The sequence below is a fragment of the Sphingopyxis sp. L1A2A genome (genome assembly GCF_005502465.1).
In the GTDB taxonomy this organism is placed as follows: Bacteria; Pseudomonadota; Alphaproteobacteria; order Sphingomonadales; family Sphingomonadaceae; genus Sphingopyxis.
This window is the reverse complement of sequence record NZ_SCOT01000023.1, coordinates 1-43,414: the sequence shown is the minus strand read 5'-3', so window position 1 is coordinate 43,414 and position 43,414 is coordinate 1. Positions and strand designations below refer to the sequence as shown.

39 protein-coding genes are annotated in these 43,414 nt (G+C 64.4%); 25 read left to right on the top strand and 14 right to left on the bottom strand.

The annotated features are described in order from the left end of the window. The first annotated feature begins 52 nt into the window (after positions 1-52). Positions 53-1,876, top strand: a complete 1,824-nt coding sequence (gene cobT, locus FFS68_RS12875; protein WP_137753609.1) for a cobaltochelatase subunit CobT — start codon at positions 53-55, stop codon at positions 1,874-1,876. A gap of 7 nt (positions 1,877-1,883) precedes the next feature. On the opposite strand, the gene FFS68_RS12870 is transcribed toward cobT, so the two are convergent. Genes FFS68_RS12870 through FFS68_RS12860 form a run of 3 tightly spaced genes read right to left on the bottom strand, consistent with a single transcriptional unit; the run spans position 1,884 to position 4,446 of the window. Next, positions 1,884-2,486 (bottom strand): hypothetical protein, encoded by a 603-nt coding sequence (locus FFS68_RS12870; RefSeq protein WP_137753608.1) that lies wholly within the window; start codon positions 2,484-2,486, stop codon positions 1,884-1,886. Between the two features lie 11 nt (positions 2,487-2,497). Further along, a complete protein-coding gene (locus FFS68_RS12865; protein ID WP_249340148.1) occupies positions 2,498-3,685 on the bottom strand; it encodes a tetratricopeptide repeat protein in 1,188 nt (395 codons plus the stop codon). Between the two features lie 8 nt (positions 3,686-3,693). Further along, positions 3,694-4,446, bottom strand: coding sequence for a hypothetical protein (locus tag FFS68_RS12860; RefSeq protein ID WP_137753607.1), 753 nt, complete (start codon positions 4,444-4,446; stop codon positions 3,694-3,696). Positions 4,447-4,774: 328 nt separating this feature from the next. Here FFS68_RS12860 and FFS68_RS12855 point away from each other — a divergent pair, with 328 nt between their 5' ends. The 4 genes from FFS68_RS12855 to FFS68_RS12840 all read left to right on the top strand — a co-directional run bounded on the left by FFS68_RS12855 (position 4,775) and on the right by FFS68_RS12840 (position 10,152). Further along, positions 4,775-6,421, top strand: coding sequence for an acetolactate synthase large subunit (locus FFS68_RS12855; RefSeq protein ID WP_137753606.1), 1,647 nt, complete (start codon positions 4,775-4,777; stop codon positions 6,419-6,421). Positions 6,422-6,532: 111 nt separating this feature from the next. After that, positions 6,533-7,966, top strand: a complete 1,434-nt coding sequence (locus FFS68_RS12850) for an aldehyde dehydrogenase family protein (RefSeq protein WP_137753605.1) — start codon at positions 6,533-6,535, stop codon at positions 7,964-7,966. 241 nt (positions 7,967-8,207) lie between these two features. Continuing rightward, positions 8,208-9,089 carry a UDP-2,3-diacylglucosamine diphosphatase gene (locus tag FFS68_RS12845; protein WP_137753604.1) on the top strand — a complete coding sequence of 294 codons (882 nt, stop codon included), beginning with the start codon at positions 8,208-8,210 and terminating at the stop codon, positions 9,087-9,089. 10 nt (positions 9,090-9,099) lie between these two features. Then, positions 9,100-10,152: a glycosyltransferase family 1 protein gene (locus FFS68_RS12840; protein WP_137753603.1), complete on the top strand. Its 1,053-nt coding sequence runs from the start codon at positions 9,100-9,102 to the stop codon at positions 10,150-10,152. Here FFS68_RS12840 and FFS68_RS12835 read toward each other — a convergent pair. Then, positions 10,149-12,575 carry an ABC transporter ATP-binding protein gene (locus tag FFS68_RS12835; RefSeq protein WP_137753602.1) on the bottom strand — a complete coding sequence of 809 codons (2,427 nt, stop codon included), beginning with the start codon at positions 12,573-12,575 and terminating at the stop codon, positions 10,149-10,151. The genes FFS68_RS12840 and FFS68_RS12835 overlap by 4 nt on opposite strands. Positions 12,576-12,768: 193 nt before the next feature. On the opposite strand from FFS68_RS12835, the gene guaA reads away from it, so the two are divergent. The 3 genes from guaA to FFS68_RS12820 are packed head-to-tail and all read left to right on the top strand — an operon-like array spanning position 12,769 to position 15,507. Beyond that, positions 12,769-14,355: a glutamine-hydrolyzing GMP synthase gene (gene guaA, locus FFS68_RS12830; protein WP_137753601.1), complete on the top strand. Its 1,587-nt coding sequence runs from the start codon at positions 12,769-12,771 to the stop codon at positions 14,353-14,355. 38 nt (positions 14,356-14,393) lie between these two features. After that, positions 14,394-14,990, top strand: coding sequence for a hypothetical protein (locus tag FFS68_RS12825; protein ID WP_137753600.1), 597 nt, complete (start codon positions 14,394-14,396; stop codon positions 14,988-14,990). Between the two features lie 34 nt (positions 14,991-15,024). Then, complete coding sequence (locus FFS68_RS12820) at positions 15,025-15,507, top strand: GFA family protein (protein ID WP_137753599.1); 483 nt, start codon at positions 15,025-15,027, stop codon at positions 15,505-15,507. A gap of 42 nt (positions 15,508-15,549) precedes the next feature. Here FFS68_RS12820 and FFS68_RS12815 read toward each other — a convergent pair whose 3' ends face one another. Beyond that, a complete protein-coding gene (locus FFS68_RS12815; RefSeq protein ID WP_137753598.1) occupies positions 15,550-16,026 on the bottom strand; it encodes a methylated-DNA--[protein]-cysteine S-methyltransferase in 477 nt (158 codons plus the stop codon). Between the two features lie 116 nt (positions 16,027-16,142). Here FFS68_RS12815 and purT point away from each other — a divergent pair, with 116 nt between their 5' ends. The 5 genes from purT (at position 16,143) to FFS68_RS12790 (ending at position 21,926) form a co-directional block, all read left to right on the top strand. After that, the gene (gene purT, locus FFS68_RS12810; protein WP_137753597.1) at positions 16,143-17,318 is read left to right on the top strand and encodes a formate-dependent phosphoribosylglycinamide formyltransferase; all 1,176 of its coding nucleotides are present in this window, start codon (positions 16,143-16,145) and stop codon (positions 17,316-17,318) included. Then, complete coding sequence (locus FFS68_RS12805) at positions 17,318-17,776, top strand: AAC(3)-I family aminoglycoside N-acetyltransferase (RefSeq protein ID WP_137753596.1); 459 nt, start codon at positions 17,318-17,320, stop codon at positions 17,774-17,776. The genes purT and FFS68_RS12805 overlap by 1 nt, the downstream gene beginning before the upstream one ends. 32 nt (positions 17,777-17,808) lie before the next feature. After that, positions 17,809-20,622, top strand: coding sequence for a DNA polymerase I (polA, locus tag FFS68_RS12800; RefSeq protein WP_137753595.1), 2,814 nt, complete (start codon positions 17,809-17,811; stop codon positions 20,620-20,622). Next, a complete protein-coding gene (locus FFS68_RS12795; protein ID WP_137753594.1) occupies positions 20,619-21,110 on the top strand; it encodes a hypothetical protein in 492 nt (163 codons plus the stop codon). The genes polA and FFS68_RS12795 overlap by 4 nt, the downstream gene beginning before the upstream one ends. A 141-nt stretch (positions 21,111-21,251) precedes the next feature. Continuing rightward, positions 21,252-21,926: a CDP-alcohol phosphatidyltransferase family protein gene (locus tag FFS68_RS12790; protein ID WP_137753593.1), complete on the top strand. Its 675-nt coding sequence runs from the start codon at positions 21,252-21,254 to the stop codon at positions 21,924-21,926. A gap of 7 nt (positions 21,927-21,933) precedes the next feature. Here FFS68_RS12790 and FFS68_RS12785 read toward each other — a convergent pair whose 3' ends face one another. Next, positions 21,934-22,827, bottom strand: a complete 894-nt coding sequence (locus FFS68_RS12785) for a prephenate dehydratase (protein WP_137753592.1) — start codon at positions 22,825-22,827, stop codon at positions 21,934-21,936. 179 nt (positions 22,828-23,006) lie between these two features. Between FFS68_RS12785 and FFS68_RS12780 the strand changes: the two genes are divergently transcribed. Both FFS68_RS12780 and FFS68_RS12775 read left to right on the top strand, forming a co-directional pair. Further along, positions 23,007-23,654: a cytochrome c family protein gene (locus FFS68_RS12780; protein WP_137753591.1), complete on the top strand. Its 648-nt coding sequence runs from the start codon at positions 23,007-23,009 to the stop codon at positions 23,652-23,654. After that, the gene (locus tag FFS68_RS12775) at positions 23,654-24,079 is read left to right on the top strand and encodes a cytochrome c family protein (protein WP_137753590.1); all 426 of its coding nucleotides are present in this window, start codon (positions 23,654-23,656) and stop codon (positions 24,077-24,079) included. The genes FFS68_RS12780 and FFS68_RS12775 overlap by 1 nt, the downstream gene beginning before the upstream one ends. A 184-nt stretch (positions 24,080-24,263) precedes the next feature. Here FFS68_RS12775 and FFS68_RS12770 read toward each other — a convergent pair whose 3' ends face one another. Both FFS68_RS12770 and FFS68_RS12765 read right to left on the bottom strand, forming a co-directional pair. Then, a complete protein-coding gene (locus tag FFS68_RS12770; protein ID WP_137753589.1) occupies positions 24,264-25,139 on the bottom strand; it encodes an LOG family protein in 876 nt (291 codons plus the stop codon). 48 nt (positions 25,140-25,187) lie between these two features. After that, positions 25,188-25,889: an extensin family protein gene (locus tag FFS68_RS12765; protein ID WP_137753588.1), complete on the bottom strand. Its 702-nt coding sequence runs from the start codon at positions 25,887-25,889 to the stop codon at positions 25,188-25,190. 170 nt (positions 25,890-26,059) lie between these two features. Between FFS68_RS12765 and FFS68_RS12760 the strand changes: the two genes are divergently transcribed. The 3 genes from FFS68_RS12760 to FFS68_RS12750 all read left to right on the top strand — a co-directional run bounded on the left by FFS68_RS12760 (position 26,060) and on the right by FFS68_RS12750 (position 30,202). Beyond that, positions 26,060-27,187, top strand: a complete 1,128-nt coding sequence (locus FFS68_RS12760; RefSeq protein ID WP_137753587.1) for a phosphoserine transaminase — start codon at positions 26,060-26,062, stop codon at positions 27,185-27,187. Between the two features lie 106 nt (positions 27,188-27,293). Then, positions 27,294-28,880 carry a phosphoglycerate dehydrogenase gene (gene serA / locus FFS68_RS12755; protein WP_137753586.1) on the top strand — a complete coding sequence of 529 codons (1,587 nt, stop codon included), beginning with the start codon at positions 27,294-27,296 and terminating at the stop codon, positions 28,878-28,880. 209 nt (positions 28,881-29,089) lie between these two features. Continuing rightward, positions 29,090-30,202 carry an ATP phosphoribosyltransferase regulatory subunit gene (locus FFS68_RS12750; RefSeq protein WP_137753585.1) on the top strand — a complete coding sequence of 371 codons (1,113 nt, stop codon included), beginning with the start codon at positions 29,090-29,092 and terminating at the stop codon, positions 30,200-30,202. Positions 30,203-30,325: 123 nt separating this feature from the next. Here FFS68_RS12750 and FFS68_RS12745 read toward each other — a convergent pair whose 3' ends face one another. Beyond that, positions 30,326-30,703, bottom strand: a complete 378-nt coding sequence (locus tag FFS68_RS12745; protein WP_137753584.1) for a DOPA 4,5-dioxygenase family protein — start codon at positions 30,701-30,703, stop codon at positions 30,326-30,328. Positions 30,704-30,816: 113 nt separating this feature from the next. After that, the gene (locus tag FFS68_RS12740) at positions 30,817-31,749 is read right to left on the bottom strand and encodes an alpha/beta hydrolase (protein WP_137753583.1); all 933 of its coding nucleotides are present in this window, start codon (positions 31,747-31,749) and stop codon (positions 30,817-30,819) included. A gap of 138 nt (positions 31,750-31,887) precedes the next feature. Here FFS68_RS12740 and FFS68_RS12735 point away from each other — a divergent pair, with 138 nt between their 5' ends. The 3 genes from FFS68_RS12735 (at position 31,888) to FFS68_RS12725 (ending at position 34,648) form a co-directional block, all read left to right on the top strand. After that, positions 31,888-33,177 (top strand): adenylosuccinate synthase, encoded by a 1,290-nt coding sequence (locus FFS68_RS12735; RefSeq protein WP_137753582.1) that lies wholly within the window; start codon positions 31,888-31,890, stop codon positions 33,175-33,177. Positions 33,178-33,268: 91 nt separating this feature from the next. Further along, positions 33,269-34,006: a class I SAM-dependent methyltransferase gene (locus FFS68_RS12730; RefSeq protein WP_137753581.1), complete on the top strand. Its 738-nt coding sequence runs from the start codon at positions 33,269-33,271 to the stop codon at positions 34,004-34,006. Positions 34,007-34,057: 51 nt separating this feature from the next. After that, positions 34,058-34,648 (top strand): NADPH-dependent FMN reductase, encoded by a 591-nt coding sequence (locus FFS68_RS12725; protein ID WP_137753580.1) that lies wholly within the window; start codon positions 34,058-34,060, stop codon positions 34,646-34,648. 95 nt (positions 34,649-34,743) lie between these two features. On the opposite strand, the gene FFS68_RS12720 is transcribed toward FFS68_RS12725, so the two are convergent. Then, complete coding sequence (locus tag FFS68_RS12720; protein ID WP_137753579.1) at positions 34,744-36,057, bottom strand: MFS transporter; 1,314 nt, start codon at positions 36,055-36,057, stop codon at positions 34,744-34,746. 111 nt (positions 36,058-36,168) lie between these two features. On the opposite strand from FFS68_RS12720, the gene FFS68_RS12715 reads away from it, so the two are divergent. Further along, positions 36,169-37,743, top strand: coding sequence for an amidase (locus FFS68_RS12715; protein ID WP_137753578.1), 1,575 nt, complete (start codon positions 36,169-36,171; stop codon positions 37,741-37,743). Between the two features lie 117 nt (positions 37,744-37,860). On the opposite strand, the gene FFS68_RS12710 is transcribed toward FFS68_RS12715, so the two are convergent. From FFS68_RS12710 to FFS68_RS12700, 3 genes are read right to left on the bottom strand one after another with little or no spacing between them, the layout of a single operon-like run. Next, a complete protein-coding gene (locus tag FFS68_RS12710; RefSeq protein ID WP_137753577.1) occupies positions 37,861-38,346 on the bottom strand; it encodes a DUF2721 domain-containing protein in 486 nt (161 codons plus the stop codon). Beyond that, positions 38,343-38,756 carry a DUF4345 family protein gene (locus tag FFS68_RS12705; protein ID WP_137753576.1) on the bottom strand — a complete coding sequence of 138 codons (414 nt, stop codon included), beginning with the start codon at positions 38,754-38,756 and terminating at the stop codon, positions 38,343-38,345. The genes FFS68_RS12710 and FFS68_RS12705 overlap by 4 nt, the downstream gene beginning before the upstream one ends. After that, complete coding sequence (locus tag FFS68_RS12700; protein WP_137753575.1) at positions 38,756-39,964, bottom strand: LL-diaminopimelate aminotransferase; 1,209 nt, start codon at positions 39,962-39,964, stop codon at positions 38,756-38,758. The genes FFS68_RS12705 and FFS68_RS12700 overlap by 1 nt, the downstream gene beginning before the upstream one ends. Positions 39,965-40,068: 104 nt before the next feature. Here FFS68_RS12700 and phaC point away from each other — a divergent pair, with 104 nt between their 5' ends. The 3 genes from phaC (at position 40,069) to clpS (ending at position 43,290) form a co-directional block, all read left to right on the top strand. Continuing rightward, entirely contained in the window at positions 40,069-41,847 is a 1,779-nt protein-coding gene (gene phaC, locus FFS68_RS12695; protein ID WP_137753574.1) for a class I poly(R)-hydroxyalkanoic acid synthase, read from the top strand. 66 nt (positions 41,848-41,913) lie between these two features. After that, positions 41,914-42,735: a phasin family protein gene (locus FFS68_RS12690; protein ID WP_249340147.1), complete on the top strand. Its 822-nt coding sequence runs from the start codon at positions 41,914-41,916 to the stop codon at positions 42,733-42,735. 189 nt (positions 42,736-42,924) lie between these two features. Beyond that, positions 42,925-43,290 carry an ATP-dependent Clp protease adapter ClpS gene (clpS, locus tag FFS68_RS12685; RefSeq protein ID WP_171003866.1) on the top strand — a complete coding sequence of 122 codons (366 nt, stop codon included), beginning with the start codon at positions 42,925-42,927 and terminating at the stop codon, positions 43,288-43,290. The last annotated feature ends 124 nt before the right edge of the window (positions 43,291-43,414 follow it).

Here is a 43,414-nt window from a genome sequence, read left to right as displayed (position 1 = left end):
CACCCAACCCTCCCCCATCAAGGGGGAGGGCTTTAGAAGACCGCCTCCTGCCATGACCACCTCTTCGCCCCTCGACGATTTCAAGGCTGCGCTATCGAGCGTCGCGCGTGCGGTGACCCGCGACGCCGAGGTCGAGGTCGGCTTTACCGCCGACGCGCCCGCGCAGATCGGCAAGGCGATCAAGGTGCCGACGCCGTCGCGCACGCTTCCGGCGGATCAGGTCGCCGAAGCGCGCGGCTTTGCCGATTCCTATGCTCTGCGGATGAAGCACCACAGCGAGAAATTGCACGCCGCGGCGCGCCCCGCCGAACCGCTCGCCGCCGCCGCGTTCGATGCGATGGAGCGGGCGCGGATCGAGGCGTTGGGCGCGCGCCACATGGACGGCATGCGCGCGAACCTGTCGGCCAGTCTGGCGATGCGGATGCGGAGCGACCCGATCAGCCGCGCGCAGGGCCGCGACGATGTGCCGATCTCGAGCGCGCTCGAACTGATGCTGCGCGAGGCGCTGACCGGCGATCAGGCACCCCAAGGGACCGAAACCGGCCTGTCGCTCGTCCGCGAATGGATCGCCAAGGAGGCTGGCGGCGACCTGACCGCGCTGTCGATGCTGCTCGACAATCAGGCCGCCTTCGCCGAAACTGCCAAGCTGGCACTCCGCCACCTCGACCTGATCCAGAGCGACGAGCCGGTGAACGAGGGCGCCGAGGACGGCGGCGAGGAGGATGAGAGCGAGGCCGAGGAAAACCAGGACGAACAGGACAGCGAGGACGGCGGCAGCGGTGAGAGCCAGGTCGATGCGCGCGCCGAAATGGCGGGCGATCAGGCCGACGATGGCGACAGCGACCCCGACGCGCAGGAAATGGAAGCCGACGGCGAGCCCGAAATGGGCGGCGAAGGCGATGAGGGTATGTTGCCCGTGCGCCCCAATCGCCTGCCGAGCGACATCCCCGATTTCAACTATCTGCGCTTCACCGAAAAGCATGACGAGATCATCCTCGCGACCGAGCTGTGCGATGCCGACGAACTGACGCGGCTGCGCGCCTATCTCGACCAGCAGATGCAGCATCTGCAGGGCGCGGTGACCAAGCTCGCCAACCGGCTGCAACGCCGGCTGATGGCGCAGCAGAACCGCGCGTGGGATTTCGATCAAGAGGAGGGCCAGCTCGACGCGGCGCGGCTAGCCCGCGTCATCGTGTCGCCCGGCCAGTCGCTGTCGTACAAGATCGAGCGCGATACCGATTTTCGCGACACCGTCGTCACCCTGCTGATCGACAATTCGGGGTCTATGCGCGGGCGGCCGATCAGCATCGCCGCGATCAGCGCCGACATCCTCGCGCGCACCCTCGAACGCTGCGGCGTGAAGACCGAAATCCTTGGCTTCACCACGCGCACCTGGAAGGGGGGCCAGAGCCGCGAGGATTGGCTCGCCGCGGGGCGCCCCGCGCACCCCGGTCGGCTCAATGACCTCCGCCACATCATCTACAAGCCCGCCGACGAGCCCTATCGCCGCGCGCGCAAATCGCTCGGGCTGATGATGCGCGAAGGGCTGCTCAAGGAAAATATCGACGGCGAGGCGCTGACCTGGGCGCACAGCCGCATCATCGGCCGCCCCGAAGAACGCAAGATCTTGATGGTGATCAGCGACGGCGCGCCGGTTGACGACAGCACCCTGTCGGTCAACCACGGCGCCTATCTCGACCAGCATCTGCGCCAGGTGATCGAATGGATCGAGAACCGTTCGCCGGTCGAGCTGTGCGCGATCGGCATCGGCCACGACGTGACGCGATACTATAGCCGCGCGGTGACGATCATGGACGCCGAGCAATTGGGCGGGACGATGGTCGAACAGCTGGCGGGGTTGTTCGACGTGGATTGAACGATTGTCAGGCTATCTTGGCGCTTGCGACCACCGCGCGATAATCTTCGATATTTCTCTCGAAGAAGTGAAGCTTGGGCGCGTCGTAAGTGATCATAAACAGTTTGCCACTCCGAAGCACTGCGATGGCTTCGCCCCGTCGCGTCAATTCGTCAGGCGTTACATATTCATATGTAAACTGGATCGCCGGCTCATTCAGGAATTTGGTGGGCTTCGAAGCCCCAAGAGAAAAAACCGCGATGCCAAAATGAGCGCGATATGTCCCTTCAAGGAATTCAGGGACGTCCGTCAGCAGGCTGTTCGACCGCAACTTGGGCAGCGGGTCACGCTTTTTGCTGCGTTCACGTAACAACGGCTCGCCGGGGGCAATATCGGAATAAAAAGATATATCGTTGAGCTGTTCGCCATCCAGCGTCCACGTCTCGGCTTTTTTTCCCGGCCTTGCCGAAAGCTTGTTCCAGTCGCGGGGCGGTGTAATCGACAGCGTCGACTTCGCAACGGCCACGGTTTCGCCGCTCTTTATCAGGTCATTTGCCGACAGTGCGGCTGGAGCAGTTAGTGCCGCAGCTGCCGAAATAAGCAGCACCGGTTTCAACAATGATTTTAGCATTTTAAAGGCCTTCATTGGGGCGCAACGAGCGAGCGGATCATATCCGCGTCGAGTGCGTCGGGCTTGAGTTCCAGATAGCGGGAGAGCGAAGGGGTTGCTTCTGATTTGCGATCCATGCGCATCAGCGACAGTCCCATCCCGCGATATGCGGTTGGCAAGTCAGGGTTGAGGGTTAGTGCTTGGCGATAGAATTCTACTGCATTCGGAAGATCGCGCGGATTAGCCCGCAGCCTATATAGCTCGGCGCGCGCGAGCAGGAGCGGAGCCGTCCATTCTTCCGCACCAAGGCGGGTTATCAGATATTCCGTCCCGGCGAAGTCGTTCAGCTTGATCTGATCTTCGAGAAATTGATCCAGCCACGGCGCCAAGGCGGCCTGATAGGCATTCCGCCCCTCATACTCGCCGCCCGGAACACGATTGGCCAGCGCTGACAGATAGTCCGCTCGTTCAAGATTAGTAGGGTGCGTCGCGAAGAAGGCAGTCTTGTCGTAACGCTGGCCGCGCAACGCGCGACCGGTGGATGTCGCATCGGCTTCATTCATCGCAGAACGCCAAACCTCCGACGCGGCCGACGGCCGATATTTCGCTTCCGCCATATAGCTAAAGCCTAGAATATCGGCTTCCCGCTCCTGATCGCGACTGAAGCGGAAAAGGGCGCCATATACCGAGATACGAAAATCGCCGTATGACTGGGTGCTACCGCCGCCATAGGTTGCCGCGAGCGTTCCGAGCACTGCAGTCCAGGCAAGCAGATCACTGGTCGATCTTTTACGACGAAATTCATCCAGCGAATGCCGCATTTCGAAATGGGCAAATTCATGCCCAAGAATGGACGCGAGTTCGGCTTCGTTGCGCATGCGCAACAGCAAGCCGGAATAGACGCGCATCGTACCATTCGGGCTCATGTTCGCGTTGAATACGGGCACCCGGAGAATATAAATTCGCACGCCGCCGCAACGATCGTTCCCCACAGCGCGGCATAGTACGGAGTGCACGTAGTTATTCAGTGCTTCATCGCGAATAACCAAGCGCGAATCGCGGGTGAGCCGCTCGCTCTCGTCGTCCACCATCCACATTCCGCGCTCATCGACGTTCTGAGGCTGATAGGCGCCCGTGTATGTTGGCAGATCAAATTCTCGTTCGGGGTTGGCCGCCCCAAGGGTCGCCATTGCCGCCACCGCGGCCAAAAGCCGGACCATGGGTCGCATCACGCAGCTGGGGCCGTTTGGACCGAGCTACCCGGAAATTCTTCCAGCAACTGACGCATTCGCTTCTCGGCGCCCTCCGGCGTGCGGACGTCGCCGCCCATCTTTCCATCGGCGTTCAGCCATAGCAACTCGCCAGTCTTCAAATCGACAAGGCCCGCATAACCACTGTGAACGCCCGATTGCACACCCACACCTCCGAGCATTGCAAACGCTTGCAGAACCTTACGGCCAGTCGATCCATATTGATCTTCTGTATAAATGAACAAACCATAGTCTGCATCGGCTGCCCCCGGCAGACGCGCTACCTGGGGGCCAAGTGTCCATTCGAATACATCGTTCCGATTGTCCCGTTTCTTTGTCGGAAGTCGATTACCGACAAAGAATTGGTAGTTAATAACCGAGCTCGAGACAGCGGCGAAAAGTGCCATGTGTTCGGCCACAAGCAAAGCCTGTTCACCAATCGGTTCTGAGGCTTCAATCACGCGATTGCCGAGGCGATCCTGTAATTGCCTCAACGAGACACCCATATGCTCGCGACCTTGCGCGGTCCAATCGGCATTGGGTTCGAACATTCCGCCCGTGGACTGCGCCCCAACACGGATCGTTGGCCGGAACAAAAGTATGGTCTTGCCGCTATTCGGCGGCAGCGTGAAACCTTGCCGTACGGCGGTTCGCTCCTGAGCCTGTGCCAAACCGAAGCTGCTCGTGCACAGCACAAGCAGTGCAGCCGCAATGGCGCGTATCAGATTCATGAATCATCTCCCCCTTCGGGAAGGAAAAGCTCAATCTTTGAGTCCGGTCAAGTAGCTCTGTCCGAAGTCGATACTTTTTCTGCGGCAAACAATTTCTGCGGCATACAATTTTCGAGAGAGAGGCCGTTTAGTAGCGGTTTGGTTTGCTCTCAACGCCGGCCGAGGCGCGCAGGGTGACAACCCCTTGCCCCCTCGTTACAAACCCTTCCGGTGCAGCAGGGACTCGCGGCCTGACGACGGGAGCCGCTGCGCCAATATTCATGCTGTGGGTCGCCAGCATGGCTTGGGGCCGCACCGGGGTGGTGCGTGGCTGAGGGGGCGACTGTACATGAAAAAAGCATCAGACCTGTTCATCGAGTGCCTGGAGGAAGAAGGCGTCGAATATATTTTCGGCGTTCCGGGCGAAGAAAATCTCGACTTTCTCGACAGCCTGTCGCGGTCCAAGCAGATCAAGCTGATCCTGACGCGGCACGAACAGGGGGCGGGTTTTATGGCCGCGACCTATGGCCGCCATACCGGCAAGACCGGCGTCTGCCTTGCGACGCTCGGCCCCGGCGCGACCAATTTTGTCACCGCCGCTGCCTATGCGCAGCTCGGCGGGATGCCGATGATGATGATCACCGGGCAAAAGCCGATCAAGAAATCGAAACAGGGCCGCTTCCAGATCCTCGATGTCGTCGCGATGATGGGGCCAATCACCAAATTCACCCACCAGATGGCCGCATCGGACAATATCCCGAGCCGGGTGCGCGAAGCGTTTCGCCTCGCCGAGGAGGAAAAGCCCGGCGCGGTGCATATCGAGCTGCCCGAGGATATTGCCGACGAACATACCGACGCGGCGCCGCTGAAACGCAGTCATTCGCGCCGCCCGAACGCCGACAGCAAATCGATCCGTGAGGCGGTGAAGGCGCTCGAAGCCGCGAAATCGCCCGTCCTCGTCATTGGCGCCGGTGCCAACCGCACGATGACCAGCCGCATGTTGCTGCAATTCATCGAAAAGACCGGCATCCCGTTCCTGACGACCCAGCTCGGCAAGGGCGTGATCGATGAACGGCATCCGAAATTCCTCGGCTGCGCCGCGCTGTCGGCGGGCGATTTCGTCCACCGTGCAGTCGAGGCATCGGATTGCATCGTCAACCTAGGCCATGACGTCATCGAAAAGCCGCCCTTTTTCATGCAGCGCGGCGGGCCGACAGTGATCCATGTGTCGTCGAAAACTGCCGAGGTCGATCCGGTCTATTTCCCGAACATCGAGGTGATCGGCGATATCGCCAATGCGGTGTGGCAGATGAAGGAAGACATCGTCCCCAGCGGCAGCTGGAAATTCGACCATATGCTGAAGTTCCGGCAGGGCGAGGTCGAGCATACCAAGCCGCTGGCCGAGGATGCACGTTTCCCGATCTTTCCGCCGCATCTGGTCCAGTCGATCCGCGACGCGATGCCCGACGACGGCATCATCTGCCTCGACAATGGCGTGTACAAGATATGGTTCGCGCGGGGCTACACCGCCTATCGCCCCAACACCGTGCTGCTCGACAATGCGCTGGCGACGATGGGCGCGGGGCTGCCATCGGCCATGATGTCGGCGATGGTCTATCCTGATCGCAAGGTCATGGCGGTGTGCGGCGACGGCGGGTTCATGATGAACAGCCAGGAAATGGAAACCGCGGTCCGGCTGGGGCTCAACATGACGGTGCTGATCCTCAACGACAACAGCTACGGCATGATCCGCTGGAAACAGGCGAATATGGGCTTCAAGGATTGGGGGCTGACCTATGGCAACCCCGATTTCGTCAAATATGCCGAGGCTTATGGCGCCCACGGCCACCGCGTGACCAGCGCCGCGCATCTGCAGGAACTTCTCGCGCATACCCGCGACACGCCGGGGGTGCATCTGATCGACTGCCCGGTTGACTATTCGGAGAATGATCAGATTTTGAATACCGATATCAAGCGGATATCGAAAGAGATGTAGTCTTCTGCTTCCTGTGCCCCGGCGAAAGCCGGGGTCCAGAGCGCCCTTGCGCCAGTGTTGCGCTTTCTAGCCCTGGACCCCGGCTTTCGCCGGGGTACGGAGAGGTGAAAAATGAAGTTGAAAGACGTCTATCCGCTCTACCTCAACAACAAGGCGGTGCAGCCGAACACCGATCTGGAGGTAACCGACAAGTTCACCGGCGAGGTTGCCTTCCGCACCGCGCTGGCGACCCCCGACGTAATCGACGAAGCAATCGCAGGCGCGGTGCGCGCCGCCGAACCGATGGCGCGACTGGCCAGTTTCGAGAAGCGCGACGTGCTGCTGCACTGCGTGACGCGGTTTCAGGAGCGGTTCGACGAGCTGGCCTATGCTTTGTGCGTCGAGGCGGGCAAGCCGATCGCCGATGCCGAGGGCGAGGTCACCCGCCTGATCGACACCTTCCGCATCGCGGCCGAGGAAGCGACGCGCAATTATGGTGAGGTCCAGCCGCTCGATATTTCGGCGCGCGCCAAGGGTTATATGGGGATGTGGAAGCGCGTGCCGATCGGCCCGTGCAGCTTCATCTCGCCGTTCAACTTTCCGCTCAATCTCGCCGCGCACAAGATCGCCCCGGCGATCGCGATCGGCTGTCCCTTCGTGATGAAACCCGCGTCGATGACCCCGCTCGGCGCTATCATCATGGGCGAGGTGCTCGCCGAATGCGATATTTTGCCGGAGGGCGCGTTCAGCGTCCTGCCCGCGAGCCGCGCCGGCGCCGACCTGTTCACCACCGACGAGCGGCTGAAGCTGCTGAGCTTCACCGGCTCACCCGGCGTCGGCTGGGATCTGAAGGCCAAGGCGGGCAAGAAAAAGGTCGTGCTCGAACTCGGCGGCAACGCCGCGGTGGTGGTCGACAAGGACGCCGACCTCGACCATGCGCTCGCGCGGATCATCTTTGGCGGCTATTATCAGTCGGGGCAAAGCTGCATCCATGTCCAGCGCGTGATCATCCACGAAGACATCTACGACCGCTTCCGCGACATGCTGACAGCGAAGGTCAAGACACTGAAATCGGGCGATCCCAAGCATCGCGACACCTTCATCGGACCGATGATTTCGGTCAAGGAAGCGCAGCGGCTGAAAGGGTGGATCGACGATGCGGTCGCCGCGGGGGCGACGCTGCTCGCGGGCGGCGGTTGCGACGGCAATATGCTCGAAGCGGCGCTGCTGGAGAATGTCCCGGCGGGCAGCGATGTCGTCGTCGAGGAAGCGTTCGGGCCGGTCGTCGTGCTGTCGAAATTTGCCAAATGGGACGACGCGCTGGCCGAGGTCAATGACAGCAAGTTCGGGTTGCAGGCGGGACTGTTCACCGGCGACCTGCAAAAGGTGCTGGACGCATGGGATCACCTCGACGTCGGCGGCATCGTCGTCAACGATGTGTCGAGCTACCGCGTCGATAACATGCCCTATGGCGGGGTGAAGGACAGCGGGCTCGGGCGCGAAGGGGTTCGCTTCGCGATCGAGGATATGAGCGAGATCCGGAATTTGGTGATTAGGCGGACTTAAGCGAAAAATCGTCATTGCGAGCGTAGCGGGCCCAAGGCGGCCGTAGGCCTACCAATCCAGAGCGGTTTATGCGCACGCTGGATTGCCACGTCGCTTCGCTCCTCGCAATGACGGGGCTGGGAACCGATAGTCACAAAACCGCCGCTAAACCGTCGTCAAACCGACGTCACTTTGAATCGCACAGTGTCACAAAACTCCTGTCTAGGCCGTGGGCAGCCAAAGGCTGCTGATGGAGTGTGACATGGCCTCGATTTCGACCCTGCCCATCCCCGCGCGTTTCCCCGACCCCTTCGCCACCGATCCGCACGTCCCCGAACGCCTGATCGGCGAACGGCGGAGCTATCGCACGGTGTGGGTCAGCGATATCCACCTGGGCACCCGCGGCTGCAACGCGGCGATGCTGATCGATTTCTTTGACCATGTCGATTGCGAGACGCTGTATCTGGTCGGTGACATCATCGACGGCTGGCGGCTCAAGAAGCGCCATTTTTGGCCGCCCGAGCATAATGACGTTGTGTGGCGGGTGCTCAAGCGCGCCAAACGCGGCACCCGCGTCGTCTATGTCCCCGGCAATCATGACGAGATGTGCAAGCCGTTCGACGGCTTCGATTTCGGCGGGGTCGAGATCCGCCGCGAGGCGATTCACGAAACCGCCGACGGTCGCCGGTTGCTGGTCGTCCATGGCGACGAATTCGACGCGGTGATGCTCGCGCATCGCTGGCTCGCCTTTGTCGGCGACGCGGCCTACACCGGCCTGATGAAATGCAATGTGGTGGTCAACCGCATCCGCAGCGCCTTTGGCCTGCCCTATTGGTCGCTGTCGATGGTCGCCAAGCACAAGGTCAAGAACGCGGTCCAGTTCATCGGCCGCTACGAGGAAGTCGTCGCCCATGCGGCGCGTGTCCGCGGGGTCGATGGGGTCGTGTGCGGCCATATCCACAGCGCCGAGATGCGCGAGATCGAGGGCACCGAATATTATAACGACGGCGACTGGGTCGAAGGCTGCACCGCGCTGGTCGAGCATCATGACGGGACGATGGAGATTTTGCACTGGGCCGAGGAAGTCGCGGCGCGGGCCGCCCCGGCCACGCTGCAACTTCCCGCCCCGGCGCGGGCTGCGTGAGGATTTGGGCATGAGGATCCTGATCGTCAGCGACGCTTGGGAGCCGCAGGTCAACGGCGTCGTCCGCACCTTGCAGGCGACGATCGCCGAATTGCGCGCGGCGGGGCATGAGGTCGGGGTCATCTCGCCCGACCTGTTCCGCTCGCTCCCCTGCCCCTCCTACCCCGAAATCCGCCTCGCCTTCGCCGGCTGGCGCAAGGTCGGGCGGCATATCCGCGCCTTTGCGCCGCAGGCCATCCATATCTCGACCGAAGGGCCATTGGGGCTGGCGGCGCGGCGCTGGTGCCTGAAAAACGGCTTTCCCTTTACCACCGCCTATCACACGCGCTTTCCCGAATATGTCGCGGCACGGTTGCCGCTGTCGCCGGCGTTCGTGTGGCGCTTCATCCGCTGGTTCCACCGCCCGGCGCGGCACATCATGGTCGCGACGCGCAGCCTGGCGCGCGAGCTCGCCGATCAGGGGTTGGAGCAGACGATGATGTGGGAGCGCGGCGTCGATCATCAGCTGTTCCACGCCGACCGCACGCCGCGTCCCGCCTATGCCGACCTGCCGCGGCCGATCCAGCTCTATGTCGGCCGCGTCGCGGTCGAGAAGAATATCGGCGCCTTTCTGGACATCGATCGTCCGGGCACCAAGGTCATCGTCGGCGAAGGCCCCGCGCTCGCGACGCTCAAGGCGCAGCACCCCGGCGCGCTGTTCCTTGGCAAGCTCGGCGGCGAAACGCTGGCCGCGGCCTATGCCGGCGCCGACGTCTTTGTCTTTCCCAGCCGCACCGACACCTTCGGACTCGTGGTGATCGAGGCGCTCAGCTGCGGCACGCCCGTCGCCGCCTTTCCGGTTCCCGGCCCCGGCGACATCATCCGTGACGGCGCGGGGGCGCTCGACGAGGATCTCGGCCGCGCGATCGACACCGCGCTGGCGTGCGAGCGTACCGATGCCGCGGCGCTGGGCGCGCGCTACAGCTGGGCGAGTTGCACCGCGCAGTTCGCCAAAGCGCTGACCTTTGTGCCCGGTCCTCCCGCGCCCGAAAATGCCGTCGGCGCGGCGGGGCTGGCCGCCTAGAAGGTCTTGCGCCACTCCAGTTCGATATAGCGGCCCAGCGGGTCGATATAGCCCGGCTGATAATTCAGCGGCACGACGCCGTTCGCGTCGGTGATCTTGCGCTGTGCGTCGAACAGATTGTCGATCGACAGCCGCACGCGCGATCCTTTGAGGAACGGCAGCTTTTCGGTCAGCTTTGGCTTCTGGTTCAGATCGACGAAGAAACGCAGGTTGAACGTGGCAAGGTCGCCGAATTGCAGGTCGCCCGCGGTGCCCCCAGTGACGGTGCTGCCGCTGTCATATTTGGCGCTGAGCCGCACGCCGATTCCCTTGTTGAACACCCCGCCGTCGAGCTCAAACAGGTGGCGATTGCTGCCGCCGCCGCTGCCGGTCGCCGACCCGTTCAAAAGGTCGAGTTCGGGCACGCCGGGACGGATCAGGATTTTGTCGGTCAGCTTGATCGTGTGATACAGCGACACCTGCCAGCGCCCGCCCTGCGGACCTCCGAACATGCCGCCGGGACCACCCGCGCCGCGACCACCGCCGCCCGCGCGCGGTCCGCCGCCGCGCGGCCGACCAGCGCCATCGGGCCGTCCGCCGCCGGGCCGACCCGCACCGGGGCCGCCCGCCTGTTGCTGGCCAAAACTCTTGCCGAAATTGAGGCCCCAGCGGATCTGTGAATTTTCCACCTGGTCAAAATTGACCGGCCGCTGGTCGAGCGCGATCAGCACGCCATTGGCATCGCGCGTCACCCGATCGGGGAAGGCGGCCTCGATCTCGGGGGTCAGCAGCGGCAGGCTGTTCGACGTGTCGCTGCTCTTGTTGCGGTTATAATTGACCGACAGATTGAGCCCTTCGACCATCGGCGGCGACCAGTTGAGCCCGAGCTTCAGGTCGCGGCGCTGCTCGGCGAGCAGGAAGGGATTGCCGCCCGTCGTCGTCGTGATCTGCACCGTCTGCCCGGTGGCGAAATCATAATAGGTCACCGCGGGGGTCACCAGCGGCGCCGCGCCGAGCTGCTGGATACCGGGCGCCGCTTCATCCTGATTGAAGCTGGCGATCAGCGACAGATTGTCGGTCACCCCCCAATTGAGGTTCGCGCCCCAGCTTTTCAGCGCCGCAAAATCGCTCGGATCCTGATATTGACCGCTCAGCGTCAGCGACACGCGGCCGATGTTGCCGACCTGATATTCGGGGTCGAGCAGCGGCACGGTCAGCGAGCCGAACACCCCCGGCAGGTCGCGCGTCAGGTCGGTCGTCGTGATCGCACCCGAGCGTTCGGACTGGCTGTCGAAGCGCAGGCCCGAATAGCTGCCCGTCGCCGACAGGCGGATCGGTCCCGCCCAACCCTCGGTCACCGTGCCCGACAGATTGGCGTTGCCGCCAAAGGTCTGCTGGCTGCTGTCGAACCGGTCGCGGGCGCCGCTGACGCGGTCGGTAAAGGTCAATTGATCGGCGTCGGCATAATTGCCCGACACCGACCAGCGCCAGTCGGCGAGCATCCCGTTGACGCTGGCGGTCGTCGTCAGGTTGCGCGCGCGGCTATCGCGTTCGAGCGGATCGGTCACCCCGCCGACGCCGGGACCAAGCAGCGACAGGCTGTCGGTCTGATCGAAGCGGACATTGATTGACGCGTCGGTGAGCTTGTTCAGGCTGCGCTGGATCGTCGCATCGACCCGATACTCATCCGACGCGCCGAGCAGGCTGCGCGCCGGCGCCTCGGCCGCCTGCGCCGGGTCGTCATAGTCAAGCCCCCGCTCGCTTTCGAGCAGCATCGAGCGATGCTCCCATCCGGCGTTCACGTTCAGCCGGCCATTCTCGCCGATCATCAGGAAGCTCGGTTCGATTTCACCCTGAAACCGGCCGCCCTGGGTCGGGATGCCGCCCTCGGCCTCGACCGCGATCTGGCGGAAGTTGGGCTTGAGCACCATGTTGACGACGCGCTCGTCGGCCGAATAGCCATATTGCAGCGCGACCTCTTCGGGGAACACCTCGACCTTGGCGATCGCTTCGGGTGGCAGGTTGCGAACCTCGCCAAAGCCGCCGATGCGGCGCCCGTTGATCAGGATGATCGGTCGCCCGCCACCGCGCCCACGCCCCGAGCGTGTCTGCGGCGCCAGCGCGTCGAGCAGTTCGGACACGTTCGACACGCCATAGCTCGCGATCGCCGCCTCATCGAGTTCGGCCTCGGCCTTGATGTCGGTGTCGAGCTGCCCGGCGAGCCGCGGGGCGGTGACGACGATTTCGTCGCCGTCGATCTCGTTGTAGCTGTCTTCGCCATCGTCGGACGCGGAGACGACCGGATCGGCGGGCTGCTCGGCGGCCGCGGTGACCGCGGTGCTTGCCGGCATCGCGTCGGTTTCCGCCAGGGCGGGCCAGGCGAGCGCGGCGCTGGCGGTCAGCAAGGCGGCGCGCGCGGACAGGGACAGACGAGATTTATTCATCGGGGGAGAAGCCTTTTTGTTTTTATCTTGATCTTTATTGGGGCGGTAGGAGTGAACCGGCCCTGACGGTCTTTCGCGTCGGCGGTTCATTTATGTCGCAATTGTCGCAACAATGTGTCGAGGCCATGTCCGTTCCACCAACGGGCCATATCGACCGCTGGACAGCATGGCGCCCTGCCCTTATCGGCCAGCCATGCCGACTCCAGACACATCCGCCGCAGCTGAATCGATCCTGATCATCGATTTCGGCAGCCAGGTGACCCAGCTCATCGCCCGCCGCGTCCGCGAAGCGGGGGTCTATAGCGAGATCGTCCCGTTCACGCAGGCCGAAGCTGCGCTCGAGAGGATGAAGCCCAGCGGGATCATCCTGTCGGGGTCACCCGCCTCGGTCCCCGCCGACGGTAGCCCGCGCGCGCCGCAATCGGTGTTCGACACCGGCCTGCCGGTCCTCGGCATCTGTTACGGCCAGCAGGTGATGAGCCAGCAGCTCGGCGGCCGGGTCGAACCCGGCGGCATCGATGGGGAACGCGATGGCGAATTCGGCCGCGCCTTCCTGACCGTCACCGAACCCTGCGTCCTGTTCGACGGGCTTTGGGAGGTGGGCGAGCGGCATCAGGTGTGGATGAGCCACGGCGACAAGGTCACCGAATTTGCCCCCGGCTTCCGCATCGTCGCGGTCAGCGACGGCGCGCCCTTTGCGCTGATCGCCGACGACGAGCGCCGCTATTATGGCACGCAATTTCATCCGGAGGTCGTGCATACCCCCGATGGCGCCAAGCTGATCGCCAATTTCGTCCGCCACGTCTGCGGTTGCAGCGGCGATTGGACCATGGCCGAGTTTCGTGCCACCAAGATCGCCGAAATCCGCGCCCAAGTCGGCGACAAGCGCGTGCTCTGCGGGCTGTCGGGCGGGGTCGACAGCGCGGTCGCCGCGGTGCTGATCCACGAAGCGATCGGCGAGCAGCTGACCTGCGTCTTTGTCGACCACGGCCTTCTCCGCATGAACGAGCGCGAGCAGGTCGAGCGGCTGTTCCGCGATCATTATAACATCCCGCTGGTCGTGGTGGACGCCGAGGAGCGCTTCATGGCGGGCCTCGCCGGAGTCACCGACCCCGAGGCGAAGCGCAAGTTCATCGGCGGCGAATTCATCAATGTGTTCGACGAGGAAGCGCAGAAGCTGGGCGGCGCCGATTTCCTCGCGCAAGGTACGCTCTATCCCGATGTCATCGAATCTGTGTCGTTCACCGGCGGGCCGAGCGTCACGATCAAAAGCCACCACAATGTCGGCGGCCTGCCCGCGCGGATGAAGATGGCGCTGGTCGAACCGCTGCGCGAATTGTTCAAGGACGAGGTCAGGCTGCTCGGCAAGGAACTCGGACTCCCCGACATCTTCGTCGGCCGCCACCCCTTCCCCGGCCCGGGCCTCGCGATCCGTATCCCCGGCGAAGTATCGAAAGACCGCTGCGACATCTTGCGCAAAGCCGACGCAGTCTATCTCGACGAGATCCGCAATGCGGGATTGTATGATGCGATCTGGCAGGCGTTTGCCGTGCTGCTCCCCGTCAAGACGGTCGGCGTGATGGGCGATTACCGCACCTACGACCATGTCTGCGCGCTGCGCGCGGTGACCAGCACCGACGGCATGACCGCCGACATCTACCCCTTCGACGCCAGCTTCCTCAGCCGCTGCGCAACGCGCATCATCAACGAGGTGCAGGGCATCAACCGCGTGGTGTACGACTATACGTCGAAACCGCCGGGGACGATCGAGTGGGAGTAGGGGGCAGTTAATTGGGTCAAGAACGACGAGAATACGCCATGATCACATTGACCAAGAAGATGGTCGCTCGGGCGCAACTCGACGAAAGCATTGAACTAGTCCTACGCCATAGCAACCCGGTAGCATCCAACACGTTGGCGTGGGCTGCGGTCGACGTTCTTGAAGCACTTGCCAAAAAGCGCGGTATCGAGGGCTTTTACAAACAAATGGAGGTTGGGATAAAGCCCCAATTTCTCAACTCTTGGTACAACACCCTAAAAAATGGCTACAACTTCGCCAAACACGCAGATCGTGATCCCGATCGTTCGATAGACGATTTCCGTCCCGAAGCAGTCACTTGGACCATTTTTGGCGGGTGCCTGACATACAGTAGGGTTTTCGGAACCAGAAGCTGGAACATGTTGGTTTTCCAGATGTGGTTCAATTGCCGAAATCCTCACATCCTGACTGAGGAATCACGTGAACTGGCAGAACGGCTCGCGCCAGGTTTTGAGTATCCCGACCAGCGGGCCTTTGCAGATTCGACTGCATCAGCGCTTGAAATACTGCAGACGGGGCAAAAGCACCCGGGCCTGATGAAGGCAAAACTTGGCGAAAACTGGTTAGGAAATATCGAGTTCCGGCCCGTTTTTTGAAATTTCATCCGACGGCGAGTAAAAGGAGCGCGCCATGAACCGCATCGAAACCCAGGCCTCGGGCGGCTGCCAATGCGGCGCCGTGCGCTATCATGTCACCGCGGTGCTCGACACCTCGCATATCTGCCATTGCCGGATGTGCCAGAAGGCGGCGGGCAATTTCTTTGCGGCGCTGATCGGCGTCCCGCGCGACGCGATCAGCTGGACGCGCGGCCAGCCCGCGACCTTCAACAGTTCGGACAAGGCGGCGCGCGGCTTTTGCCGGACATGCGGCACGCCGCTGTTCTACGATTATTTCGAGAGCAAGCATATCAACCTGACGACCGGATCGTTCGATGACCCGTCGCAATTTCCGCCCCGGGTCCAGTTCGGCATCGAGGGACAGCTGTCGCTGTTCAAAGACCTTCCGTTGCAAGCAGAAGGCACGACCGAGGAAACGATGGCCGCCTATGTCGGCGCGATCAAATCGAGCAACCACCAGCATCCCGATCACGACACCGAATACTGGCCCGAATGATGCGGCGGTAGGCGGTGGTACGCGGTGGCGCGCCCGCCCGGCCTATTGCTCGAGCGCCAGCAGAAACGCCTTCGCATCGAGTCCGCCGGCAAAGCCGGTGAGCTTGCCGGTCGACCCGACAACGCGGTGGCAGGGTGCAATGATCGAGACGGGGTTGCGGCCATTGGCGGCGCCGACCGCGCGCGATGCGCTGGGTTTGCCGACTTGCTGCGCGATCTCGCCATAGCTGCGCGTCTCGCCGAACGGGATGGTGAGCAAGGCCCGCCAGACGCTCTTTTGAAAGTCGCTGCCTGAAAACGACAGCGGCACGTCGAATGTCCGCCGCGTGCCCGCGAAATACTCGCCGAGCTGCCGCTCGGCTGCGCGCAGCACCGGATGCCCGGCGTCCTCGGCCAGGGCGCCGAGCCTCACGCGGCCGGGCCGGTCATTCTCCCACAATATCGCCGCGAGCCCCTTGGCGTCGGCAACCAGTGTCAGCTCGCCGACCGGCGACCAGATGGTTTTGGAATAGAGAGTCATGGGATCGATCCTTTGGATGGCATTCGCTGTCGCACTTTGATGCTGACATTCCTATGGTGGCGGCCGCGCAGCGATGCGTCCCGAATCTTGCGCCCAACGTCGATGGAAAGCCTCTCATGACCCCCACCGCCACCATCCTGCTGCTCGGTTCGGGCGAGCTTGGCCGCGAATTTGTGATTTCGGCGAAGCGGCTCGGCTGCCGCGTCATCGCCTGTGACAGCTATGAGGGTGCGCCGGCGATGCAGGTCGCCGATGGATATGAGGTGTTTTCGATGCTCGACGGCGACGCGCTGCGCGCGACGATCGACAAGCACCGGCCCGACCATATCGTGCCAGAGGTCGAGGCGATCCGCACCGAAGTGCTCGCCGATGTCGAAGCGGCGGGGTTCCATGTCGTTCCCTCCGCCCGCGCCGCGCAGTTGACGATGAACCGCGACGCGATCCGCGACCTCGCCGCCAGCGAACTTGGCCTCACCACATCGACCTTTGAATATGCCGAAACGCGCGAAGCCCTGCACGCCGCGGCGGCGCGCATCGGCTTTCCGCTGGTGGTGAAACCGGTGATGTCGTCGTCGGGCAAGGGCCAAAGCACGATCAAGAGCGCCGCCGACATCGATACCGCATGGGATTATGCCGCCGCCGGGATGCGCGGCGACCGGCTGCGGGTGATTGCCGAAGCCTTTATCGACTTCGATTATGAAATCACGCTGCTGACCGTGCGGCACCAGGCTGGCGTCACCTTTTGCCCGCCGATCGGCCACCGCCAGGAACGCGGCGATTATCGCGAAAGCTGGCAGCCGGCGGCGATGTCGGACGCGGCGCTCGCCAGCGCGCAGGACATGGCAACGAAAGTCGTCGATGCGCTCGGCGGCCATGGCATTTTCGGGGTCGAATTTTTCGTGAAGGGCGACACGGTCATCTTCTCCGAACTCAGCCCGCGTCCGCACGACACCGGCATGGTGACGCTGATCTCGCAACGCCTGACGCAATTCGACCTCCACGCCCGCGCGATCCTGGGCCTGCCGATCCCGGCGATCGCGGTGCCCGACGCCAGCGCCAGCGCGGTGCTGCTCGCCGACCGCGACGCGGTGAATTTTGCGATCACCGGCCTGGCCCAGGCGCTCACCGCACCGAACCCCGCAACCGCGATCGATGCCCGCATCTTTGGCAAACCGGTCACCCGCCCCTATCGCCGCATGGGCGTGACGCTCGCCCGCGTTGCGGATGGCACGACCGACGAAGCGCGCGCCGCGGCGGTTGCGGCGGCGAATAAACTTGCCATCGACTATTGATGACCTGTGTCCGCCGCCTGGGTCCTGGCGATATCGTGGCAATGCGCGATCTCAACGCGCTTTATGCCGATGCGTTCGACGACGCCGAGACCTACCGCCGCGACCAGCCCGACGACGCATGGCTTGCGCGCCAATTGGAAAAACGGGCGGTCATCCTGCTCGTCGCCGAGTTGGACGGCCGCGTCGTTGGCGGCCTCACCGCCTATGACCTGCCCAAGCTAGAAGCGGCGCGCAGCGAAATCTACCTCTACGACCTCGCGGTGGATGCGGCGCACCGTCGCCGTGGCATCGCGACCGCGCTGATCGCTGAGGTGCAGCATATCGCCGCCGAAACCGGCGCCTGGGCGGTGTTCGTGCAGGCCGATTATGGCGACGATCCCGCGGTTGCCCTATACACCAGACTTGGCGCGCGCGAGGATGTGATGCATTTCGACCTGCCGCCGCTGGCGCGAGACTAGGCCGCCCGCATCGCCGCTGCTACACCGCCGCCATGTCGGACAAGAATCATCTCTATCTGGTCGATGGCTCCAGCTACATCTTCCGCGCCTATCACCGCCTGCCGCCGCTGACCAACCCGCATGGGGTGCCGGTGGGCGCGGTCTATGGCTACACCACGATGCTGTGGAAGCTCGCCAAGGATCTGCACAACGCCGACGGGCCGACCCACCTGGCGGTCATCCTCGACCACAGCAGCAAGTCTTTCCGCAACGATATTTACGATCAGTATAAGGCGAACCGGCCCGAACCGCCCGAAGATCTGCGCCCGCAATTCCCGCTGATCCGCGACGCGACGCGCGCCTTTTCGCTGCCGTGCATCGAGACCGAAGGTTTCGAGGCCGACGATCTGATCGCCAGCTATACCGAGGCCGCGGTCGCCACAGGCTGGGACGTCACCATCGTGTCGTCGGACAAGGATCTGATGCAGCTGATCCGTGAGCCGGCCGAGGGCGCCCACGTTGACATGCTCGACACGATGAAGAATGTGCGGATGGGGATTGCCGCGGTCGACGAAAAGTTCGGCGTCGCCCCCGATCTGGTCGGCGACGTGCTGGCGCTGATGGGCGACAGCGTCGACAATGTCCCCGGCGTCCGCGGGGTCGGGCCAAAGACCGCGACCAAGCTGATCGTCGAATATGGCGATCTGGAAAAAGTGCTGGCGGGCGCCGAGACGATGAAGACGTCGAAGCTGCGCGACAATCTGATCGAACATGCCGACATGGCGCGACTGTCGCGGGTGCTGGTCGAACTGAAGCGCGACTGCCCGTTGCCTGACGCGCTCGATGATCTAAAGCTAGGCGCAATCCCGCCCGAGCCGCTGAAAATCTTTCTCGACGAACATGGCTTTCGCTCGTTATCGGCCAAACTCGACCTGGGCGCGACGCCCGGCGGTCCGCCGACATTCCCGCGCGCCGATGCGACGCCGTCGGCGAGCGCGAGCAAGGCGCCCTCAACTCCCGCATTGCCGCCGATGCCGCCGATCGATCGATCGGTTTATGAAACGGTGACGACGCTCGACGCACTCGACCGCTGGATCGCCGAGGCCCGCGCCGCGCATGTCGTCGCGGTCGACACCGAAACCGCCAGCCTCGACAGCGTCACCGGACGGCTGGTCGGGGTCAGCCTGGCCACCGCGCCGGGCAAGGCCTGCTACATCCCGCTCGGCCATGGCGGCACCGACATGTTCGCCGAAAAGCCCGAGCAGATCGCGATGGACGCGGCGCTGGGTCGGCTGCGCGGCCTGTTCGCCGACGATGCGGTGCTGAAGGTCGGGCATAATCTGAAATATGACATCGGCGTGCTCGCGCAGCACGGCATCACCATCGCGCCCTATGACGACACGCTGGTGATGAGCTTTGCGCTCGACGCGGGCAAGCATCAGCACGGCCTTGATGAACTCGCCAAGCTCCACCTCGACCACATCTGCCTGACCTTCAAGGACATGTGCGGGACCGGCAAATCGCAGATCAGCTTTGCCGAGGTGCAGCTCGACCGCGCCACCGAATATGCCGCCGAGGATGCCGATGTCGCGCTGCGGCTGTGGAAGCTGCTCAAGCTGCGCCTGCCGATCGAAGGCGGGACGCGCGTGTACGAGATGGTCGACCGGCCGCTCGCGGCGATCGTCGAGGGCATGGAGCGCGCGGGGATCATGGTCGACCGCGACTATCTGGCGAAACTGTCGGGCGAATTTGCGGTCGAAATGCTGCGGATCGAGGGTGAGATTCACGAACTCGCGGGCCAACCCTTCGCGATCGGCAGCCCCAAGCAGCTCGGCGAAATCCTGTTCGACAAGCTGGGGCTGAAGGGCGGGCGCAAGGGCAAGTCGGGCGACTGGTCGACCGACCAGAATGAACTTGAACGGCTGGAACGCGACGGAGTGCCGATCGCGCGCAAGATTTTGGAGTGGCGCCAGCTCGCCAAGCTGAAATCGACCTATACCGACGCCTTGCAGCAACAGATCAACGCCGCGACCGGCCGCGTCCACACCAGCTATAGCCTGGTCGGCGCGCAGACCGGGCGGCTGTCGTCGACCGACCCGAACCTGCAGAATATCCCGATCCGCACCGAGGTCGGGCGCCAGATTCGCGACGCCTTTATCGCCGCGCCCGGCCATGTGCTGATCGCCGCCGACTATAGCCAGATCGAGTTGCGGCTCGCCGCGCACATGGCCGATGTCCCGGAACTGAAGGAAGCCTTCGCGCAGGGGCAGGACATCCACGCGGCGACCGCGATCGAATTGTTCGGCGAAAGCAATCGTGATACCCGCGGCAAGGCAAAGACAGTCAATTTTTCGATCCTCTATGGCATTTCGCGCTGGGGGCTGGCGGGGCGTTTGGAAGTCACGCCCGACGAAGCGCAGGCACTGATCGCGCGCTATTTTGAGCGTTTCCCGGGCATTAGCGATTATATTGCCGACACGCTCGAAAGCGTGCGGGCGAGCGGATACACCGAGACGCTGTTCGGCCGCAAAACCTGGTTCCCGCGGATCAAGGCGGCGAGCCAGAACGAACGCGCGGGCAGCGAACGCGCGGCGATCAACGCGCCGATTCAGGGCACCAGCGCCGATCTGATCAAGCGCGCGATGGCGCGGATGCCCGCGGCGCTGGCCGACGCGGGGCTGTCCGACGTCAAAATGCTGCTCCAGGTCCATGACGAACTGGTGTTCGAGGCGCCCGAGAGCCAGGCCGAGGCCGCCGGCGCGGTCATCCGCGCGGTGATGGCGGGCGCCGCCGAACCCGCGCTGACGCTGTCGGTGCCGCTCGAGGTTGAAATCGGCATCGGCAAAAGCTGGGGCGAAGCGCATTGATCGCGGCACTGCTGTTCGTGGCGGCGCTGGCCGCGGATCCCGTTGCTGCGCCCCCTGCCGCGGCGACGAGCGCCGTTGCGCCGGTCGCCGACACCGATCTGCGCGAATTTGCCGCGATTGCCGGGCGCAAGGTCGCCGGGCGCCCGGTCGGCGGGCCGATCGCTACCGCCGACAAGGTGTTGCTGATCGGCCGCGATGACAAGGGTTTTCCGATGATCGCGGTCAGCGTCGGTTTTCCGGCGCGTCAGTCGCTGCCCGCCCCGCCGCAAGGCACGCTCGCGGTCGTCCGGCTGCACCAGCGGTCCGAAACCACCGTCCCCGGTCCCACCGCCGACGACCTGGCGTTCGTTGCCGCCAACCGGATGCCGCTGTTCGTCGTCGGCGAATGGGCGCGCCCCGCCCCGATGTGGGAAGTCGCCTGGGTCGATGATGCCGTCCGTTACCGCATCATCGGCGAAGTCGGTGAAATCGGTCCCTGGCGGGACTAGATCCCGCCCAAACAGCGTCTGGCCGACGCCCCGGCGCGCCGCACCGACAGGGCCGCCCTTTCGCGCCCGCAACTTTCGTTCTATGACGATCCGATGACATTCGGCTGGCGATTATATGACAGCCAGCAACAAAGGGTTTTCATGAGCAAGTTTCAGCCCGTCGCGCAGGCGCCGGTCCGTATCCAGCAGAATATCCTGGCGCGCGGCGAACGCCGCCTGCTCAACTGGATCTGTCCGCGGTTGCCGCAATGGGTGACCCCCGACCAGCTCACCGCGCTGGGCTTTGCCGGCGCGGTCATGGTCGCGGCGGGGTATTTGCTCAGCTGGATCGACAGCGAATGGCTCGGCCTGTGCCTGGCGGGCTATGTGGTCAACTGGTTCGGCGACTCGCTCGACGGCAGCCTAGCGCGCTGGCGCCAGATCGAACGCCCCAATTACGGCTATTTCGTCGATCATAGCGTCGACGCGCTGGCGACGCTGTTGATGGTCAGCGCGATCGGGATGAGCCCCTATATGCGCTTCGATGTCGCGCTGATGGCGGTGATCGGTTATTTCCTGTTGTCGATCCACACCTTCATCGCCGCCAAGGTCGTCGGCGAATTTCGCCTGTCCTATATGGCGGGCGGGCCGACCGAGTTGCGGCTGATGTTGATGGCGATGACGATCGCGATGCCGATCGTCGGCGGCGCCGACATTCGCGGCACCAATTTCTCGCCCTTCGACCTGTTCGCGCTGGTCGTGTCGAGCATCCTGGTGACGCTGTTCATCGTCCAGACGTCGGCGACCGCACGGATGCTGCGCCGCCGCGGCGGCTGAATAAAGTTCAGGGCCGCAGCCGCGCCTGCGCGTAGGTGCCGAGCAGCCGCAGCGACTTGGTCTGGAAATCCAGCTCCTCGAGCGCGCGGTCGATCCGCTCGTCGCCGGGCGCGCCGACGATGTCGGCGTAGAATTGCGTCGCGGCAAAGCTGCCACCGGTCTGATAGCTTTCCAGCTTGGTCATGTTGACGCCATTGGTCGCGAAGCCGCCGAGCGCTTTGTACAGCGCCGCGGGGATATTCTTCACCTCGAACATGAAAGTGGTCATCACCGGGCCTGCTATCGCCGCGAAATCGGCGAGCGGTTCGCGCGCCAGCACGACAAAGCGCGTCATATTATGGTCGGCATCCTCCATGCCGGTGCCGTGCAGCGTCAGCCCGTAAAGTTCGGCCGCGTGCGGCGGCGCCAGCGCGGCCAGCCCGACCTCGTCGCTGTCGGCGACCCACGCCGCGGCGCCCGCGGTGTCGCTGTGCGCGACGGGCGCGATATTGTTGGCGCGCAGCCAGTGGCGGCACTGGCCCAGCGCCTGTTCATGGCTCATCGCGCGCGTCACCGGGCCGAGGTCGCGGCTCATCAGCCCGTAACGGATCGGCAGGAAATGCTCGCCGACGATCGACAGCCCGGATTCGGGGAGCAGGAAATGAATGTCGGCGACGCGGCCGTGCAGGCTGTTTTCGATCGGGATGATCGCGCGGTCGACACGGCCATCGCGCACCGCGTCGATCGCGTCCTGAAAGGCATAGCAGGGCAGCGGCAGCGAATCCGGGTCATATTCGCGCGCTGCCAGGTCGCTGTTGGCGCCGGGCGCGCCCTGAAAGGCAAGCCCGCGCGCGGGCTGGGCGAGCGCCGCCACTCGCATATCGTCGACCAGATGCTGTGCCGAAGCCGAATAACTGCCCATGATTGCCTTCCCACGTTGGAGCCGCGGCGCATAGCCGCCGGGCCGCAGCCGCGCAACCGGCGCATCCCGTCGCGCTCGCCGATTCCTCCCCTTGCGCCGCCGTCGCCGCCCCAGTAAGGGAGCGTCCAAATCAGATATGCGTCCGGCAAGCGGGCGCCAGCTAACGGGGCTGCAAGAGCATGGACAATCGCAACAACACTATTGCCGGATGGGTTTTGTTTGCCGGCATTTGCGCGCTGGGCCTGACCATCGGGTCGAGCATGTTGTTCGCCGGCCACAACCCGGAAAAGCCCGGTTTCCCGATCGAAGATGCCGAAGCCGGCGCCGGTGGCGCCGCTGCGGTGCCGATCGCCAACCTGCTCGCCGCCGCCGATCCGGTGAAGGGCGAAGCGGTATTCGCCAAATGCGCCGCGTGCCACACCATTGCCTCGGGCGGCGCCAACGGCATCGGTCCGAATCTGTGGGGTGCCCTCGGCAAGCCGCACGGCCATGTCGCGGGCTTCGCCTATTCGGACGCGCTGAAGGGTGTTGCCGGCAACTGGGATTTCGAAGGCATGGACGCATGGCTCGCCAGCCCGCGCAAATATGCGCCCGGCACCAAAATGTCGTTTGCCGGCCTCAGCAGCGCCGAAGATCGCGCCAACCTGATCGTTTACATGAACAGCCAGGGTTCGAACCTGCCGCTGCCCGCACCCGAAGCCGCCGCGCCCGCCGAAGGCGCTGCCCCGGCCGAAGGCGATGCGGCTGCCCCCGCAGAAGGCGCCGCCGCGGCGCCCGCCGCCGATGCTGCCGCGGCAACCCCCGCCCCGGCCGCTGCCAAGCAATAATGCGGATCGCGCCCGTCCTGCTGGCGGGCGCCTTCGCCCTCGCCAGCTGCGGCAAGAGCGAAACCCCGACCGCCGACGGCGCGAGTGCTGACGCCGCGCCCGCAGCGGTGGTCGCGCCGACCGCGGCGATGGGCGAGCAGGTCTTTAAACGCTGCGTCGCCTGCCACACGGTCGACCAAGGCGGCCGCAACGGCATCGGCCCCAATCTGCACGGCGTCGTCGGCGCCGCGGTCGCGGCGAAGCCCGATTTTTCCTATTCGGGCGCGATGAAGGCCAAGGGCGGCGTCTGGGACGAAGCCGCCCTCGACAGCTATCTTGAGGCGCCGATGAAGGCGGTACCCGGAACGCGGATGGCGTTTGCCGGGGTTATCGACGCCGCGGACCGCAAGGCGTTGATCCTGTATCTGGAAACGCAGTCGAAATAGCGCCCTTCCCCCTTGATGGGGGAAGGATACGCAGCCTTATCGCGGAGCGATTAGGCGAAGTTGGATGGGGGTGCGGATGCGTCCTTGAACGGTCATCGCAGGCCGAGAGACCACCCCCACCGCTGCGACTAGCGAACAAGTTCGCAAGTCTCGCTGCCTCCCCCATCATGGGGAAGGAAAATGATTACCCCTGCTCTTCGATATTCGCGTAGAAATCCTGCACGATCGCCCACGCCTCGTCAGCGGTCTCGACAAATTTGAACAGCCCCAGGTCGCGCGCGCTGACTACGCCCTCTTCGACCAGCGCGTCGAAATTGACGACGCGCTCCCAGAACTCCTTGCCGAACAGGACGATCGGGATCGGCTTGATCTTGCCGGTCTGGATCAAGGTTAGCAGCTCGAACATCTCGTCGAACGTACCGAAGCCGCCGGGGAACACACACACCGCGCGGGCACGAAGCAGGAAGTGCATCTTGCGCAGCGCGAAATAGTGAAACTGGAAGCTGAGATCGGGGGTGACGAACCGGTTCGGCGCCTGTTCGTGCGGCAACACGATGTTGAGCCCGACCGATTCCTTGCCGACATCATCAGCGCCGCGATTCGCCGCTTCCATGATCGACGGCCCGCCCCCCGAGCACACGACGAAATGGCGGCAGCCGTTTTCGTCGGGCGGCACCTGGCTCGCCAGCCGCGCCAGCTTGCGCGCTTCTTCATAATATTTTGCCTTGGCTTTCAGGCGGCGCGCAATGGTGCGCGTCGTATCGTCGGTCGCCGCGGCTTCGAGCGCGTCGGCCTGTTCGGGCTCGGGAATCCGCGCCGACCCATAGATGACGAGCATCGATTCGATTTTCGCCTCGTCGAGCAGCAACTCGGGTTTGAGCAGCTCGAGCTGAAAACGCACCGGGCGCAAGTCTTCGCGCAGCAGGAAGTCATTGTCCTGAAACGCCAGCTTGTACGCGGCGCTCGCGGTCTGCGGGGTGGTCGTCGCCTGCTTGGCGAACTTTGCGTCGTCCTTGGCTTTGTGGAAACGCGAACGATGGGGTTGTTTATCTTCGGCCATTAACGAGCGGCTACCCGTTTCGCGTGACTTTGCCAAGACGGGCGTGCGTCAGCGGCAATATCCGTTGCCGCTCATGTCGAAGTGAAAATGATTGTAATGCGCGGCGTTATAATCCGGCCCGAGCACGGTACCAAAGCGGCGGCAGCCCGATTTGTGCAGCGCGCGGAGGAAATCCTGCGATGCCTTGTCGCCCTTCCACCCGCCGTCGAGCATGATCCGCCGCCCGTCGGCGAGCACAAAGCCTGACACATCGACGGCGTTCGAATAGGCATGCTGCGACAGACGGCCCGAGCGACCGCCGTAAATGTTGCGGCAGCTGTACGTACCAAAGGTCTCGATCTTGACGACGTCCTGCCCGAAATATTTCCGCGCCGCGGGCTTTACCGCAAATTGAGCCCAGCCGGCAAAGCTCTTCGCCAGCGGACAGGTCATCGCGCCAAGGTTGGTCGTCGGGGTGCCGATGTCGAGCAGCTTGACCGAGTCGATCGAACTGCACCCGCCGCCATGATCCTGATTGGCAAGCGGGGTAAAGCGCACCCCGGCCTGCTTCAGCTCGAACGCGCATTGTTGCGCTTCGGCGCTGGTAAAGGACGGCGTCGGCGCAATTTGCGGACGCTTCGGCGCACTGGCAGCGGGGCGTTTGGGATCGCCGCGCTTCATCACGTCGGGGCTGCCGAAACAGGCCGACAGCGCCAGCGCTGCGGTCGCGGCGATCAGGATCCGGGGCTGCAAGACGGTCGGGATCGACATGGCGTCAAAATACCGACAAGATGGTTAACAAGCTGTTTAACTTTGGCTCAGCTCGCCGAAAATTTCGCGCGGTCCATGCAATTTGTTTGACAGTTGCGCCTCCGCCCCTAAACGCGGCGCCGGGCCACGCGGTCCCAACGCCGCGCGAGCTCTCTGCAAGGAGAGACTACATGACTGAAGTGCCGACGCCTGTATTGCGCCCTGCGCGCCCCTATTTCTCCTCCGGCCCCTGCGCAAAGCCGCCGGTCTGGACCCCCGAAAAACTCCAAACTGAATCGCTGGGCCGCTCGCATCGCGCCAAGATCGGCAAGACGCGCCTCGCGCTTTGCATCGATCTGATGCGCGAGATGCTGCAGCTTCCCGACACCCACCGCATCGGCATTGTCCCGGGCTCCGACACGGGCGCCTTTGAGATGGCGATGTGGACAATGCTCGGCGCTCGCCCCGTCACGACGCTCGCATGGGAGAGCTTCGGTGAGGGCTGGGTCACCGATGCCGCGAAGCAGTTGAAGCTCGATCCGACCGTCATTCGCGCCGATTACGGCCAGCTGCCCGACCTGACGCAGGTCGACTGGTCGAACGATGTGCTCTTCACCTGGAACGGCACCACCAGCGGCGTGCGCGTTCCGAACGGCGACTGGATCGCCGACGGCCGCGAGGGTCTGTCCTTCGCCGACGCGACCAGCGCGGTGTTCGCCTACGACCTGCCATGGGACAAGATCGACGTCGCGACCTTCAGCTGGCAGAAAGTGCTCGGCGGCGAAGGCGGCCATGGCGTGCTGATCCTCGGCCCGCGCGCCGTCGAACGGCTTGAGAATTACACCCCCGCCTGGCCGCTGCCGAAGGTGTTTCGCCTCGTCAGCAAGGGCGCGCTGGCCGAAGGCGTGTTCAAGGGCGAGACGATCAACACGCCGTCGATGCTCGCGGTCGAAGACGCGATCCTTGCGCTCGAATGGGCGAAGTCGCTCGGCGGTCTCGAAGGGTTGAAGGCGCGCAGCGATGCGAACGCCGCGGCGCTCAACAAGATTGTTTCGGAACGCGAGTGGCTGAGCCATCTCGCCGCCGACCCCGCCAGCCGCTCGAAAACCTCGGTCTGCCTGTCGGTCGCCGGCGCTGACGAGGATTTCATCAAGAAATTCGCGGGCCTGCTCGACAAGGAAGGCGCAGCCTACGACATCGCGGGCTATCGCGACGCGCCCCCGGGCCTCCGCATCTGGTGCGGCGCGACCGTCGACACCGCCGATATCGAAGCGCTCGGCCCGTGGCTCGACTGGGCCTACGAAACTCTCACTGCCTAAATTTTTTTCGTCATCCCCGCGAAAGCGGGGACCCAGAGCGTGCGTGGGCTGATCCCACACTGGGTTCCCGCTTTCGCGGGAATGACGAGGTAAAAGGAATATCGAAATGACTGCTCCCAAAGTCCTCATCAGCGACAAGATGGATCCCAAAGCCGCCGCGATTTTCAAGGAACGCGGCATCCAGGTCGACGAAATCACCGGCAAGACCAAGGACGAGCTGATCGCGATGATCGGCGATTATGACGGCCTCGCGATCCGGTCGGCCACCAAGGTCACCGCCGACGTCCTCGCCGCCGCGACGAACCTGAAGGTCGTCGGCCGCGCCGGGATCGGCGTCGACAATGTCGACATTCCCGAGGCGTCGAAAAAGGGCGTCATCGTGATGAACACCCCCTTCGGCAACAGCATCACCACCGCCGAACATGCGATCGCGATGATGTTCGCGCTCGCCCGCCAGATTCCCGAAGCCAACGCCGGGACGCAGGCGGGCAAATGGCCGAAGAACGACTTCATGGGGGTCGAGCTGACGTCGAAGACGCTCGGCCTGATCGGTTGCGGCAACATCGGCAGCATCGTCGCCGAACGCGCGCTGGGCCTGCGGATGAAGGTGGTCGCCTTCGATCCCTTCCTGACCCCCGAGCGCGCGATCGAACTCGGCGTCGAAAAGGCCGACCTCGACACCCTGCTCGCCAAGGCCGATTTCATCACGCTGCACACCCCGCTGACCGACCAGACGCGCAACATCCTGTCGGCCGAGAATATCGCCAAGGCGAAGAAGGGCGTGCGGATCATCAACTGCGCCCGTGGCGGGCTGATCGACGAAGCCGCTCTCAAGGACGCGCTCGAAAGCGGCCAAGTCGCGGGCGCGGCGCTCGACGTGTTCGCGCAGGAGCCGCCGGCAGCCGACCATCCGCTGTTCAGCGCGCCGAACTTCATCTGCACACCGCATCTGGGCGCGTCGACCGACGAAGCGCAGGTCAATGTCGCGATCCAGGTGGCTGAACAGATCAGCGATTATCTGCTCACCGGCGGCATCACCAATGCGCTCAACGTCCCCAGCCTGTCGGCCGAGGAAGCGCCGAAGCTGCGCCCCTATATGAGCCTCGCCGAAAAGCTCGGCAGCCTGGTCGGCCAGCTTGCGCACGACAATCTCACGACGATCTCGGTCGAGGTCGAGGGCGCCGCCGCCGAACTCAACCTCAAGCCGATCACCGCCGCGGTGCTCACCGGCCTGATGCGCCGCTATTCGGACAGCGTGAACATGGTCAACGCCCCGCACCTCGCGCGCGAACGCGGGCTCGACGTGCGCGAAGTGCGCCACGACCGCGACGGCGATTATCACACGCTGGTCCGCGTCACCGTGGCGACCGAAGCGGGCGACCGCTCGGTCGCGGGCACCTTGTTCAGCAACGGCGACCCGCGCCTCGTCGAAATGTTCGGGATCAAGGTCGAGGCCGATCTGGACGGCCACATGCTCTATATCGTCAACGAGGACGCGCCGGGCTTCATCGGCCGCATCGGCACCGCGCTCGGCGAAGCCGGACTCAACATCGGCACCTTCCACCTCGGCCGCCGCGCCGCGGGCGGCGAAGCGGTGCTGCTTTTGAGCCTCGACTCGCCGATGCCCGAACCACTTCTGTGGCAACTTTGCCAACTTCCGGGGGTGAAGACGGTGAAGGGTTTGAAGTTCTGACCCGAAACCTTCTCCCGTGGGGAGAAGGATACGCAGCCTTGCCGACTTGTCGGCTAGGCGGAGTTGGATGAGGGGATGCGCGCTATCGCAATGGCACATCCCCTCACCACTGCGACTAGGCGGCGAGCCGCCAAGTCTCGTTGCCTCTCCCAACGGGAGAGGATTGGCGATGCTTTCAATTGCACCGCACTACTATTAAGGCCGCACCGATGCCTCGCACCCCTGCCCTGCTGCCCGAAGGCCTCCGCGATCGCCTGCCCCAACAGGCCGAGGCGGCGTCGCGCGTCACGCGCGCGCTCGTCGATGCGATGCGCGCGCACGGCTATGGCCGCGTGTCGCCGCCGCTCGCCGAATTTCGCGAGACGCTGGGCGGTGACGATGATCGCACCGCCCGCGACCTGCTGCGCTTCACCGATCCGGTGTCGCAGCGCACGCTGGCGCTGCGGCCTGACATCACCCGACAGGTTGGCCGTATCGCGACCTCATTGCTCGCCAATGCTCCGCGTCCGCTCCGCCTCTGCTACGCCGGACAGGTGGTGAAGCTGCGCGCCAGCCAGCTTCGCCCCGCACGCGAGATGCTTCAGGTCGGCGCCGAACTGATCGGCAGCGACAGCGTCGCGGCGGCGCGCGAGATCGTCGGCGTCGCGATCGACGCACTCGAAGCCGCAGGAATCGGTCCGGTCACGATCGACTTCACCTTGCCCGACGTCGTCGACCTGCTCGCGAACGGCCCGCTGCCCGTCGATACCAACATCCAGCAGCTGCGCGACGAGCTCGATGCGAAAGATGCCGGTGCCCTGACCCGGCTTGGCGCACAGGCCTATCTGCCGCTGCTCCGTGCGACCGGCCCGTTCGATCAGGCGATCGCCGACCTTCGCGCCTTTGACACCAGCGGCGTACTCACGGCGCGCATCGATGCGCTCGAAGCGATCGCCGCACCGGTGCGCGACCGCGTGACGCTGACCCTCGACCCGACCGAGCGCCATGGCTTTGCCTATCAAAGCTGGTTCGGGTTCCAGATCTTCGTTCCCGGCCAGGGCGACGCGGTCGGCCGCGGCGGCGGCTATGCGATCCCGGTCGGCGAACAGGAAGAAGCCGCGGTCGGCTTTTCGCTTTATCCCGATCCGCTGATCGACGCGGGCCTTGGCGCCGAAGACGACCGCGACCGCCGCATCTTCCTGCCGCTCGGCCATGATCCGGCGCTCGCGGCCAGCCTGCGCGCCGATGACTGGCAGACGGTCGCGGCGCTGTCCGACGCCGACGATGCGCGGGCGTTGGGCTGTGGGTGGCGGCTTGGCAGCGACGGGCCGGTCGAGGCTTGAGGCATCCACCAAATCCGTTCGTGTCGAGCGAAGTCGAGACACCGGGAGGGCGTGTGCCACCGATAGGCATCTCGACTTCGCTCGATGCGAACGGGATTGGTTTTCAACCGACGTGCTGAAAATCTAAAAATCCGCAATCCCGAACCGCGGCACCCCCTGATTGATCCCCGGCGGATCGAGCACCGTCACGTCGAGCTCGACCGGCTCACCAATCCAGTGCGCCAGCGTCGTATGGTCAGCCACATCGTCATCGGTCAGCGGATGCACCAGCGCACGCAGCCCGGTCGCTTCGATTGCCGCGACCACATCGCCGCGCGAGCGCGCCAGGAAATGCACTTCATATTGCGCGATCGGATGCGGCCCGGCGGCGCCTTCGGTCATCGCGCCAATGAACAGGATCGCGGGGTCGCCGCCGAAACCGTCGCGCAGTGCGGCGGCCGCGGGGCGCTCGGCGGGGTCGTAATAGATATGGGCGTGATAGGGGGCGTCGGGGTCGGTCATGGCTACATATCCTCATGGTTCCGCTATTTTTTCCGTCATTGCGAGCGTAGCGAAGCAATCTAGGGCGTGACAAGCCGCTCTGGATTGCTTCGCTATGCTCGCAATGACGATCGTTACTTGCCGAACACCCGCTTCAGCCACGCATCGACCGCCCCCGTCGCCGCATAGGCCGGATCGCCCAGGCTGCGGTTGATCTCGGCATGGCCTTTCAACCCCTCGCCGGGGAAACTGCCATGCTCGACCCGGCTGCCGCCGGCGACCAGCGCGCTCCCCAAAGCCTTCGCCTGCCGCACCCCATCGGCGCGCTGGACATAGAGCAGCAAGAAATCCGGCGCATTGGGCGCCGCAGCGTGCGCGGTCGGCGACAGCGCCTTTTGCCGCGCCGGGTCGGTCCCGAACGCCTGTTTGTAGGTCGCCTGCATGATCGGCGGGCCGTCCTTCATCTGCGCCGGGACATGATAAGCCGCGCCATCGTTGGGGATCACCCCCGCGATGTCGCCGAAGGACAGTCCGGCGCCCTTCAGATAGCGCTCGTCGGTCCCGACCAGCGCGACCAGATGCGCGCCCGCGCTATGCCCCATCAACACGATCCGCCGCCGGTCGATGCCCAGCGCGCTGGCGCGACCCACCAGCGCCTTCACCGCGCCCGCGACGTCGGCCGCCTGCTGCTCGACCGTCGCGGTGGGGACAAGGCGGTAGTTGATCGAGGCAAAGGCATAGCCCTGCGCCGGATAATGCACCGGTTTGAAGCGCCCGGTCGCATTGTCCTTGCTGCCGCGCTTCCACCCGCCGCCGTGGACATAGATGATCAGCGGCGCCGGTCCCTTGGCGCCCTTGGCGCGCCAGATATCGAGCACCTGTAGCGGGTCGCTGCCATAGGCGATCGTCTCGCTGCCCGGAACCTTGACGCCGTCCTCGGCGCCCATGCGTTCGGCCATCCGTTCGCGCAGGCGGTCGCGCAGCGTCTCGCGCGCATCGCTTGCGGGCATACCGCTGGCGACCACCGCAGTCACGGCGAACAGACCGATCCAGTATCGCTTGCTCATATCTGCACCTCCATCGCCCCCGGCGCGCTGCCCTTGTCGGACCCAAATGTCGCAAATTCATCCCAGCGCGCTTGCCTCTCCAGCCAAATCGGCTAAGGCCGCGCCGGGTCAAATGGCCTCGTTCAGCAGGACAGCATCATGGCAAATGTTACCGTCATCGGGTCGCAATGGGGCGACGAGGGCAAGGGCAAGATTGTCGACTGGCTCGCCAGCCGCGCCGATGCCGTGGTGCGCTTTCAGGGCGGTCATAATGCCGGTCATACGCTGGTCGTCGGCGAACAGGTGTACAAACTGTCGCTGCTGCCGTCGGGCATCGTCACCGGCACGCTGTCGATCATCGGCAACGGCGTCGTGCTCGACCCGTGGGCGCTGCGCGACGAGATCACCAAGCTGCGTGGCCAGGGCGTTGTCATCAATGCCGAGAATTTCGCGATCGCCGACAATTGCGCGCTGATCCTGCCGTTCCACCGCGATCTCGACGCGCTGCGCGAAACCGCCGCGGGCGCGGGCAAGATCGGCACCACCGGGCGCGGCATCGGCCCGGCGTATGAGGACAAGGTCGGTCGCCGCGCGATCCGCGTCTGCGACCTCGCGCACCTCGACAAGCTCGAACCGCAGCTCGACCGCCTGACCGCGCATCACGACGCGCTGCGCGCCGGCTTCGGCGAGCCGCCGATCGACCGCGAGCGGCTCGTCGCAGACCTCACCGAAATCGCCGACTACGTCCTCGAATATGCCCAGCCGGTGTGGAAGCGCCTGAAGAAAGTCCGCAAGGCCGGCGCGCGCATCCTGTTCGAGGGCGCGCAGGGGGTGTTGCTCGACGTCGATCATGGCACCTATCCCTTCGTCACCAGCTCGAACACCGTCAGCGGCACCGCCGCGAGCGGTTCGGGCCTCGGCCCCGGCGCGGTCGGTTTCGTCCTCGGCATCGCCAAGGCCTATACGACCCGCGTCGGGAGCGGCCCCTTCCCGACCGAACTCGAGGATGCGACCGGGCAAAAGCTGGGCGAACGCGGGCATGAATTCGGCACCGTCACCGGGCGCAAGCGCCGCTGCGGCTGGTTCGACGCGGTGCTGGTGCGCCAAAGCTGCGCGGTATCGGGGGTCACCGGCATCGCGCTCACTAAGTTGGACGTCCTCGACGGTTTCGACACCATCCGCATCTGCACCGGATACCGGCTGCGCGGCAAGATCCTCGACTATTTCCCGTCGCATTCGGCCGATCAGGCCGAGGTCGAGCCGATCTACGAGGAAATGGACGGCTGGCAGGAAACGACCGCCGGCGCACGCAGCTATGCCGACCTGCCCGCGCAGGCGATCAAATATATCCAGCGCGTCCAGGAACTGATCGAAACCCCGATCGCGCTCGTGTCGACCAGCCCCGAACGCGAGGACACGATCCTGATCCGCGACCCGTTCAGCGACTGATCCGCGCTGGTCGTCGCACCGGCGCGGCGACTGGGCGCGGTTTCCCCCGCTGTCACCGAACTGCCTTCGCCCGCCGCTAACCCGCGTCGGGATGACAAGCCGCGACACCACGCACTTCCTCGCCCGTCCCGACATCTACGATGCCTTGCCGCGCCCGCTGCGCGAACGGCTTGATGTCATCGCCTTTGGCGCCATCCAATGGCCGTGGCTGCTGCACTCGTTATGGGGTGGCCGCAAAGCGGACAAGGCGGCGCTGCTCCACCGGCTCGACTTGGCCGACGATGCGTTGCCGCATCTGGGCAGCTGGAAGGCCGATACGCGCTTCCTGACCCATATCGTCGATGCGATCGAAATGTTGCGCCCGGCGACCGTGGTCGAACTCGGCTGCGGCGCCAGCAGCCTGGTGATCGCCAAAGCGCTGGCAATGCATGGCAGCGGCCGGTTGATCAGTTACGACCAGCATCAGGATTTTGTCGCTGCCACCGGCCAATGGCTCGCCAGCCAGGGCGCCACCGCCGATCTGCGCCACGCCCCGCTCGGGCCACCGCCGGGCGACTGGCCGGGGCTGTGGTATCAGCTGGCCGACCTGCCCACCGACATCGGCTTGCTGGTGATCGACGGGCCGCCATGGGCGCTGCATCCGTTGGTGCGCGGCGCCGCCGAATCGCTGTTCCCGCGGCTGGCGCCGGGCGCGATGATCCTGCTCGACGACGCAGCGCGGATCGGCGAACGGCTGGTCGCCAAGCGGTGGCGGGCGCGCTGGCCCGACATCGATTTCACCTATGATCGGCGCGGTGCCAAGGGAACGTTGATCGGGCGCACCGCTTGATCCCGCGCGCCGCTCCTTTCGTTTCGGGCATCCGCGTGGCACGATAGCCGCATGACCCGCCACATTCTCATCTTCTATGGCAGCTATCGCCGCGACCGACAGGGCATCAAGCTGGCGCATTGGCTGGTCGATGCGATTATCGCGCGCGGCGACAGCGCCGAACTGATCGACGCCAAGGCGGTCGACCTGCCGATGCTCGATCGCATGTATAAGGAATATCCGAAGGGCGAGGCGCCGCCCGCGATGGCGGAACTCGCGGCCAAGATCCGCGCCGCCGACGGCTTTCTGTTCGTCACCGGCGAATATAATTGGGGGCCGCAGCCGGGGCTGAAAAACCTGACCGACCATTATCTCGAGGAATGGTTCTGGCGTCCCGCGGCGATCGCCTGTTACTCGGCGGGGCCGTGGTCGGGGGTGCGCGCAATGATGGGCTGGCGCGACACGCTTGGCGAAATGGGGATGGCGGTCACCTCGTCGATCCTGCCCGTCGGACGGATCGGCGGAGCGTTCGACGCCGATGGTCAGCCGACCGGCGAAGACGGCGCGCGGCTGGTCAAGAGCTTCCCGCGCTTTGCCGACGATCTCAACTGGTGGGTCGATGCTGCGAAAGCACAGCGCGCAAAGGTCGACCCGCCCTACTGATTCGTCATTGCGAGGAGCGAAGCGACGCGGCAATCCAGAGCCTGCGTAAACCGCCCTGGATTGCTTCGCTACGCTCGCAATGACGGCATTGAGATTTAACCCGACTTCAACTCGGCCTTCAGCCTGAGACTCGCGCGCCAGAAGAAGAACGCCGGGATCAGCCCCAGCCACGCCGCGCCATACAGCACCCAGCGCACGCTTTCCTGTCCCGCCACCGGCTGGAGCGCATCGGACAGCACCCCGAACAGGAACGGCCCCAGCCCCAGCCCGATCAGATTCTGTCCGAACAGCATGATCGACGCCGCGACGGCGCGCGCGCGGGGCTGGACCAGCCCCTGCACACAGCCATAAGCCGGGCCGTAATAGGCCGAATTGAGGATCGTCGGGATGATCAGCATCGCCACCGCGACGCGCCAATCCTCCATATAATAGCCGAGGAACAGGATGGGTGCCGCAACCGCCATGCCATAAGCGGGAAAGGTCAGCAGATGCTTTTTGTCGCGCGGGCCGAACTTGTCGGCCATCTTGCCGCCCAGCCAGGTACCGAACGCCCCCGCCAGCCCGAGCACGACCGCCATCGACAGCCCTGCTTCAGTCGTCGACAGCCCGTGGCTGCGAATGAAAAAGCTGATCGTCCACAACGCCTTGCCATAGCCGAGGACCGCGACAACCGACGCCGCGATCAGGATATAGATGAAGGCGCGCGAGCTGAATATTTCACGCAGCGCCTCGCCGGTCGAGAGCGGCACGACCCCGCGCGCTGTCGCCACCGCTTCGTCCGACCGGCTGTGGCGCGGTTCGCGCATCACGAACAGCACGACCAGCGCGAGCAAAATCCCCGGCGCGCCGACCATCATCAAGGCGACGCGCCAGCCATAAAGATCGTTGACGATCCCGCCGATGATCAGGCCGAGCAGCGAACCGATCGGCACCCCAAGGCCGTAGAATGCAATCGCCGACGAGCGTTTTTCGGCCGGTACGCTGTCCGAAATCAGCGAATGGGCGGCGGGCGTGCAACCCGCCTCGCCGACCCCGACCCCGACCCGCGCCAGCAGCAGCTGGACAAAATTCTGTGCCAGTCCGCACACCGCGGTCATCGCCGACCAGATCGCCAGCGAAATGGCGATCAGGCGCACGCGGTTCGTGCCGTCCTTATCGGCATAGCGCGCGATCGGGATACCGAGCAGGGCGTAAAAGACCGCAAAGGCCGGACCAGCGAGCAGGCCAAGCTGGGTGTCCGAAAGCCCCAGGTCGGCCTTGATCGGTTCGGCCAGAATGTTGACGATCTGCCGGTCGAGGAAATTGAAGATATAGACGATCAGCAGAATCCACAGCATCGACCGCGTTTGCGCCGAAACGCCGGTGGCGGGTGCGGTGATGCCGTGCGACAAGGCAGCTTTATCGTTCATTTTTATCTCCCGCGCCCATGGGAGCAGACCGGGGGGAGTGGTGTCAACGCCCTTGCGGCGCTCCGAAAATCGTCGCTTGCAATTGCCGCTACGGCTGCCAGCCTGCGGCCCATGCAAAAAATCTCGCTGCTCGCCGCCACCGCCCTCGCCCTGAGCATACCGGCCATGGCCATGCCGCCGCCGCTGCCGCCGGTCGAGGGCAAGGATGCCGCGACGTTGCAGGCCGAAATGACCGAGCGGCGGGTGGGCAGCGACGTCATCGCCGCAACCTATCTCGACCGCATCCGGACGCTTGATGACAACGGGCCGAAACTGAATGCGGTTATCGCGACCTTTCCCGATGCGACGAGCCAGGCGCATGCGCTGGACCTTGAGCGTCAGGCCGGACGCGTGCGCGGCCCGCTCCATGGCATCCCGGTCCTGATCAAGGACAATATCGAGGCCAGGGGGCCGGTGGCGACCACCGCCGGATCGCTGGCGCTGAAGAACAATGTCACGAACCGCGATGCGCCGCTGGTGGCGCGACTGCGCGAGGCGGGGGCGGTGATCCTCGGCAAAACGAACCTCAGCGAATGGGCGAACATCCGCTCGAACAATTCGACGAGCGGGTGGAGCGCGATCGGCGGGCTGACGAAGAACCCGCACGCGCTCGATCGCAACACCTGCGGATCGTCGGCGGGCAGCGGCGCGGCCACGGCGGCGAGTCTCGCGCCGATCACCATCGGCACCGAGACCGACGGGTCGATCACCTGCCCCGCCGGGGTCAACGGCATCGTCGGCTTCAAACCGACCGTCGGGCTGGTCAGCCGCACGCATATTGTCCCGATCAGCCATAGCCAGGATACGGCAGGACCGATGACGCTGACCGTGCGCGATGCGGCGCTGGTGATGACCGTCATCGCGGGCAGCGACCCCGCCGATCCCGCCACCGCCGAGGCCGACGCGCGCAAGACCGACTATGCCGCGGCGCTCTCCCCCGATGCGCTGAAGGGCAAACGCATCGGCGTGCTGCGCGATCGCATCGGCGACCGCGCCGACATCGACGCGCTGTTCGATGCGGCGCTGAAACAGATGACCGAACTGGGCGCGACGGTGGTCGAAATTGCCGACAGCCGCAAAGGCTTGGAAGAGCTGGGCGACGCAGAGTTCGAGGTGCTGATGACCGAGCTCAAAGCCGATATGGCGACGTATCTCGCGGGGCTGCCCGCCAGGGACGGCCCGAAAACGCTCGCCGACCTGATCGCCTTCAACAAGGCGAATCCCGCCGAGCTCAAATGGTTCGACCAGTCGCTGTTCGAGCTGGCGGAAAGCAAGGGCGGGCTCGACAGCCCCGCCTATGTGACGGCGCGCGACAAGGCGGCGCGACTTGCGGGGGCCGAGGGCATCGACCGGTTGATGAAAGAGCACGACGTCAACCTGCTCGTCGGCGTGACCAACGGCCCCGCATGGACGAGCGATCTGGTGAACGGTGATCACTACACCGGCCCCAGCGCCAGCCAGCTCCCCGCGGTTGCGGGCTATCCGCATCTGACCGTGCCGATGGGCGCGGTCGCGGGCCTGCCGATCGGGGTGTCATTTATCGGCGGGAGATGGGCCGATGCTGACGTGCTGGCGGCGGGCTATGCCTATGAACAGGCGAGCCGGAAACGGGTGGCGCCGACGTACCGGGTGAGTATCGATCCTTAGCCGAGCCTAGAAATCCGTTCGTGTCGAGCGAAGTCGAGACACCGCGAAGGAGCGCGCCCACGATGGGCATCTCGACTTCGCTCGATGCGAACGGAAATAGAGAGGGGTGGTAAGGCGCTAGCGTTTATCCCGCCGCCGCTTCCAGCCCATTTCCTCCAGCTCGAGCAATTCCATCGGCACATGGATATTGCGGATCGCCATCCGCACCTCGATCAGAAACAGTACCAGCGAGGCGAGCAGGAGCAGCATCGCGATCGCGAACGCCCAGGACGCCGCCAACCCCAGGTTGAACCCCGCGATCGCCTGCGCGAACAGCAGCGCGACGAGCAGGCACACGACGATGCCGCACGCGACGGCGGCGGCGATCGCGTTGTTGATGACGTCCATCCGCCGGTCGGCGGCGCGCAATTCGGCGACGACGCGCTCATGCTCCTGCCCCTCGGTTTCCGACCAGCGGTCCATCAGCGCGCGCGACCGATCGACCACACGCGACAGGCGGCCGGTGAGGACGTTGAGCAGGCTGCCCGTCGCGACGAGCAGGAACACCGGGGTCACCGACAGCTGGATGGTCTCGGCGATCATCGCCGAGCCGGTCGCGCTCATGCCGCGCGCTCCGCGGCGCCCAAGCCGCGCAGCACCCAAAGCGCGATGGCGACGCCGATCAGCTCGACCGCCAGCAGGCCCGCGAATAGTGCGTCCGGCGCTTGCCCCAGCAAGACCGCGGCGATCCGCGCCGCCGCGACACACCCCCCGATCAGCACGAGCACCCACAAGCCGGACGCCAGCGTCGCGCGCCGCCACCCGAGCAGAAAGGTCGTCAGCCCGACGCCGATGAACATCCCGCCGTAAACGGTCCGGATTTCCATCACCGCCTTGGTGCTCGGCATCGCAACATCGGTCTCGATCGTCAGCGCGCCGGGATCGAGAAAATAGCGCAGCCCGATCAGGACGAAACCCAGCCCGAAGACCGTGGTCAATATCCGACCCACGCGCTCGAAACCCGCGCGCGGCATTATCCCGCCTTCGCCGGGGTATTCATGCCCATCGAGACGAAATATTTGCGGATGTTGCGCGCCGCCTGCCGGATGCGCTGCTCATTCTCGACCATCGCGATGCGGACAAAGCCCTCGCCGTCCTCGCCATATCCGACGCCCGGCGCGACTGCGACCCCGGCGTGGGTGAGCAATTGTTTGGAAAATTCCAGGCTGCCCATGTCTTTCAGCGCGGGGGGAAGCGGCGCCCAGGCGAACATCGACGCCTTCGGGCTCGGGATGTCCCAACCGGCACGGGCAAAGCTCTCGACCATCACGTCGCGGCGCTTCTGGTACAGCTCGCGGTTCTTCTGGACGATGTCCTGCGGCCCGTTGAGCGCCGCGCACGCCGCGGCCTGGATCGGGGTGAAGGCGCCATAATCGAGATAGGATTTGACCCGCGTCATCGCGGCGATCAGCCGTTTGTTGCCGACCGCAAAGCCCATGCGCCAACCCGCCATCGAATAGGTTTTCGACATCGACGTGAATTCGATCGCGACATCCTTTGCCCCCGGCACCTGCAGGATCGAAGGGGTCGGGTTGCCGTCGTAGTAAAGTTCGGAATAGGCAAGATCGGACAGCACCCAGACCTTGTTCGCCTTGGCCCAGGCGACGAGCCGTTCATAAAACGCCAGGTCCACCGCCTCGGCGGTCGGGTTCGACGGATAATTGACCACCAGGATCGACGGGCGCGGCACGGTGAACGCCATTGCGCGGTCGAGCGCGCGCCAGTAATTTTCGTCCGGCGTCGTCGGCACGCTGCGGATCGTCGCCCCGGCGATGATGAAGCCGAAGGTGTGAATGGGGTAGCTCGGGTTCGGCGCCAGCACGACGTCGCCCGGCCCGGTGATCGCGGTCGCGAGGCTCGCGAGCCCTTCCTTTGACCCCATCGTCACCACAACCTCGGTTTCGGGGTCGAGTTCGACGTTGAAGCGGCGCGCGTAATAATTGGCCTGCGCCTTGCGCAGCCCCGGGATGCCCTTCGACTGCGAATAGCCGTGCGCGTCGGGCTTCATCGCTACTTCGCACAGCTTTTCGATCACATGCGACGGCGGCGGCAGGTCGGGGTTGCCCATCCCCAGGTCGATGATGTCTTCGCCCGAGGCGCGGGCGGCCGCACGCATCGCATTGACTTCGGCGATGACATAGGGCGGCAGGCGCTTGATGCGATAGAATTCATCTTCGGACATGGGAAACTAGAACAACTCCTTTTCGTTGCGGTACGATGAGCGGTCGCAAGTCGCGACGCGGCTTGTTATAGGCAGTTTGACGGCACTGACCAGCGGGAACGAGCATGAACCAGGCAGATCAAGACGGCACGACCGAAGCGCCCAATCCCTTCCTGCCGTCGCCCGACGACATGCAGCATTGGGCCAGCGTGATCGGGCGCGCCCAGCAAATGATGCTCGAATATGCGCTGGGCCAGGCGAACGACGGCAAGACCAGTGCGGCGGCGATGTTCCATCCGTCGACATGGCTTGAAAACCCGGCGGCGCAGCTGTGGGCGCAGCAATCGTCAAAGATGTGGGATCAGGGCGTCGCCTTCTGGACCTCGCTTGCGACGTTGAACCCGATGACCCCAGCGGCGCCCGATGCCGCGGCGGCAAAGGACCGCCGCTTTGCCGACCCCGACTGGGCGGCGAACCCAGTGTTCGCGATGATCCGCCAGACCTACGGCCTGCTCGCCGAACAGATGCTGACCACGACGCGCCAGCTCGACGGGCTCGATCCCGCGGCGCGCGCCAAGATGGAATTTGCCGCGAAGGGCATCGCCGATGCGATGGCACCGACCAATCTGGCGCTGACCAATCCCGAAGTCATCAAGCGCGCGGTCGAAACGCGCGGCGAAAGCCTGCTCAAGGGCTTGCAGCATATGCTGACCGACCTGTCGCGCGGGCAGCTCTCCCACGTCGATCCCGATGCGTTCGAGGTCGGGGTGAATATCGCGACCACCCCCGGCAAGGTCATCCACGAAACCGACCTTTATCAGCTGATCCAATACACGCCGACGACCAAGGAGGTGCTCGCCGTGCCCCTCCTCATCTTCCCCCCGTGGATCAACCGCTTCTACATCCTCGACCTCAACCCCGCCAAAAGCTTCGTCGCCTGGGCGGTCGAACAGGGGCTGTCGGTGTTCATGGTGTCGTGGAAATCGGCCGATGCGTCGATGAAGGACGTGGTGTGGGATGATTATATCGCGGCGCAGGTCGATGCGATCGACACGGTGCGCGCGGCGCTGGATGTCCCCGCGGTCCATACGATCGGCTATTGCGTCGCGGGCACCACGCTGGCCGCGACGCTCGCGATATTGGCCGCAAAGGGCGAGGCCGAGCGGGTCAAGTCGGTGACCTTCTTTACGGCGCAGGTCGATTTTGAACAGGCCGGCGACCTCAAGCTGTTCATCGACGACGGCTATCTCGCCTTGCTTCAGCAGCTGTCGGCGCCTGGGTTCCTCGATGGCCGCTACATGGCGGCGACCTTCAACAGCTTGCGCGGGCGCGACCTGATCTGGAACTATGTCGTCAGCAATTACCTGCTCGGCAACGACTATCCGCCCTTCGACCTGCTCTACTGGAACGGCGACACCACCAATCTGCCCGCGAAATGGCATCGGCAATATCTGATCGACCTGTATCGCGACAATCGCCTGGTTATTCCCAACAGCCTGTCGGCGTGCGGTACGCCGATCGACCTCAGAAAAATCGAAACCCCCGCCTATGTCCAGGCGGGACGCGAGGACCATATTGCCCCGCTCGCCAGCGTCTGGCGGTTGATGGACAATCTGTCCGGCGCCAAGACCTTTCTGCTGGCCGGATCGGGCCACATCGCCGGGGTCGTCAACCCGCCTGCCGCAGGCAAATATCAATATTGGACCGGCGACAGCGACGCCGCGACGCTCGACGATTTTGTTGCGAGCGCCGCCGAGACCAAGGGCAGCTGGTGGCCGCATTGGATCGACTGGATTTCGGCACAGGATGGCGCAAAAGTGCCGGTCAAGAGCGCGCGCATCCCCGGAAAAGGCGCCAAAAAGGCGATCGAGGACGCCCCGGGCCGCTATGTCAAACAGCGGTAATATCTAACGATTATGGCTGTTTTCGGGGGACGGCGATAAAAATTTGTGCGCTGCACAAAAATATCCTTGAAATCACCGCGCCACTCCTATATTGTGCACTGCAACATAAAAGGAGTTGTCCCGATGGCTACCAAGATGGATAGTGCCGAAAAGGCTTTTGAAGCCGCGACGCTGGAAACCGCCCCGAAGCCGGTGGCGACTCCGGCTGCCCCGGTCGCCCCCGCCGTTGTCGCTGCCCCCGCAGCGGTAAAGGCTGCGGCCCCTGCCAAGATCAAGACGGTGAAGGCAAAAGCCAAGCCGGCTGCGAAAAAGGCTGCTGCCCCCAAGGCCGCCGCCAAGAAGGTCGCCCCCAAGAAGGCGACCGTGAAGAACATCGCTCCGAAAATTGCCCCCAAGGCCGCGCCGAAGCCGGTTGCCGCCGTCAGCAAAGGAATCAAGACCATGAACGACACCGTCAAGAAGTTCGCCGACGAAGCGAAGACCCGCACCGAAGCCCTGACCGCCGACTTCAACGAGAAGGCCAAGGAAGCGATGAGCAAGACCAGCAAGCTCGCTGAAGAAGCCGTCGAATTCAACAAGGCGAACGTCGAAGCCCTCGTCGAAGCCGGCAAGATCGCTGCCAAGAACATGGAAGTTCTGGGCCAGGAAGGCGTCACCTTCGCTCGCAAGAGCTTTGAAGACACCACCGCCGCGCTGAAGGGCTACACCGCCGTCAAGACCCCGGCCGACTTCTTCAAGCTCTATGCCGAAAACAGCAAGAAGGCGTTCGACGCCGCTGTCGCCCAGACCTCGAAGACCAGCGAACTGGTCGTCAAGATGGCGAACGACAGCTTCGCGCCGATCTCGAACCGCGTTTCAGTGATCACTTCGAAGATGAAGGCCGCCTAAGGCGCCTTTACCTTCCGTTGGCGCGGGCATTCCCCCTCCCTCCCCGCCTGCGCCGACACCCCCAAGGCCGCTCGCTTCCCCAGGAAGCGGGCGGTTCTTGTTTTTCGGACGACCGATGAGCCCGCGAAAAGGGGGTTAATGCGCCGCCGCCCTCTTGCGCTTCGCCCGCGGCTTGCGATATTCCTGCCCATGATGCTTCCAGTTTCCACCCTCCATCCGATCCGCGCCATGGCGGACAAGGACGACGGCTCGCCCGGCACCCCCGGCGTCGGCATCGCCACGCGCACGCGTGTCAAGGCGAAAAAGCCCTCAATGTACAAGGTGCTGCTGCTCAACGACGATTACACCCCGATGGAATTCGTCGTGATGGTGCTCCAGCGCTTTTTCAACATGGACATCGAACAGGCGACGCAGGTCATGCTGCACGTCCACCAGCAGGGCGTCGGCGTGTGCGGCGTGTTCAGCTATGAAGTCGCCGAAACCAAGGTCAATCAGGTGATGGACGCCGCGCGGCAGAACCAGCACCCGCTGCAATGCACGCTCGAGAAGGCGTAAAAGTCTCCCCTCCCTGAACGGGAGGGCCAGCGAGTCTTGCCAGCTTGCTGGTTAGTCGCAGCGAGGGTGGGTCAGCGCCGCTCGCGGCAGCACGGCTCGCTTCGCTCGCACCCACCCCTAACCC

What these genes read in the sequence shown, in the direction of transcription:
- cobT (WP_137753609.1), top strand. Translation starts at nt 53, where the DNA reads ATGACCACCTCTTCGCCCCTCGACGATTTCAAGGCTGCGCTATCGAGC.
- FFS68_RS12870 (WP_137753608.1), bottom strand. Translation starts at nt 2,486, where the DNA reads ATGCTAAAATCATTGTTGAAACCGGTGCTGCTTATTTCGGCAGCTGCG.
- FFS68_RS12865 (WP_249340148.1), bottom strand. Translation starts at nt 3,685, where the DNA reads ATGGTCCGGCTTTTGGCCGCGGTGGCGGCAATGGCGACCCTTGGGGCG.
- FFS68_RS12860 (WP_137753607.1), bottom strand. Translation starts at nt 4,446, where the DNA reads ATGAATCTGATACGCGCCATTGCGGCTGCACTGCTTGTGCTGTGCACG.
- FFS68_RS12855 (WP_137753606.1), top strand. Translation starts at nt 4,775, where the DNA reads ATGAAAAAAGCATCAGACCTGTTCATCGAGTGCCTGGAGGAAGAAGGC.
- FFS68_RS12850 (WP_137753605.1), top strand. Translation starts at nt 6,533, where the DNA reads ATGAAGTTGAAAGACGTCTATCCGCTCTACCTCAACAACAAGGCGGTG.
- FFS68_RS12845 (WP_137753604.1), top strand. Translation starts at nt 8,208, where the DNA reads ATGGCCTCGATTTCGACCCTGCCCATCCCCGCGCGTTTCCCCGACCCC.
- FFS68_RS12840 (WP_137753603.1), top strand. Translation starts at nt 9,100, where the DNA reads ATGAGGATCCTGATCGTCAGCGACGCTTGGGAGCCGCAGGTCAACGGC.
- FFS68_RS12835 (WP_137753602.1), bottom strand. Translation starts at nt 12,575, where the DNA reads ATGAATAAATCTCGTCTGTCCCTGTCCGCGCGCGCCGCCTTGCTGACC.
- guaA (WP_137753601.1), top strand. Translation starts at nt 12,769, where the DNA reads ATGCCGACTCCAGACACATCCGCCGCAGCTGAATCGATCCTGATCATC.
- FFS68_RS12825 (WP_137753600.1), top strand. Translation starts at nt 14,394, where the DNA reads ATGATCACATTGACCAAGAAGATGGTCGCTCGGGCGCAACTCGACGAA.
- FFS68_RS12820 (WP_137753599.1), top strand. Translation starts at nt 15,025, where the DNA reads ATGAACCGCATCGAAACCCAGGCCTCGGGCGGCTGCCAATGCGGCGCC.
- FFS68_RS12815 (WP_137753598.1), bottom strand. Translation starts at nt 16,026, where the DNA reads ATGACTCTCTATTCCAAAACCATCTGGTCGCCGGTCGGCGAGCTGACA.
- purT (WP_137753597.1), top strand. Translation starts at nt 16,143, where the DNA reads ATGACCCCCACCGCCACCATCCTGCTGCTCGGTTCGGGCGAGCTTGGC.
- FFS68_RS12805 (WP_137753596.1), top strand. Translation starts at nt 17,318, where the DNA reads ATGACCTGTGTCCGCCGCCTGGGTCCTGGCGATATCGTGGCAATGCGC.
- polA (WP_137753595.1), top strand. Translation starts at nt 17,809, where the DNA reads ATGTCGGACAAGAATCATCTCTATCTGGTCGATGGCTCCAGCTACATC.
- FFS68_RS12790 (WP_137753593.1), top strand. Translation starts at nt 21,252, where the DNA reads ATGAGCAAGTTTCAGCCCGTCGCGCAGGCGCCGGTCCGTATCCAGCAG.
- FFS68_RS12785 (WP_137753592.1), bottom strand. Translation starts at nt 22,827, where the DNA reads ATGGGCAGTTATTCGGCTTCGGCACAGCATCTGGTCGACGATATGCGA.
- FFS68_RS12780 (WP_137753591.1), top strand. Translation starts at nt 23,007, where the DNA reads ATGGACAATCGCAACAACACTATTGCCGGATGGGTTTTGTTTGCCGGC.
- FFS68_RS12775 (WP_137753590.1), top strand. Translation starts at nt 23,654, where the DNA reads ATGCGGATCGCGCCCGTCCTGCTGGCGGGCGCCTTCGCCCTCGCCAGC.
- FFS68_RS12770 (WP_137753589.1), bottom strand. Translation starts at nt 25,139, where the DNA reads ATGGCCGAAGATAAACAACCCCATCGTTCGCGTTTCCACAAAGCCAAG.
- FFS68_RS12765 (WP_137753588.1), bottom strand. Translation starts at nt 25,889, where the DNA reads ATGTCGATCCCGACCGTCTTGCAGCCCCGGATCCTGATCGCCGCGACC.
- FFS68_RS12760 (WP_137753587.1), top strand. Translation starts at nt 26,060, where the DNA reads ATGACTGAAGTGCCGACGCCTGTATTGCGCCCTGCGCGCCCCTATTTC.
- serA (WP_137753586.1), top strand. Translation starts at nt 27,294, where the DNA reads ATGACTGCTCCCAAAGTCCTCATCAGCGACAAGATGGATCCCAAAGCC.
- FFS68_RS12750 (WP_137753585.1), top strand. Translation starts at nt 29,090, where the DNA reads ATGCCTCGCACCCCTGCCCTGCTGCCCGAAGGCCTCCGCGATCGCCTG.
- FFS68_RS12745 (WP_137753584.1), bottom strand. Translation starts at nt 30,703, where the DNA reads ATGACCGACCCCGACGCCCCCTATCACGCCCATATCTATTACGACCCC.
- FFS68_RS12740 (WP_137753583.1), bottom strand. Translation starts at nt 31,749, where the DNA reads ATGAGCAAGCGATACTGGATCGGTCTGTTCGCCGTGACTGCGGTGGTC.
- FFS68_RS12735 (WP_137753582.1), top strand. Translation starts at nt 31,888, where the DNA reads ATGGCAAATGTTACCGTCATCGGGTCGCAATGGGGCGACGAGGGCAAG.
- FFS68_RS12730 (WP_137753581.1), top strand. Translation starts at nt 33,269, where the DNA reads ATGACAAGCCGCGACACCACGCACTTCCTCGCCCGTCCCGACATCTAC.
- FFS68_RS12725 (WP_137753580.1), top strand. Translation starts at nt 34,058, where the DNA reads ATGACCCGCCACATTCTCATCTTCTATGGCAGCTATCGCCGCGACCGA.
- FFS68_RS12720 (WP_137753579.1), bottom strand. Translation starts at nt 36,057, where the DNA reads ATGAACGATAAAGCTGCCTTGTCGCACGGCATCACCGCACCCGCCACC.
- FFS68_RS12715 (WP_137753578.1), top strand. Translation starts at nt 36,169, where the DNA reads ATGCAAAAAATCTCGCTGCTCGCCGCCACCGCCCTCGCCCTGAGCATA.
- FFS68_RS12710 (WP_137753577.1), bottom strand. Translation starts at nt 38,346, where the DNA reads ATGAGCGCGACCGGCTCGGCGATGATCGCCGAGACCATCCAGCTGTCG.
- FFS68_RS12705 (WP_137753576.1), bottom strand. Translation starts at nt 38,756, where the DNA reads ATGCCGCGCGCGGGTTTCGAGCGCGTGGGTCGGATATTGACCACGGTC.
- FFS68_RS12700 (WP_137753575.1), bottom strand. Translation starts at nt 39,964, where the DNA reads ATGTCCGAAGATGAATTCTATCGCATCAAGCGCCTGCCGCCCTATGTC.
- phaC (WP_137753574.1), top strand. Translation starts at nt 40,069, where the DNA reads ATGAACCAGGCAGATCAAGACGGCACGACCGAAGCGCCCAATCCCTTC.
- clpS (WP_171003866.1), top strand. Translation starts at nt 42,925, where the DNA reads ATGATGCTTCCAGTTTCCACCCTCCATCCGATCCGCGCCATGGCGGAC.